The sequence below is a fragment of the Streptomyces sp. NPDC034043 genome, assembly GCF_055575675.1.
In genome coordinates this window covers 167797-222340 of sequence record NZ_JBVISF010000010.1, presented here as the reverse complement: position 1 = coordinate 222340, position 54544 = coordinate 167797, and the positions used below count along the sequence as shown (strand labels likewise).

General features: G+C 73.3%; 53 protein-coding genes and 7 tRNA genes (2 of these 60 running past the window's edge). 21 read left to right on the top strand and 39 right to left on the bottom strand.

Annotated elements, in window-relative coordinates; genetic code table 11:
- The 7 genes from ACZ51S_RS24235 to pgsA form a co-directional block, all read right to left on the bottom strand.
- Positions 1-339, bottom strand: partial view of a YebC/PmpR family DNA-binding transcriptional regulator gene (locus tag ACZ51S_RS24235; RefSeq protein ID WP_125817794.1) — the 5' portion only. The gene continues 414 nt to the left of window position 1, outside the view; only the first 339 of its 753 coding nucleotides appear in the window; it begins with the start codon at positions 337-339; its stop codon lies off the left edge, out of view.
- A 57-nt stretch (positions 340-396) separates the two neighbouring features.
- The gene (gene pdxT, locus ACZ51S_RS24230; protein WP_468886629.1) at positions 397-990 is read right to left on the bottom strand and encodes a pyridoxal 5'-phosphate synthase glutaminase subunit PdxT; all 594 of its coding nucleotides are present in this window, start codon (positions 988-990) and stop codon (positions 397-399) included.
- Positions 991-995: 5 nt separating this feature from the next.
- Entirely contained in the window at positions 996-1913 is a 918-nt protein-coding gene (pdxS, locus tag ACZ51S_RS24225) for a pyridoxal 5'-phosphate synthase lyase subunit PdxS (RefSeq protein WP_388944424.1), read from the bottom strand.
- A 136-nt stretch (positions 1914-2049) separates the two neighbouring features.
- On the bottom strand, positions 2050-2592 hold the full coding sequence (locus ACZ51S_RS24220) for a hypothetical protein (protein WP_388944421.1): 543 nt from the start codon (positions 2590-2592) through the stop codon (positions 2050-2052).
- A 28-nt stretch (positions 2593-2620) separates the two neighbouring features.
- Positions 2621-3784: a glycosyltransferase family 4 protein gene (locus ACZ51S_RS24215; RefSeq protein ID WP_388944418.1), complete on the bottom strand. Its 1164-nt coding sequence runs from the start codon at positions 3782-3784 to the stop codon at positions 2621-2623.
- Positions 3784-4686: a phosphatidylinositol mannoside acyltransferase gene (locus tag ACZ51S_RS24210; protein ID WP_468476344.1), complete on the bottom strand. Its 903-nt coding sequence runs from the start codon at positions 4684-4686 to the stop codon at positions 3784-3786. The genes ACZ51S_RS24215 and ACZ51S_RS24210 overlap by 1 nt, the downstream gene beginning before the upstream one ends.
- Positions 4686-5351 carry a phosphatidylinositol phosphate synthase gene (pgsA, locus tag ACZ51S_RS24205; RefSeq protein ID WP_388944412.1) on the bottom strand — a complete coding sequence of 222 codons (666 nt, stop codon included), beginning with the start codon at positions 5349-5351 and terminating at the stop codon, positions 4686-4688. The genes ACZ51S_RS24210 and pgsA overlap by 1 nt, the downstream gene beginning before the upstream one ends.
- Before the next feature lie 254 nt (positions 5352-5605).
- Between pgsA and ACZ51S_RS24200 the strand changes: the two genes are divergently transcribed.
- From ACZ51S_RS24200 to ACZ51S_RS24190, 3 genes are all read left to right on the top strand, one after another.
- A complete protein-coding gene (locus tag ACZ51S_RS24200) occupies positions 5606-7810 on the top strand; it encodes an elongation factor G-like protein EF-G2 (protein WP_468476345.1) in 2205 nt (734 codons plus the stop codon).
- Positions 7811-8053: 243 nt separating this feature from the next.
- Positions 8054-9736, top strand: a complete 1683-nt coding sequence (locus ACZ51S_RS24195; protein ID WP_468476346.1) for a hypothetical protein — start codon at positions 8054-8056, stop codon at positions 9734-9736.
- A gap of 91 nt (positions 9737-9827) precedes the next feature.
- Positions 9828-10232, top strand: coding sequence for a DnaJ family domain-containing protein (locus ACZ51S_RS24190; RefSeq protein ID WP_468476347.1), 405 nt, complete (start codon positions 9828-9830; stop codon positions 10230-10232).
- A 33-nt stretch (positions 10233-10265) separates the two neighbouring features.
- Here ACZ51S_RS24190 and ACZ51S_RS24185 read toward each other — a convergent pair whose 3' ends face one another.
- The gene (locus ACZ51S_RS24185; protein ID WP_388944400.1) at positions 10266-10814 is read right to left on the bottom strand and encodes an HIT family protein; all 549 of its coding nucleotides are present in this window, start codon (positions 10812-10814) and stop codon (positions 10266-10268) included.
- 90 nt (positions 10815-10904) lie between these two features.
- Complete coding sequence (thrS, locus tag ACZ51S_RS24180; protein ID WP_468803358.1) at positions 10905-12881, bottom strand: threonine--tRNA ligase; 1977 nt, start codon at positions 12879-12881, stop codon at positions 10905-10907.
- Positions 12882-13076: 195 nt separating this feature from the next.
- On the opposite strand from thrS, the gene ACZ51S_RS24175 reads away from it, so the two are divergent.
- Positions 13077-13544, top strand: coding sequence for a GNAT family N-acetyltransferase (locus ACZ51S_RS24175; protein ID WP_468476349.1), 468 nt, complete (start codon positions 13077-13079; stop codon positions 13542-13544).
- A gap of 80 nt (positions 13545-13624) precedes the next feature.
- Positions 13625-14302 (top strand): hypothetical protein, encoded by a 678-nt coding sequence (locus ACZ51S_RS24170; protein ID WP_468476350.1) that lies wholly within the window; start codon positions 13625-13627, stop codon positions 14300-14302.
- A 57-nt stretch (positions 14303-14359) separates the two neighbouring features.
- Here ACZ51S_RS24170 and ACZ51S_RS24165 read toward each other — a convergent pair whose 3' ends face one another.
- From ACZ51S_RS24165 to ACZ51S_RS24155, 3 genes are all read right to left on the bottom strand, one after another.
- A complete protein-coding gene (locus ACZ51S_RS24165) occupies positions 14360-15067 on the bottom strand; it encodes an SDR family NAD(P)-dependent oxidoreductase (RefSeq protein ID WP_468803357.1) in 708 nt (235 codons plus the stop codon).
- Between the two features lie 233 nt (positions 15068-15300).
- Positions 15301-16509, bottom strand: a complete 1209-nt coding sequence (locus tag ACZ51S_RS24160) for a hypothetical protein (RefSeq protein ID WP_468886633.1) — start codon at positions 16507-16509, stop codon at positions 15301-15303.
- On the bottom strand, positions 16509-17087 hold the full coding sequence (locus tag ACZ51S_RS24155; protein ID WP_468476353.1) for a DUF4365 domain-containing protein: 579 nt from the start codon (positions 17085-17087) through the stop codon (positions 16509-16511). The genes ACZ51S_RS24160 and ACZ51S_RS24155 overlap by 1 nt, the downstream gene beginning before the upstream one ends.
- Before the next feature lie 221 nt (positions 17088-17308).
- On the opposite strand from ACZ51S_RS24155, the gene ACZ51S_RS24150 reads away from it, so the two are divergent.
- The gene (locus ACZ51S_RS24150) at positions 17309-18034 is read left to right on the top strand and encodes a 3'-5' exonuclease (RefSeq protein WP_388944380.1); all 726 of its coding nucleotides are present in this window, start codon (positions 17309-17311) and stop codon (positions 18032-18034) included.
- 98 nt (positions 18035-18132) lie between these two features.
- Here the strand turns inward: ACZ51S_RS24150 and ACZ51S_RS24145 are convergent.
- A tRNA-Val gene (locus ACZ51S_RS24145) sits at positions 18133-18204 on the bottom strand.
- A gap of 38 nt (positions 18205-18242) precedes the next feature.
- The gene (locus ACZ51S_RS24140) at positions 18243-18716 is read right to left on the bottom strand and encodes an SRPBCC family protein (protein ID WP_388944377.1); all 474 of its coding nucleotides are present in this window, start codon (positions 18714-18716) and stop codon (positions 18243-18245) included.
- 116 nt (positions 18717-18832) lie between these two features.
- Between ACZ51S_RS24140 and ACZ51S_RS24135 the strand changes: the two genes are divergently transcribed.
- Entirely contained in the window at positions 18833-21169 is a 2337-nt protein-coding gene (locus ACZ51S_RS24135) for an SCO7613 C-terminal domain-containing membrane protein (RefSeq protein ID WP_468961946.1), read from the top strand.
- 68 nt (positions 21170-21237) lie between these two features.
- Here the strand turns inward: ACZ51S_RS24135 and ACZ51S_RS24130 are convergent.
- Positions 21238-21309 (bottom strand) — tRNA-Val (locus ACZ51S_RS24130).
- Positions 21310-21378: 69 nt separating this feature from the next.
- A complete protein-coding gene (locus tag ACZ51S_RS24125) occupies positions 21379-21816 on the bottom strand; it encodes a TIGR02611 family protein (RefSeq protein WP_468476355.1) in 438 nt (145 codons plus the stop codon).
- A gap of 177 nt (positions 21817-21993) precedes the next feature.
- On the opposite strand from ACZ51S_RS24125, the gene ACZ51S_RS24120 reads away from it, so the two are divergent.
- Both ACZ51S_RS24120 and ACZ51S_RS24115 read left to right on the top strand, forming a co-directional pair.
- Positions 21994-22407, top strand: a complete 414-nt coding sequence (locus ACZ51S_RS24120) for an SsgA family sporulation/cell division regulator (protein ID WP_030011909.1) — start codon at positions 21994-21996, stop codon at positions 22405-22407.
- Positions 22408-22617: 210 nt separating this feature from the next.
- The gene (locus ACZ51S_RS24115; protein ID WP_468476356.1) at positions 22618-23244 is read left to right on the top strand and encodes a CGNR zinc finger domain-containing protein; all 627 of its coding nucleotides are present in this window, start codon (positions 22618-22620) and stop codon (positions 23242-23244) included.
- Here ACZ51S_RS24115 and ACZ51S_RS24110 read toward each other — a convergent pair.
- Positions 23185-23385 (bottom strand): hypothetical protein, encoded by a 201-nt coding sequence (locus ACZ51S_RS24110; protein WP_468961978.1) that lies wholly within the window; start codon positions 23383-23385, stop codon positions 23185-23187. The two genes, ACZ51S_RS24115 and ACZ51S_RS24110, sit on opposite strands and share 60 nt — an antisense overlap.
- 324 nt (positions 23386-23709) lie before the next feature.
- Between ACZ51S_RS24110 and ACZ51S_RS24105 the strand changes: the two genes are divergently transcribed.
- Positions 23710-24384, top strand: coding sequence for a dioxygenase family protein (locus ACZ51S_RS24105; protein WP_468961943.1), 675 nt, complete (start codon positions 23710-23712; stop codon positions 24382-24384).
- A 9-nt stretch (positions 24385-24393) separates the two neighbouring features.
- On the opposite strand, the gene ACZ51S_RS24100 is transcribed toward ACZ51S_RS24105, so the two are convergent.
- The gene (locus ACZ51S_RS24100) at positions 24394-24825 is read right to left on the bottom strand and encodes a hypothetical protein (protein ID WP_468961976.1); all 432 of its coding nucleotides are present in this window, start codon (positions 24823-24825) and stop codon (positions 24394-24396) included.
- A 163-nt stretch (positions 24826-24988) separates the two neighbouring features.
- Here ACZ51S_RS24100 and ACZ51S_RS24095 point away from each other — a divergent pair, with 163 nt between their 5' ends.
- The gene (locus ACZ51S_RS24095; RefSeq protein ID WP_468803353.1) at positions 24989-25492 is read left to right on the top strand and encodes a DsbA family protein; all 504 of its coding nucleotides are present in this window, start codon (positions 24989-24991) and stop codon (positions 25490-25492) included.
- Here ACZ51S_RS24095 and ACZ51S_RS24090 read toward each other — a convergent pair.
- From ACZ51S_RS24090 to ACZ51S_RS24075, 4 genes are all read right to left on the bottom strand, one after another.
- A complete protein-coding gene (locus tag ACZ51S_RS24090) occupies positions 25489-26142 on the bottom strand; it encodes a hypothetical protein (protein ID WP_468961941.1) in 654 nt (217 codons plus the stop codon). The genes ACZ51S_RS24095 and ACZ51S_RS24090 overlap by 4 nt on opposite strands.
- A 10-nt stretch (positions 26143-26152) precedes the next feature.
- Entirely contained in the window at positions 26153-26977 is an 825-nt protein-coding gene (locus tag ACZ51S_RS24085; protein WP_468961939.1) for a GNAT family N-acetyltransferase, read from the bottom strand.
- A gap of 74 nt (positions 26978-27051) precedes the next feature.
- Positions 27052-27873: an aminotransferase class IV gene (locus ACZ51S_RS24080; protein ID WP_468476363.1), complete on the bottom strand. Its 822-nt coding sequence runs from the start codon at positions 27871-27873 to the stop codon at positions 27052-27054.
- Positions 27870-28967 carry a chorismate-binding protein gene (locus tag ACZ51S_RS24075; RefSeq protein WP_468961937.1) on the bottom strand — a complete coding sequence of 366 codons (1098 nt, stop codon included), beginning with the start codon at positions 28965-28967 and terminating at the stop codon, positions 27870-27872. The genes ACZ51S_RS24080 and ACZ51S_RS24075 overlap by 4 nt, the downstream gene beginning before the upstream one ends.
- A 181-nt stretch (positions 28968-29148) precedes the next feature.
- Between ACZ51S_RS24075 and ACZ51S_RS24070 the strand changes: the two genes are divergently transcribed.
- The 5 genes from ACZ51S_RS24070 to ACZ51S_RS24050 all read left to right on the top strand — a co-directional run bounded on the left by ACZ51S_RS24070 (position 29149) and on the right by ACZ51S_RS24050 (position 29651).
- Positions 29149-29221, top strand: a tRNA-Gly gene (locus ACZ51S_RS24070).
- Between the two features lie 40 nt (positions 29222-29261).
- Positions 29262-29335, top strand: a tRNA-Cys gene (locus ACZ51S_RS24065).
- Between the two features lies 1 nt (position 29336).
- Positions 29337-29408: transfer RNA gene (locus ACZ51S_RS24060), tRNA-Val, on the top strand.
- A 35-nt stretch (positions 29409-29443) separates the two neighbouring features.
- Positions 29444-29515, top strand: a tRNA-Val gene (locus tag ACZ51S_RS24055).
- 64 nt (positions 29516-29579) lie between these two features.
- Positions 29580-29651: transfer RNA gene (locus tag ACZ51S_RS24050), tRNA-Val, on the top strand.
- A gap of 202 nt (positions 29652-29853) precedes the next feature.
- Here ACZ51S_RS24050 and ACZ51S_RS24045 read toward each other — a convergent pair.
- The gene (locus ACZ51S_RS24045) at positions 29854-30039 is read right to left on the bottom strand and encodes a hypothetical protein (RefSeq protein ID WP_037797219.1); all 186 of its coding nucleotides are present in this window, start codon (positions 30037-30039) and stop codon (positions 29854-29856) included.
- Between the two features lie 550 nt (positions 30040-30589).
- Between ACZ51S_RS24045 and ACZ51S_RS24040 the strand changes: the two genes are divergently transcribed.
- On the top strand, positions 30590-31765 hold the full coding sequence (locus ACZ51S_RS24040) for a serine/threonine-protein kinase (protein ID WP_468961974.1): 1176 nt from the start codon (positions 30590-30592) through the stop codon (positions 31763-31765).
- Between the two features lie 51 nt (positions 31766-31816).
- Here the strand turns inward: ACZ51S_RS24040 and ACZ51S_RS24035 are convergent, their stop codons facing one another.
- From ACZ51S_RS24035 to ACZ51S_RS23995, 9 genes are all read right to left on the bottom strand, one after another.
- A complete protein-coding gene (locus tag ACZ51S_RS24035; protein WP_388944930.1) occupies positions 31817-32632 on the bottom strand; it encodes a TrmH family RNA methyltransferase in 816 nt (271 codons plus the stop codon).
- Positions 32633-32674: 42 nt separating this feature from the next.
- The gene (gene cobA, locus ACZ51S_RS24030) at positions 32675-33898 is read right to left on the bottom strand and encodes a uroporphyrinogen-III C-methyltransferase (protein WP_468886644.1); all 1224 of its coding nucleotides are present in this window, start codon (positions 33896-33898) and stop codon (positions 32675-32677) included.
- Positions 33899-34599: 701 nt separating this feature from the next.
- Positions 34600-35121, bottom strand: coding sequence for a hypothetical protein (locus ACZ51S_RS24025; RefSeq protein ID WP_468803348.1), 522 nt, complete (start codon positions 35119-35121; stop codon positions 34600-34602).
- A 669-nt stretch (positions 35122-35790) separates the two neighbouring features.
- A complete protein-coding gene (cobT, locus tag ACZ51S_RS24020; RefSeq protein ID WP_468803347.1) occupies positions 35791-39243 on the bottom strand; it encodes a nicotinate-nucleotide--dimethylbenzimidazole phosphoribosyltransferase in 3453 nt (1150 codons plus the stop codon).
- Between the two features lie 250 nt (positions 39244-39493).
- The gene (gene cbiE / locus ACZ51S_RS24015) at positions 39494-40711 is read right to left on the bottom strand and encodes a precorrin-6y C5,15-methyltransferase (decarboxylating) subunit CbiE (RefSeq protein WP_468476368.1); all 1218 of its coding nucleotides are present in this window, start codon (positions 40709-40711) and stop codon (positions 39494-39496) included.
- A gap of 170 nt (positions 40712-40881) precedes the next feature.
- Positions 40882-41598, bottom strand: coding sequence for a GNAT family N-acetyltransferase (locus tag ACZ51S_RS24010; protein ID WP_468803346.1), 717 nt, complete (start codon positions 41596-41598; stop codon positions 40882-40884).
- A 244-nt stretch (positions 41599-41842) separates the two neighbouring features.
- Positions 41843-42709 (bottom strand): MetQ/NlpA family ABC transporter substrate-binding protein, encoded by an 867-nt coding sequence (locus ACZ51S_RS24005; protein WP_467891669.1) that lies wholly within the window; start codon positions 42707-42709, stop codon positions 41843-41845.
- Positions 42710-42804: 95 nt separating this feature from the next.
- On the bottom strand, positions 42805-43473 hold the full coding sequence (locus ACZ51S_RS24000; protein WP_388944947.1) for a methionine ABC transporter permease: 669 nt from the start codon (positions 43471-43473) through the stop codon (positions 42805-42807).
- Complete coding sequence (locus tag ACZ51S_RS23995; protein WP_388944951.1) at positions 43470-44525, bottom strand: methionine ABC transporter ATP-binding protein; 1056 nt, start codon at positions 44523-44525, stop codon at positions 43470-43472. The genes ACZ51S_RS24000 and ACZ51S_RS23995 overlap by 4 nt, the downstream gene beginning before the upstream one ends.
- A gap of 635 nt (positions 44526-45160) precedes the next feature.
- Between ACZ51S_RS23995 and ACZ51S_RS23990 the strand changes: the two genes are divergently transcribed.
- Both ACZ51S_RS23990 and ACZ51S_RS23985 read left to right on the top strand, forming a co-directional pair.
- Positions 45161-45529, top strand: a complete 369-nt coding sequence (locus ACZ51S_RS23990) for a hypothetical protein (RefSeq protein ID WP_388944954.1) — start codon at positions 45161-45163, stop codon at positions 45527-45529.
- Entirely contained in the window at positions 45522-45938 is a 417-nt protein-coding gene (locus tag ACZ51S_RS23985) for a hypothetical protein (protein WP_468476370.1), read from the top strand. The genes ACZ51S_RS23990 and ACZ51S_RS23985 overlap by 8 nt, the downstream gene beginning before the upstream one ends.
- A gap of 45 nt (positions 45939-45983) precedes the next feature.
- Here ACZ51S_RS23985 and ACZ51S_RS23980 read toward each other — a convergent pair whose 3' ends face one another.
- The 3 genes from ACZ51S_RS23980 to ACZ51S_RS23970 all read right to left on the bottom strand — a co-directional run bounded on the left by ACZ51S_RS23980 (position 45984) and on the right by ACZ51S_RS23970 (position 48292).
- A complete protein-coding gene (locus tag ACZ51S_RS23980) occupies positions 45984-46487 on the bottom strand; it encodes a GNAT family N-acetyltransferase (RefSeq protein ID WP_388944959.1) in 504 nt (167 codons plus the stop codon).
- 37 nt (positions 46488-46524) lie between these two features.
- Entirely contained in the window at positions 46525-47049 is a 525-nt protein-coding gene (locus tag ACZ51S_RS23975; protein ID WP_468476371.1) for an RNA polymerase sigma factor, read from the bottom strand.
- Between the two features lie 73 nt (positions 47050-47122).
- Entirely contained in the window at positions 47123-48292 is a 1170-nt protein-coding gene (locus ACZ51S_RS23970) for a glycerophosphodiester phosphodiesterase (RefSeq protein ID WP_468961935.1), read from the bottom strand.
- A 303-nt stretch (positions 48293-48595) separates the two neighbouring features.
- Here ACZ51S_RS23970 and ACZ51S_RS23965 point away from each other — a divergent pair, with 303 nt between their 5' ends.
- A complete protein-coding gene (locus ACZ51S_RS23965) occupies positions 48596-49225 on the top strand; it encodes a lysophospholipid acyltransferase family protein (protein WP_388944970.1) in 630 nt (209 codons plus the stop codon).
- Between the two features lie 12 nt (positions 49226-49237).
- On the opposite strand, the gene ACZ51S_RS23960 is transcribed toward ACZ51S_RS23965, so the two are convergent.
- The 3 genes from ACZ51S_RS23960 to ACZ51S_RS23950 all read right to left on the bottom strand — a co-directional run bounded on the left by ACZ51S_RS23960 (position 49238) and on the right by ACZ51S_RS23950 (position 52884).
- On the bottom strand, positions 49238-50713 hold the full coding sequence (locus tag ACZ51S_RS23960; RefSeq protein WP_468476373.1) for a bactofilin family protein: 1476 nt from the start codon (positions 50711-50713) through the stop codon (positions 49238-49240).
- Positions 50714-50791: 78 nt separating this feature from the next.
- Complete coding sequence (locus ACZ51S_RS23955; RefSeq protein WP_388944976.1) at positions 50792-52336, bottom strand: MFS transporter; 1545 nt, start codon at positions 52334-52336, stop codon at positions 50792-50794.
- On the bottom strand, positions 52336-52884 hold the full coding sequence (locus ACZ51S_RS23950) for a TetR/AcrR family transcriptional regulator (RefSeq protein WP_388944979.1): 549 nt from the start codon (positions 52882-52884) through the stop codon (positions 52336-52338). The genes ACZ51S_RS23955 and ACZ51S_RS23950 overlap by 1 nt, the downstream gene beginning before the upstream one ends.
- Before the next feature lie 100 nt (positions 52885-52984).
- Here ACZ51S_RS23950 and ACZ51S_RS23945 point away from each other — a divergent pair, with 100 nt between their 5' ends.
- Positions 52985-53485, top strand: coding sequence for an HAD domain-containing protein (locus ACZ51S_RS23945; protein ID WP_468476374.1), 501 nt, complete (start codon positions 52985-52987; stop codon positions 53483-53485).
- An 83-nt stretch (positions 53486-53568) separates the two neighbouring features.
- On the opposite strand, the gene argH is transcribed toward ACZ51S_RS23945, so the two are convergent.
- Positions 53569-54544 carry the 3' portion of an argininosuccinate lyase gene (gene argH / locus ACZ51S_RS23940; protein ID WP_468476375.1) on the bottom strand. 452 nt of this gene lie beyond the right edge of the window, so only the last 976 of its 1428 coding nucleotides appear in the window; its start codon lies off the right edge, out of view; its stop codon occupies positions 53569-53571.

Sequence of the window (54544 nt, the reverse complement as noted above, 5' to 3'; positions counted from 1 at the left end):
GTCGGAGGCGGCACGGTTGCGGTTGTCGGTGAGGCACTCGATGAGCACCGCGACACCGTTGGGGCCGTAGCCTTCGTACATGATCGTCTCGTAGTCCGCGCCGCCGGCCTCGAGGCCGCCGCCGCGCTTGACCGCGGAGTCGATGTTCTTGTTCGGGACCGACTGCTTCTTGGCCTTCTGAACGGCGTCGAAGAGCGTCGGGTTGCCGTCGATGTCCGCGCCGCCCATACGGGCCGCGACCTCGATGTTCTTGATCAGCTTCGCGAAGAGCTTGCCGCGCTTGGCATCGATCACGGCCTTCTTGTGCTTCGTCGTAGCCCATTTAGAGTGGCCGGACATCCGCCTGTCTCCTTCGCGTAACCAACAGTGTTCACCAACGATCCTACCGGGACCTCGTCACAGCCCCGCGCGCACCAGGTCGACGAAGTACGCGTGGACGCGGTCGTCGCCGGTCAGTTCGGGGTGGAAGGAGGTGGCGAGGACGTTGCCCTGGCGCACGGCGACGGTGTGGCCGTCGTACGTGGCCAGCACCTCGGCGGCGGCGCCGACCGACTCGACCCACGGGGCGCGGATGAAGACGCCCTCGACGGGGCCCCCTTCTATGCCCGCGAAGTCGATCCGGGCCTCGAAGGACTCGTTCTGGCGTCCGAAGGCGTTGCGGCGCACGATCATGTCGATGCCGCCGAGCGTCTCCTGGTCGTCACGGCCGTCGAGCAGCTTGTCGGCGAGCATGATCATGCCGGCGCAGGTGCCGTAGACGGGCATGCCGGCGCGCACGCGCTCGCGCAGCGGCTCCAGCATGCCGAACAGCACGGCGAGCTTGGACATGGTCGTGGACTCGCCGCCGGGGATCACCAGGGCGTCGACCTCGGAGAGCTCCTCGGGACGCCGGACCGGCCTGGCCACGGCGTCCGCCGCGGCCAGGGCGATCAGGTGCTCCCGTACGTCGCCCTGGAGTGCCAGGACACCGATGACGGGGGGATTGCTCATGCTGGTTACCAGCCCCGGTTGGCGTAGCGCTCGGCCTCGGGGAGGGTGTCGCAGTTGATGCCGACCATGGCCTCGCCCAGGTTGCGGGAGGCGTCCGCGATGACCTTCGGGTCGTCGAAGAAGGTGGTGGCCTTCACGATGGCGGCGGCGCGCTTGGCCGGGTCACCGGACTTGAAGATGCCGGAGCCGACGAAGACGCCCTCGGCGCCCAGCTGGCGCATCAGGGCGGCGTCGGCCGGGGTGGCGACACCGCCGGCGGAGAACAGCACGACGGGGAGCTTGCCGAGCTCGGCGACCTCCTTGACGAGCTCGTACGGGGCGCGCAGCTCCTTGGCGGCGGCGTACAGCTCGTTGTTGTCGAAGCCGCGCAGCTTGGCGATCTCGTTCTTGATCTGGCGCAGGTGGCGGACGGCCTCGACGACGTTGCCGGTGCCGGCCTCGCCCTTCGAACGGATCATGGCCGCGCCCTCGGCGATGCGGCGCAGGGCCTCGCCCAGGTTGGTGGCACCACAGACGAAGGGGGTGGTGAAGGCCCACTTGTCGGAGTGGTTGACCTCGTCGGCCGGGGTCAGGACCTCGGACTCGTCGATGTAGTCGACGCCGAGGGACTGGAGGACCTGGGCCTCGACGAAGTGGCCGATGCGGGACTTGGCCATGACCGGGATGGAGACGGCCTCGATGATCTCTTCGATCATGTTGGGGTCGGACATGCGGGCCACGCCGCCGTCCTTGCGGATGTCGGCGGGGACCCGCTCCAGGGCCATGACGGCCACGGCGCCGGCGTCCTCGGCGATCTTCGCCTGCTCGGCGTTGACCACGTCCATGATCACGCCGCCCTTGAGCTGCTCGGCCATGCCGCGCTTGACGCGGGACGTGCCGATGGCCGACTCAGCGGACTGGGAAGAGGTGGGAAGCGTGCTCACGGGTTGACCTCACTCGAAAGGAACTCGAAAGGGAAGACGGGCGGTACTCGCTGAGAAAACCCCACCGACCAGTCCACTACAAGGGCCAATGTGGAGCCGGTGGCTCTTTCACTTGTCCCCCGCGGCCCTATGAGGATCAGGCGGGGCGGTCCGCGAGGTCCACCGGAGGCTCATCGTCCATTTCGAAGGCCAGCGGGAACGGCGCGTGTCCCGCCAGTCTGAACCACCGCACCTTGCGATGGCGGCGCAGCGCGCGGGCGGCCCGTACGGAGTCGTTGAGGAACCTGCGGGCCATGGGCACCCGGCGCACCGCCGCGGCGAGCTCCTCGGCGGCCTCCTCGCCGCCCGGGGCCGCCTTGAGCACCTCCACCTGGTCGGCGTCGGCGAACACCGCCCGCAGCGCCTGGCTGAGCTCGCTCTCGGCGACCTCCCGGTGCTCCTCCTCCGCCTGCCGCGCGGCGTGCGCGGCCTCGTACAGCACCAGCGAGGAGGCGGGGTCGAGCGCCCCGGAGGTGGCCACCTCCAGCACCACGGAGGCCCGCCGCACGAGTTGCGCGTCGAGGGCGGCCCGGGCGGCGTCCATCCGCGTGTGCAGCCGGTCCAGCCGCCCGGCGGTCCAGCTGAGGTAGACCCCGACGACGGCGAGCGCCACCGCGATCCAGACAAGGTTTTCGATCACGGGCGGCGACACTACCCGCTGCGGACGCCTACGTGTCCCGCGAGAAGCCGAGGCGGGTGCGGAGGGAGACCCGTTCGTCGGCGGCGACGGCGGCCGCGCCGGCGGTGACGGTCTCGTACACGGCGAGGATGTCCGCGCCCACCGTCGACCAGTCGAAGCGGCGGACGTGCGCCGAGCCGCGGGCGCTCAGTTCCGCGCGCCGGGCCGGGTCGCGCAGGAGGGCGGTCGCCGCCGCGGCCAGGGAGGCGGCGTCCTCGTTGGCGAACAGTTCTCCCGCCGCGCCCTGGTCCAGGACCTGGGCGAAGGCGTCGAGGTCCGAGGCCAGGACGGCGGCGCCCGCCGAGAGGGCCTCGACCAGGATGATCCCGAAGCTCTCGCCGCCGGTGTTGGGGGCGACGTAGACGTCCACGCTGCGCAGCAGGCGGGCCTTGTCCTCGTCGGAGACCATGCCGAGGAACTCGACCCGGGAGCGGAGCTCCGCCGGGAGGGAGGCCACGGCCTCCTCCTCGTCGCCCCGGCCCGCCACGAGCAGGCGTACGTCCGGGCAGGCCCGGGCGATGGCCGGGAAGGCGGCCATGAGCACCGGGAGGCCCTTGCGGGGTTCGTCGATGCGGCCGATGAAGCCGAGGGTCCCCCCGCTCCACTCGGCCTTGGGCTCGGCCCGCGCGAAGAAGTCGACGTCGACGCCGTTGGGGATGACCACGGCGTCCCCGCCGAGGTGCTCCACCAGCGTGCGCCGGGCGTACTCGCTCACCGCGATCCGGGCGCTGATCTTCTCCAGCGCCGGCTGGAGGATCGGGTACGCGGCGATCATCGCCCGCGAGCGGGGGTTGGAGGTGTGGAACGTCGCCACGATCGGGCCCTGGGCCGCCCAGCAGGACAGCAGGCCCAGGGAGGGCGAGGCCGGCTCGTGGATGTGGATCACGTCGAAGACGCCCTCGTGCAGCCAGCGGCGTACCCGGGCGGCGGAGAGGAAGCCGAAGTTCAGCCGGGCGACCGACCCGTTGTAGGGCACCGGCACCGCCCGTCCCGCCGAGACCACGTAGGGGGGCAGCGGGGTCTCGTCGTCCGCCGGGGCCAGCACCGACACCTCGTGGCCCAGGCGGATCAGGTGCTCGGCCAGGTCACGGATGTGGAACTGGACGCCGCCCGGGACGTCCCACGAGTACGGGCACACGATGCCGATCTTCACTACGGGCGCTCCTCCAGGTCATCGAGCCACAAGCGCTGCAGCATGTGCCAGTCCTCCGGGTGCTCGGCGATCCCCGTCGCGAAGACGTCCGCCACCGCCTGCGTCATGGCGGCGGTCTTCTCGATCCGCGTGCCCTGCCGCGGCACCTCCACCTCGGGATGGAACCGGCCGTACAGCTTCGGGCTGTCGCCGTAGTACAGCGTGACCGGCAGCAGTACCGCCCCGGTCTGCTGCGCCAGCAGCGCCGGCCCGGCGGGCATCCGGGCCCGGGATCCGAAGAAGTCCACCTCGACCCCGGAGGCCGACAGGTCCCGGTCGGCGACCAGGCAGACCAGCCCGCCGGAGCGCAGCCGGCGCGCCAGGGTGCCGAAGGAGGCGCCACCGTTGTGCGGGAGGACCTCCATGCCGAGGCTCTCCCGGTAGGCAACGAAGCGGTCGAAGAGGGACTCGGGCTTGAGCCGCTCGGCGACGGTGGTGAAGGGAACGCCCAGGTGGCCGGTGACCCACGCGCCGGCGAGGTCCCAGTTGGCCAGGTGCGGCAGGGCGGCGACGACCCCGCGCCCGGAGGCGATCGCCTCGCGCAGGAGGTGGTCGTCCTTCAGCTGGACGTCCTCCGCGAACCGTTTCGCGTCCATGGCCGGGAGCCGGAAGGACTCCATCCAGTAGCGCATGTACGAACGCATGCCCGCGTGCGACAGCTCACGCAGCCGCTCGGGGGTCGCGTCGGGCACCACCCGGGCCAGGTTGGACTCCAGCCGCAGCACGCTCTTCCCGCGGCGCTTCCACACCACGTCGGCGATCTTGCGGCCGAGGGCCACCGCCGCCGGCTCGGGCAGCTTCTTCACGCCCGCCCAGCCGAGCCCGTACAGCCCGTCGACCAGCTTGTCCTGCGCCGTGCCCATCAGGCCGCCCCGCCCTCGGCGCCGGCGGCCGCCGCGTCGGCCTCGGCCGCCTCACGGCGTACGGTGACCACGCGCTGCACCAGCGTGACGAGCGAGCCCGCCGCCACGATCCACAGCGCGACCGGCAGCAGCACCCCGATCCACGAGGGGACGCCGAAGGTCTGCAGCCCGGACAGGCCGGCCGCGACCAGCGAGATCACCAGCCGCTCGGCCCGTTCGACGAGCCCGTTGACGGCGACCGGCAGCCCGATCGCCTCGCCGCGGGCCTTCGTGTACGAGACCACCTGCCCGCTGGCCAGGCAGAAGATCGCCACCGCGCACAGGGCGTTGTCGTTCCCCTGACCGGCGTACCAGAGCGCGAGGCCGCCGAAGATCGCGGCGTCGGCCACCCGGTCGAGCGTGGAGTCGAGGAACGCCCCCCAGCGGCTGGAGAGCCCCGCCTGGCGGGCCATGTTCCCGTCCACCAGGTCGGAGAAGACGAAGAGGGTGATGGTGATGGTGCCCCAGAAGAACTCGCCTCTGGGGAAGAAGACCAGCGCCCCGGCCACCACTCCGGCCGTACCGATGAGGGTGACGGCGTCCGGGCTCACCCCCCGGCGCAGGAGAAACGCGGCGAACGGCGTGAGAACACGCGTGAAGAACGCACGCGCGTACTTGTTCAGCATGGCCTTCCCAGAGGGTCGGTGGGCCGAGCGGCCACCACGGCCACCGGCTGGCCCATCGTAGCCAGCGCCCCGCGCCCGCAGTGCCGCGCACCCACCGGTTGGCTCCCGCTCGCCGCCCGCGGCGGGCCCGTGTCACCCGCCCGCCGCGCGGGCGGCCGTGGCCGGTACCACGTATGGACGCGGTGTGACGGCAGTGCAAAGCTCGAAGGACCCCGATCACCCTCCTCACCGCGACACCAGGAGGCACGAGCGCCATGGGAGCCACATCACACCAAGCCGGAGCCGCCGGCAGGGCACTGACGGCCGACCGCCCCGATTCCGTACGGAACGTCGTGCTGGTCGGCCACAGCGGCGCGGGGAAGACGACCCTGGTCGAGGCCCTGGCCCTGACGGCGGGGGCCGTGAACCGGGCAGGACGGGTCGAGGACGGCACCACGGTCTCGGACCACGACGAGATCGAGCACCGCCGCCAGCGCTCCGTACAGCTGTCCCTGGTCCCCGTCGAATGGGCCGGAATCAAGATCAACATCCTGGACACCCCCGGATACGCCGACTTCGTCGGGGAACTCAGGGCCGGTCTGCGCGCCGCGGACGCGGCCCTCTTCGTCGTCTCCGCCTCCGACGGGATCGACGGGGCCACCCGGATGGTCTGGGACGAATGCGAGGCCGTCGGCATGCCGCGCGCCATCGTCGTCACCCATTTGGAGGCAGCCCGCGCCGATTACTCCCAGATGACCACCGTCTGCGGGGAGATCTTCGGCGCCGACGACCCGGACGCCGTCATCCCGCTCTACCTCCCGCTGCACGGACCGGCCGGACCGGACGGCCACTCCCCCGTCAACGGCCTCCTGGGACTGCTCTCCCGGCGCGTGTACGACTACACCTCCGGCGAGCGCGCCGAGCGCGACCCGGACCCCGCCGAGCTCGCCCTCATCGACGAAGCCCGCTCCCGCCTCATCGAGGGGATCATCGCCGAGAGCGAGGACGAGACCCTCATGGACCGCTACCTCGGCGGTGAGGACATCGACGTCAAGACCCTGATCGACGATCTGGAGCGGGCCGTCGCCCGGGGCACCTTCCACCCCGTCCTGATGGCCGCCCCGGCGGCCGACGGCGCCCGCCAGGGCCTGGGCACCGTGGAACTCCTCGAACTGATCACGGGCGGCTTCCCCACGCCCGCGGAACGCGCCCCGCTCGGCGTCACCGCCCCCGACGGCTCCCCGCGCCCCGACGTCACCTGCGACCCGGCCGGGCCGCTCCTCGCCGAGGTCGTCAAGACCTCCTCCGACCCCTACGTCGGCCGCGTCTCCCTGGTCCGCGTCTTCTCCGGCACCCTGCGCCCCGAGGAGACCGTCCACGTCTGCGGCCACGGCCCGGAGGACCGGGGCCACGAGGGCCGTGCCCTCCACGAAGCAGACGAGCGGATCGGCGCCCTCACCTCCCCCTTCGGCAAACAGCAGCGCACCCTCGCCGCCTGCATCGCGGGCGACCTGGCCTGCGTGGCCAAACTCACCCGCGCCGAGACCGGCGACACGCTCTCCGCCAAGGACGCCCCGCTCCTGATGGAGCCCTGGCCGATGCCCGACCCACTGCTCCCCCTCGCCGTCGAGGCCCACAGCAAGGCCGACGAGGACAAGCTCTCCCAGGGCCTCGCCCGCCTGGTCGCCGAGGACCCCACCCTGCGGCTGGAACAGAACCCGCACACCCACCAACTCGTCCTGTGGTGCCTGGGCGAGGCCCACCAGGACCTCGTGCTGGAGCGGCTGAAGACCCGCTACGGGGTCCGGGTCGACCCCGTCCCCCACAAGGTCAGCCTGCGCGAAACCTTCGGCGCCAAGGCAGCCGGGCGGGGCCGGCACGTCAAACAGTCCGGCGGCCACGGCCAGTACGCCATCTGCGAGATCGAGGTCGAACCGCTCCCGCCCGGCAGCGGCATCGAGTTCGTCGACAAGGTCGTCGGCGGCGCGGTGCCCCGCCAGTTCATCCCCTCCGTGGAGAAGGGCGTACGCGCCCAGGCCGCCCGCGGCGTCGCGGCCGGCTATCCGCTGGTCGACGTACGCGTCATCCTGCGCGACGGCAAGGCGCACTCGGTGGACTCCTCCGACGCCGCCTTCCAGACGGCGGGCGCCCTCGCCCTGCGCGAAGCCGCCGCCGACATCCCGATCCACCTGCTGGAGCCCGTCGCCGAACTCGACGTCGAGGTGCCCGACGAGTACGTAGGCCCGGTCATGAACGACCTCGCCGGCCGCCGCGGCCGCGTCGTCGGCACCGAACAGGCCGGCCCCGGCCGGTCCCGGGTGCGGGCCGAGATCCCCGAGATCGAGATCGGCCGCTACGCCGTGGACCTGCGCTCCGTGTCCCACGGCACGGGCCGCTTCAGCCGCGCGTACGCCCGGCACGAGCCCATGCCGCCCCATCTCGCGGACAAGGTTCGCGAACAGGCAGAGAAGGGAAGTTAGTTGACATAGCGCCCGGACGCCGCCCACCCAACCCGCTTGCGGTGGGCGGTATTTCCCTGTCCCATGACCATGGGGACGAGTACGCCTATAGGCTCTTCGCCGCGACGGAGAGCACAACGGACCACAACAGAGCGCGACACGCCGCGAAAGCGGCACGGCAGCACGGCAGTACGGCACGACCGGAACGACTAGTACGACGGCACCACGGGCAAAGAGCACAGTGGCACGGCGATGGGGGCAGCGGTGGCGGACGACGGTTTCGACTTCAGGCCCGGAGCACAGATTCCTCTGCAGGGGGGCGGCGGCCAGACCGCGGCGACCAACGCGCTCGCCTCCGCCGCGTACCGCGACGGCGGCAGGGACACCGCCCTGTCCTCCATACTCGGGGCGAACAGCGAGAACCACCCGGCCTCGGTCAAGCCGCCCAGGATCTCCCTCTTCGAACCCAACCTCGGCGAGGCCTTCTGCCGCGCCGTCGAGGCCCGCACCCTCGGGGCCGGCCGCAAGCCGCTCATCCAGTCCTTCGGCGCCGACCCCCAGACCGTGGTCGAGCACTGCCTGGCCGCCTCCCGGATCCGCAAGGAACGCGACCGCAAGCTGCGCCTGATCACGCTGGTCAGCGGAGTGGCGTTCCTGCCCGGGCTGCTGCTGTGGCTCGGCCTCTTCCAGCTCCGCAGGACCCTGTCCGGCGGCGAGGGCAAGAAGAGCGGCTGGATCGGCACCGCCCTGCTGGTCGGGGTGGTCCTCTTCGGCGCGGTGCTGCTCTACCGGGTGGTGTACCGCCAGCCCGGCAGCGGCCTGCTGGAGCTCTACCTGCTCGGCGCGCTCGTCGCCCCCGTCCTCGGCTGGTACCTGGCCCGACGGATCTGCGAGACCACCGCCGCCGACCTGCGCTCCCGCTGGGACGGCCTGCTCGGGGGCGGCGCACCCGTCGCCGCCAAGATCCCGGAGGCGGTCCCGGGCAACCCCGACGAGAAGGCCCGCGAGGACCTGCGCCGGCAGCTGGCGAAACTGACCGCGGAGGACCGCAGCAACTCGGTCTTCTACGCCGGCCCCAAGGGCATCCTCGGCATGGGCACCCGCTGGGGCAGCTGGCAGATGGCCGAGGAGCTGACCCCGAAGGTGGACGGGCGCGACATCCACCCCTTCCGCAGCTGGGACGTCATACGCGCGATCGACACCGAGCTGCGCAAGCTGGAGCGCGGCCCGCTGCACACCGGCGGCTTCCCGCCCGCCTCGATCCAGCACTGGATCGTCACCCCCGTCGGCGAGGGCGCCGCCGAAGTGGCCCGGCCGAGCGGCGAGGACGTCGACACCTTCCTGGTCAAGCCGCACGAGATCACCCGGATCTGCAACGAGCAGCAGTTCAGCGCCGGCAACCGGCACTACCTCGGCATCCAGTACCCGCTCTGGGACGGCCAGCTCGTCATCACGATGCTGGTCACGGTCACCGTCCTCTACAAGACCCTGCGCGTGGACGTCACCGCGCACGCCCTCGGCCCCGTCCACGGCCTGTTCACCACCAAGTCCAAGGCCCCCGTGGTCGAGGTCCCCAAGTCGATCCGCTTCTGGGAGACCGTGGAGCGCCCGCTGCCGCTGGTGGACACCATGGAAGTCGTACGCCTGGCCGTGCGCGCCCCCCTGACCTGGTACCCGCCGCTGCTGGAGTACTTCGGCGGCAAGCTGGTCCTGCCCGAGCCCTTCGGCCTGCGGCACGTGTGGGCGAGCTCCATGTGGCGCCACCGCTTCATGGCGGACGACGCCCTGCGCACCGTGGCCCCGGTCCTGCGGTCGGTGCACCGGGCGACCTTCAGGGTGCTGGAGGAGAACGGCGTGGACACCTCGGCCTTCACCAACCGCTCCTCGATCATGAACGGCCTCGTCCAGGAGCCCGCCCCGCGGAAGGCGGACGTCTACGACGCCTAGGCCCTGTCGTCAAAGTAGCGCCGGTCAGGCGGGACTTTGACGACAGGGCCTAGGTAGGCTGGAGGAGCCGCAGCCGCCGGGAGGAAGCACCGTGACCGAGCGCAAACCGCCAGGAGTCAGCTTCGAGTCCTTCGTGGACCGGCAGATCAGAGAGGCCGCCGACCGGGGCGAGTTCGAGAAACTGCCGGGCTGGGGCAAGCCGCTGTCCTCGCTGGACGCCCCGTACGACGAGATGTGGTGGATCAAGCAGAAGCTGCACCGCGAGGGCTTCTCCACGCTGCCGCCCGCGCTGGCCCTGCGCAAGGAGGCCGAGGACGCCCGGGAGGCCGCCCTGGCGGCCGGCACGGAGCGGCGGGCCAGGGCGATCCTGACGGAAGTCAACGAGAAGATCCGCACGGCCCTGCGCCGGCCGCCGCCGGGCCCGCCGCTCGGCCTCGCCGAGTTCGACGTCGAGGCCGTCCTGGCGGAGCGGCGGTCCGGCCGTACGGAGGGTTAGGCCGCCGTCCCGCGCTGCCGGCCCCGCCTCGGACTAGTCGTTCGGCCAGGCGTCGGCGAGCATCTGGCGGGTGTCCGCGAGGAGTTGCGGCAGCACCTTGGTGTGCCCGACGACCGGCATGAAGTTCGTGTCCCCGCCCCAGCGGGGCACGATGTGCTGGTGCAGGTGAGCGGCGATGCCGGCGCCCGCCGCCGAGCCCTGGTTCATGCCGATGTTGAAGCCGTGCGCCCCGGAGGCCTTGCGCAGCGCGACCATGGCCCGCTTGGTCAGGTCCGCCAGCTCCGCCGTCTCCGGCGCGTCGAGCTCCGTGTAGTCGGCGACGTGGCGGTAAGGGACGACCATCAGGTGGCCGCCGTTGTAGGGGTAGAGGTTCAGCACGGCGTAGACGTGCTTGCCCCGCGCCACGACCAGGCCCTCCGTGTCGGACATCTCCGGAATCCCGCAGAAGGGACAGCCGTCCCCGGCTTCCGGGCCGGTCGGCTTGTTCTCGCCCTGGATGTAGGCCATCCGGTGGGGCGTCCACAGACGCTGGAACGCGTCCTGCGTGCCCACACCGATCTGCTGCTCCGGCTCAATCGTCATAGGCGCAGCATATGACCTCGTCCGGACGGACGAGCGGGGCCCCCGGAAAGTGATCCCTTTCCGGGGGCCCCGCTCTCGCATCGGTCCGGGTCAGACCTGGACGCGGTCGGCGACGACCTTGGCCAGCTTGGCCAGCGCCTCGTCCTTCGGGATGCCGTTCTCCTGCGAGCCGTCGCGGTAGCGGAAGGAGACGGTGCCCGCGGCCATGTCCTCGTCACCGACGATGATCATGAACGGGACCTTGAGCTTCTGGTGGTTGCGGATCTTCTTCTGCATGCGGTCCGAGGAGGCGTCGACCTCGACCCGCAGGCCCTGCTTCTTCGCCGCCGCGGCGAACTCCTGCAGGTACTCCACGTGCCCGTCGCCGATCGGGATGCCGACCGCCTGGACGGGGGCCAGCCACGGCGGCATGGCGCCCGCGTAGTGCTCCAGCAGCACCGCGAAGAACCGCTCGATGGAGCCGAACAGCGCGCGGTGGATCATGACCGGGCGCTGGCGGGAGCCGTCCGGGCCGGTGTACTCCAGGTCGAAGCGCTCCGGCAGGTTGAAGTCCAGCTGGACGGTCGACATCTGCCAGGTGCGGCCGATGGCGTCGCGCGCCTGCACGGAGATCTTCGGGCCGTAGAAGGCCGCGCCGCCCGGGTCGGGGGTCAGCGGGAGGCCCTGCTTCTCGGCGACCTGCTGGAGGACCGCGGTGGCCTCCTCCCAGACCTCGTCCGAGCCGACGAACTTCTCCGGGTCCTTGGTCGACAGCTCCAGGTAGAAGTCGGTCAGACCGTAGTCGCGCAGCAGGTTCAGCACGAAGGTGAGCGTGCGGTCGAGTTCCTCGGCCATCTGCTCGCGGGTGCAGTAGATGTGCGCGTCGTCCTGGGTGAAGCCACGGGCGCGGGTCAGGCCGTGGACCACGCCCGACTTCTCGTACCGGTACACGGTGCCGAACTCGAACAGGCGCAGCGGCAGCTCACGGTAGGAGCGCCCGCGCGCGTCGAAGATCAGGTTGTGCATCGGGCAGTTCATCGGCTTGAGGTAGTAGTCGGTACCACCGTCGAGCTGCATGGGGGGGTACATGCCCTCCGCGTACCAGTCCAGGTGGCCGCTCTTCTCGAAGAGGGCGCCCTTGGTGGCGTGCGGGGAGTAGACGAACTCGTAGCCCTCCTCCTCGTGCCGGCGGCGCGAGTAGTCCTCCATGACCCGGCGGATGATGCCGCCTCGCGGGTGGAAGACGGCCAGGCCGGAGCCGATCTCGTCCGGGATGGAGAAGAGGTCGAGCTCGTTGCCGAGCTTGCGGTGGTCGCGCTTCTCGGCCTCGGCGAGGAAGTCGAGGTGGGCCTTCAGCTCCTCCTTCGAGGGCCAGGCGGTGCCGTAGATGCGCTGGAGCATCGGGTTCTTCTCGCTGCCGCGCCAGTAGGCGGCCGCGTTGCGCATCAGCTTGAACGCCGGGATGTTGCGGGTGGTGGGCAGGTGGGGACCGCGGCAGAGGTCCTTCCAGCACAGCTCGCCGGTCTTGGCGTCCAGGTTGTCGTAGATGGTCAGCTCGCCGCCGCCCACCTCGACGTTCGCGCCGTCGTCGGTCGACGCGGAGCCCTTGATGCCGATGAGCTCCAGCTTGTACGGCTCGTCCGCGAGTTCCTCGCGGGCCGCCTCGTCGGAGACCACGCGGCGGGCGAACCGCTGGCCGCGCTTCTGGATCTCCTGCATCTTCTTCTCGATGGTCTTCAGGTCCTCGGGGGTGAAGGGCCTGGCGACGTCGAAGTCGTAGTAGAAGCCGTCGCGGACCGGCGGGCCGATGCCCAGCTTGGCCTCGGGGAAGAGCTCCTGCACGGCCTGCGCCATGACGTGCGCGGTCGAGTGGCGCAGGATGTTGAGGCCGTCCTCGGAGGAGATCTCCACCGGCTCGACGGTCTCGCCGTCCCGCACCTCGTACGAGAGGTCCTTCAGCTCACCGGCGATGCGCGCGGCGACGATGGTGCGCTCGCCGGCGAAGAGCTCCGCCGCCGTAGTGCCCGTGGCCACCACGCGCTCGTCCCGCTCGGAATCGCGTTGGATGATCACACGGACGTCTGACACCGGTCTCTCCTGACTCAGGGGGCACGCGGGCGAACGCCGCGCGCCTGAATCGTACCGAGCCGAGCGGCCGCGCCGCGAAACGGTTAAACCCCGGGGCCCCGGGCGGGTCCGGGCCGGTCCGGAAACCCCGGGCGTGCCCGGCGCGGCGCGGGTAGCGTGGGCCGTTCCCGTCCGAGCCCCCGAAGGGACACCCGCATGCCGCAGCTCCGCCCGCTGGACCTCACCGACGACGCGACGGCGGCCGCCGTGCACGCGGTGGGCCTGGCCGCCTACGCGGTGGAGGCGGAGCTGATCGGCTTCGACGGCATCCCCGCGCTCCGCGAGGGCCTGGAGGCGATGCGGGCGCGGCCGTTGCGCTGGCTGGGCGCGGTCACCGCGGACGGCGCGGTCGCGGGCTTCCTCGCCTGGGAGGAGACACCGGACGGCGTGTCCGTCGACCGGCTGTGCGTGGACCCGGCCCGGTTCCGCCGGGGCATCGCCTCACTGCTGGTGCGCCACGCCCTCGCGGAGCTCTTCCCGGGCCGCCCCGTCGAGGTCTCCACCGGCGCGGACAACGCCCCGGCGGTCGCCCTCTACGAACGCCTCGGCTTCACCCGGGGCGCGGACTTCACCCCCGTCCCCGGCCTGCGGATGGCCTCCTTCACCCTGCGCGGCACCGCGTAGCGGCCGGCCCGGGGAACCGGCCGGCGGCCGGGTACGTCACAGGGGCGCCCGAAGCGGGAACCGAGCCGGATCGAGGAACCATGCGCCGTACCGCCGTCACGCTCGCCTGTCTCGCCGCCGCGCTGCTCAGCGGCTGCTCGGCCGCCGGCGGTTCCGGCCCGGCGGCCGAGCCGCCCGCGCCGCCGTCCCTGGAGGGGGCACCGGCCTGCCCCGGGCACGACCGGGCCGGGCCCGGCGCCCCGCCCACCACCGTCGACGGCACGCCCGCGAACACCCCCGAGGCCGCACGCCTGTCGCAGGCCGTCGCCGCGCAGGGGTACGGCGCCTTCGCCGACGTGTACGGCACCCACGTCACCGACCGCCCGGCCGGGCGGGTCGCGGTGTGCGTCACCGACCTCTCCCGGGGCCGCCGGCTGCTGGAAGCCGCCGGGAAGGCCGACCCCTCCGCCGACCCCGGCCGCGCGGACCTCTACCTGAGCCGCTACACCCACCGCGCGCTCGTCACCGCCGTGGAGCGGCTCACCGCCGACCAGGGGCGGCCCGCCTTCCCCCTCTACAGCTTCTCGCCCGCCGCCGACGCCTCCGGGGTGGTGGCGACGAGCACCGCCGAGGGAGCCGCCTCGAAGGACCTGAAGGCCCGCCTGGAGCAGATCACCGAAGGTGTCCCGGTCACGGTGGAAAGGGGCGACCCGGCCACGCCCCTCGGGGGCGACAAGCTCCGGAGGGCCGGGGACACGGCATCACCGGTCGCTCCGTAGGGTCCGTCGCCCCCCGACGGGGGCGCGGGGCCTCCACGGCGGGACCACCGGATGCCGCTACCAGGGCAGGGGTTCGCCGTTCCGGAAGAAGCCGCCGGTGGGTCCGGAGTCGGGCAGGGTGGCGGCCCGGACGATGCCGGCGGCGCCCTCGCCGACGGGGCCGCCGCCCGGGCCGCCCATGTCGGTGGCGACCCACCCCGGACAGACGGCGTTGACCAGGATCCCCTCGGCGCGCAGCTCGTCGGCGAGCTTGCGGGTCAGGGCGTTCAGAGCGGCCTTCGAAACCCCGTAGGCGGGGGTGCCGCCGGACATGAGCTCCAGGGATCCGGATTCGCTGGAGACGTTCACCACGCGGGCGCGCGGCGAACGGCGCAGCAGCGGCAGGAACGCCCGCACGGTCCGCCAGGCGCCGAAGAGGTTGGTCTCCAGGGTGTGGCGGACCTCGTCGAGGTCGGCGGAGACGGCTCGCCGGGAGGTGTCGTAGTTGATGGCCGCGTTGTTGACGAGGACGTCGAGGCGCCCGAACTCCTCCTCCACGCGCCGGGCGAGGGCACGGACCTCGTCGGCGTCGGTCACGTCCAGCCGGCACGGCAGCAGCCTGCCGGGCAGTCCCGGGGCCAGACCGGCGACGGCCCGTGCGGCGTCCTGCGGACGGCGGGCGGACAGCAGGACGGTGTGACCGAGTCCGGCGAGCCGGCGCGCGGTCTCGCGGCCGATGCCCCTGTTGCCGCCCGTGACCAGCGATATCGGTGCGGCGGTGCTCATGCTCTTCCCCCTTGCGCGGACGATCCGTACGGCGAGCACGCTATGGCTCGCGCCGCGCGAGGGGATCGGGCCGAAGACGCAGACGGGGCCCGGCCTTGGACGTAGTCCCCACGGACCGTCACGGCGCAGGCGCGGTCCGGCCATCCGGTACGGCAGGACCGCCGCGGTCCTCACCGGACCCCGCCTCGCCGCCGTCCTCACCAGGTCGGCGAGGCGATCCGAGGGGGAACGCCCTAGTCGCCGTCCGACGGCAGCACCTCGTCGGCGTCGAGGGACGCGTCCAGGGACTTCATCAGCCGGTCCCGCTCCATCTCGTCCAGCGGCACGGGCGTCACCTCCGACGCCCCCGCCAGCCTGCGGAAGCCGCCCCGGCGGGAGAGCCGGCCGCTGACCCGGACCGGCAGCCCGGCCAGGTGGGCGTGGACCGCGGTGCGGTACCCCTCCTCGTCGAGGGCGGCCCGGACGTACGGGACCTCCGCGCCCGACAGCACCCGCAGCCGGACGGTCCCCCCGCCGCGCGACGCCGAGCGCCGCATCCGGACCACGGCCCCCGCGATCCGGACGGCGACGGCCGGCTCGGCCCGGGTGTAGCGGGCGGCGGCCTCGCGCAGCACCGGCAGGTCGCCCGGCGAGAACTCCACCGGCTCGGGCCGCGCCGCGCACCCGGCCGGAACCCCCGCCGCGGGAGCCCAGGCCAGTGTGATCCGGGCCCCTTCCGAACCCCGTACGAGGGCGATCAGCGCCTCGGCGAGCTCCCGGCTGACCCCCGCGGCCACCGCGGCGTCGAAGGCCTCCATGCCGCCGGTCGCCCTCCGGTAGTCCACCGCCTCACGGGCCGCGTGCAGCGCGTGGTGCAGCCGCGTCACCGCCCCGCGCCCCCCGGCCACCGGGACGTACGCGGCGAGCCTGCGCCCGCCGGGGGCGGGCCCCACCAGCACCCCGTCGAGGAAGCGTTCGGCCTGCGCGCGGTGGCGGGCGCCGTAGTAACCGGCGCGGGCCCGGTCGGCGAGGGCCCCGGCCAGCAGCAGCCGGCGGGCGGCCGAGCGCAGCCGCTCCTGCGCGGGCCAGGCGGCCTCGCCCTGGAGCCCGTACGGCCCCGGCGGGACCTCCCGCTCCCAGCGGACCTCGTCGCTGGGCACGCTCAGCCCGAAGAGCACCTCCCGCGCGGAGGGCACCCCGCTGCGGGAGAGCGCGGTCAGGGCCTCTTCCAGGAGGTCCGCGCAGTCGGGGAAGGTCCGGTTCTCGGGGACGAGCAGGCTGGTCCCGGCCCGGTCCGGCGGGGTCCAGCGCCCGTAGCGGCCCGCCGCTCCGCCGCGCCTCAGCCAGCCGTGGCGGTGCAGCAGCGCCCCGAGGACCTGGGGGTCGACCTGCCCCGGATCGGGAGTGCCCGGGGCGGGCCGCGGGCGGGGCAGGGGTTCGAGGTGCGGCGGGTACCGGTCCATCAGGGTGTCCCTCCCGACCCGACGCGGGTCATGATCTCGCACAGCGCCCGGTCGTCGAAGATCCGCCCGGTCGGGATCCGTACGGTGGTGCGGCGCCTGCCGGTGACGGGGTGCCCGGCGAGGTTGGTCCAGTAGCAGCAGTGCCGCAGGTCGAGCCGGTCGTGCCCGGCGCTCAGCCAGAGTTCCCGCTCCCGCGGGACGAGCATCACCACGAGGATCTTGTGGACGGCGACCGGCGTCCGCGCCAGCTTCACCAGGTGCTCGTTGTCGAGGGTGAAGCCGAAGCTGGTCCCGGTGGGGCGGGGCGGTACCTGGTAGGTCGCCTTCAGCTGCACCTTGATGGTCACCTCGTCGTCGACGACGTGCTCGGGCGCGCCGTGGCTCACGTGCCAGTCGATGCCGTTGTCCGGAAAGGGCTGGGAGAGCGAGCAGCCGGCCGCGGCGGCGACGGCGTGGAGGTAGCCCACCTGGAGGGTCTCCATGCAGGCGGTGGTGGCGAGTGTGCCGCGCAGCGGTCCGGTCGGCGGATCGCCCTGTCCGTGCGGTACCCCGCCCGGTTCGGGCTGCGTGAGCGCCATGGCCGGCTCCCCATGCCTTCCGGCTCTGCCGTGAACGGGTGAGGGGGTGACGGGTGGTCACGCGCACGACCCCCCGCAGAAGTTGTCTCCGCAGCCGGGTGCCGCCAAACGGCGTACGGGGCGAAAAGGCCGGGTATCACGGATTCGGCGGGGGTCGGCGCGCTCCGTGGGCGGAGGTGCCCGGTGCGGCCCATCTGCCCACCGGGATCGAGGAGTTCGTCATGACGCGCTGGTACGAGGGGCCGTTGGCCGCTTTCGACACGGAGACCACCGGGGTGGACGTCGAGCAGGACCGGATCGTGTCCGCCGCGCTCGTCGTGCAGGAGTGTGCGGGCGGCCGGGTCCGCTCCACCCGGTGGCTGGTCAATCCCGGCGTTCCGGTGCCGCCGGGAGCGACGGAGGTGCACGGCCTGACGGACGAGCACCTCCAGCGCAACGGCCGCTGGCCGGCGCCGGTGGTGGAGGAGATAGCCCGCGCGCTGGGCGAGCAGCAGGCGGCGGGGCGGCCGGTGGTGGTGATGAACGCGCCGTTCGATCTGACGCTGCTGGACCGGGAGTTGCGCCGGCACCGGGCGTCCTCGCTGGCGCGGTACCTGGACAACAGGCCGCTGACGGTGCTGGATCCGCGGGTCCTGGACAAGCACCTGGACCGCTACCGCAAGGGCCGCCGCACGCTGACGGACCTGTGCGCGCACTACGGGATAGACCTGGAGGGGGCGCACGACGCCTCGGTGGACGCGCAGGCGGCGCTGGAGGTCGTACGGGCGGTCGGGCGCAGGTTCGCGGCGCGGCTGGAGCGGCTGAGCCCGGCGGAGCTGCACACCCTGCAGGCGGTGTGGCACGCGGCGCAGGCGCGGGGGCTCCAGGCGTGGTACGCCCGGCAGGGAACTCCGGAGGCGGTGGATCCGCACTGGCCGCTGCGTCCGGACCTGCCGCAGGCCGCCTGAGCCGCAGGCCACAGGCCGCCCGACGGGTTCCGGAGCTCCGGAACGGCCCCGGACATGCGGAAGGCCGGTCCGTCATCAGACGGACCGGCCTGTCCCGGTGGGCGATACTGGGATCGAACCAGTGACCCCTTCGGTGTGAACGAAGTGCTCTCCCGCTGAGCTAATCGCCCGGGAACGCACTGAACAATACAAGAGCCCCGGGGCCGGATCAAACCGCTTCCGGCGGAGCGGCCAGCCGGGCCCGCAGGCCGCGCCGCCCGGCCCGCATCATCAGTGCGTGGTTGAGCCGGAACAGCGGCCGGCCGGCGAGCGCGAACCGCCGCAGCGGGGCGGCCCGCACCTCGACCTCCTGCTCGTAGACCGCCCGCGTGCGGAGGGCTCCGGCCGCGCCCCGGGGGCGTACGGTCCACCGCGCCCAGCCCTCGATGTCCCCGCGCAGCGCCGCTTCGAGGACCCCGCGCCCGGGGTCGTGGAGGAGTTCGGTGAGGGTGACGCGGATCCCGTACGGGAGGACCGAGCGGATCAGGACGTTCCCGGTACGGGCGTCGATCCGCTCGACCCGGCGGATCTGGGGCCACCAGTCGGGGTAGCCCGCGGGGTCGGCCAGCAGGGAGTAGACGAGCGCGGGCGGGGCGTCGAGGTCCCACACGCTGCGGAAGCGGTAGTGCGTCCAGCGGGGCATGGCTCCAGTGTGGCCCGGCGGGCGCCGGTGCGGGGCGGTTCCCGAGTAGGTACTCAGCGGTGATCTGAGTAGGCACGCCCATGTCCTGATGGCGTGACGGGCGCCACACTCCGGCTATGGACTCCCCCCTGCCGCCGGCCCAGGAGCTGGCGCTCATCGACGGTGAGCTGGCCCAACTGGACACCCGGCGGCTGTACTTGCTGGCCCGCCGGGACTGGCTGCTGCGCGTGCTGGCCCAGTCGGTGCCGCAGGCGCACCCGCAGTTCCCGCCGTCCGCGCCGGCCGGGGCACCGAAGCCGAGCGCCCAGAACGTGCTGCTGGCGCTCGGCGCGGTGCTGCTCGCCGTCGCGGCGCTGGCGTTCACCCTCGTCAGCTGGGGCTCCCTGGGCATCGGCGGGCGCTCCGCGGTGCTGGCGGCCGTGACGGCGGCGGCGCTCGCGGCGCCCGCCGCGCTGCTGCGGCGCGGGCTGCGGTCGACGGCCGAGGCGGTCGCCGGGGTGGGGCTGCTGCTGACGGTGCTGGACGCGTACGCGGTGCACGCGGTCGGGCTGCCGGACGCCGACGGCGTCGCGTACGCGGCCTGGGCGGCGGCCGTGCTGGCGGGCCTCTGGGCCGGGTACGGGGCGGCCCTGAGGGGACTGCGGCTGCCGGCGCTCGCCGCGGTGGGCGCGGCGCAGCTGCCGTTGCCGCTGGCGGCGGCCGCGGCGGGGGCGGACCCGCTGGGGGCCGGCGCGGCGCTGCTGGCGACGGCGGCGCTGGACGCGGGCCTGGCGGTGCTGGTGGCCCGCCGGGCGGTAAGGGTGCCCGCGTGGGTGTGCTCGGGGGTCCTGGGCGGGGCGGCGCTGGCGCTGGGGCTGGCGCTGTCCCTGGCGCGGGTCGGGGCGGCCGGTCCGGCGCTGCTGCTGGCGGCGGGGGGCGTGCTGGGCGTGGCGGTGGCCTGGCGCGAGCCGCGGGCTTCGGCGGCCGCCCTGGTGGGGGGTCTGGCGGCGGTGTCGGCGGCGGGGGCGCTGGTGCCGGCCGGGGCGGGCTCCGTGTGGTGGGCGGTGGCGGCGCGGGTGGCGGCGGCGCTCGCCCTGTCGGCGGCGGCGGTGCGGGCGGGGGCCGTCCCGGAGCCGGTGCGGCGGGGGCTGCTGCGTGCGGGCGCGGGGGTGGCCGCCGCGGGGGCGCTGGCCGGGCTGTCGGCGGTGGCGGTGGTGCTGGTGGCGCGGGCCGGGGTGCTGCGCGAGGTGTGGGCCGGGACGACCCCGCACCCGGCGGGGCCCGGGGCGGCGCTCGCGGTGGCGCTGCTGCTCGCGGCGGGCGCGCTGTGGCTGCCGGGCGGGGTGCTGCCGCGGCCGGTGGCCGGGGCGTCGGCGGTGGTGTGCGGCTGGGCGGGGCTGTTCGCGGCGCCGCTGCTGCCGGGCCCGCCGGCCGGGGCGGTGTTCGCCGCGCAGCTCGCGGTGACGGCGGCGGCCGGGGTGGCGGCTTCGCGGGTCGCGGCACGGCCGGGGGCGCGGGCCGTCGGGTGGGCCGCGGCGGGCTGCGCGGCCCTCGGGGCCCTGAACCTGTCCCTGGCCTCCCTGGACGGCCGTACGGCCACCTTCGCGGTGTTCGGCCTGCTGGGCGCCGGCTGCGCCCTGGGGGCGGCTCACAGGGCCGCGCCGGTGCCCGTACGGGCGTGCTTCGCGGTGGGCGCGGTCGGGTACGCGGCGGCGCTGGTGCTGGCGCTGGGCGCGGTGGCGGGCCTGGGCTGGCCCTGGCGGGCGGTGGCGGTCCTGGCGGTCCCGGCCCTGGTGGCGGCCCTGGCGCCCCGGCTGGGCCCGGTCCGGGTCCCGGCCGAGGCGGCGGCGGCCGGGGTGCCGGCGGTGGCGGTGGCGCTCGCGGCGGGGGACGCGCCGGTGCTGGCGCTGGTGCTGGGGCTGGCCGGGGTGATCTGCGCGGGGGTGGCCCTGCGCCAAGAGCGGCGGGCGGCCGCCCTGGCGGCGGGGGCCCTGTTCGTGGCGGCCGCGTGGGTGCGGCTGGCGGCGTCGGGGGTGACGGTGCCGGAGGCGTACACGCTGCCGGTGTCGGTGCCCGCGCTGGCGGTGGGGCTGCTGCGCCGCCGCCGGGATCCGGGGGCCTCGTCCTGGTCCTCGTACGGGCCGGGGCTGGCGGTGACGCTGCTGCCGAGCCTGGTGGCCGCCTGGGGCGACGTGCACTGGCAGCGTCCGCTGCTGCTGGGCGCGGCGGCGCTGGGGGTGACCCTGGCGGGGGCGCACCGCCGGCTGCGGGCGCCGCTGCTGCTGGGCGGCGCGACGCTGGCGGCGGTGGCGCTGCACGAGCTGGCGCCGTACGTGGTGCAGGTGGCTGGCGTACTGCCGCGCTGGCTGCCGCCGGCACTGGCGGGCCTGCTGCTGCTGGTGACGGGGGCGACGTACGAGAAGCGGCTGCGGGACGCGCGCAGGCTGCGGGAGGCGTTCGGGCGGCTGCGCTGAGGGCGGCGCGCGGCCGGGTACGACAGAGGCCCGGAGACTCTTCCGAGTCTCCGGGCCTCTGCTCCGGGTGGGCGATACTGGGTTCGAACCAGTGACCCCTTCGGTGTGAACGAAGTGCTCTCCCACTGAGCTAATCGCCCGGACGCACCGCAAACATTACCGCATGTCAGCGGTGCTCCGTGACCGCCCCCGGGCCGGTGCGGACCGGTTCACTGGTCCTTGAGGTTCCACGGCAGGGTGAGGCCGTACTTCCACAGGTAGAAGCCGATCAGCGCGGCCGCGATGGTGAGGCCGGCGCTGGTGAGGATGACGTTGCGGCGCCGGACCTTCGGGTCGAGGGCCTTCTGCGCGGCTTCGGTGACCTTGCGCTTGGTCCAGCGCAGGGCGAGGGAGGCCCAGGCGAACTCGGTGGCCCAGATCGCGAGGCCGGCGAAGATCGCGACCCAGCCGGGGCCGGGCAGGACGAGCATGGCGACGCCCGCGCCGATGACGGCGAGGCCGACGATGAAGACGCCGACCTGCCAGCTCAGGTGCAGGCTGCGGTTGGCCTTGATGAAGGCGGGCGCCTTCGACTCGTGCGCCGGCTCTTCGGCGGTCGGCTCGCCGCTGGCGGATTCGTTGGTTCCGCGGTCACTCCCCGTATTCATGGCACCGAATCTACCGGAGCCGGAAGCACACGCGCATACCGGTTTGGATCCGCCGTCCGAGGGACCCAGAGGTCCGCAAAACGGTCAGAGGGGTTTACAACGGCACCGTAGGTGGCATGTCGATTTCGCCGACGTGCGAATCCCCGAGCGCACACTGAGCGAAAGGCCCTGGCGCTTATGAACACCACGGTCAGCTGCGAGCTGCACCTGCGCCTCGTTGTGTCGAGCGAGTCCTCACTGCCTGTTCCCGCGGGCCTGCGGTATGACACGGCCGATCCCTACGCCGTGCACGCCACCTTCCACACCGGCGCCGAGGAAACGGTCGAATGGGTGTTCGCCCGCGACCTCCTCGCGGAGGGCCTCCACCGGCCCACCGGTACCGGCGACGTCCGCGTCTGGCCGTCCCGCAGCCACGGTCAGGGCGTCGTCTGCATCGCCCTGAGCTCACCGGAGGGAGAAGCGCTGCTCGAGGCACCCGCCCGAGCCCTCGAGTCGTTCCTCAAGCGGACAGACGCCGCGGTCCCACCCGGGACCGAGCACCGGCACTTCGACCTCGACAAGGAGCTGTCGCACATCCTGGCCGAAAGCTGAGCCAGGCCCCCAGCCCCCCACCGTCCGACTCGGGGCGACGGTGCGGGACGGACAACCACATACGGCAGTGCCGGCGCTGTCCTCGCGGAAGCCACCCGCGGGGGCGGCGCCGGTGTGCTCGGGTACCTTTCCGGCGGTAGGCGCTATTGTCGGCCCCCAGCGGGCGGCAGCGGCCCGCCGCCGCAAGGCCCGGCCCCAGGGAGCGACCCCGTGCAGATCCCCCACGACACCCGTCGCGCGCTCGACGTCGTCGTCGCGCTGGTGAACACCGCGGCCGAGCCCGACCGGCCCGACCGGCTGTCCGACGTCCCGGCGCTGCGCGGCTTCGTCGAGGAGCACGCGATCAGCGACGTCGGCGAGCTGGGCGCGCGCGACCTCGCCGGGGTGCGGACGGTGCGGGGCAAGTTCGCCCAGGTCTTCGCGGCACCGAACTCCCGTGCGGCCGCCGCACTGATCAACGAGCTGGTGGCCACGGCCGGCACCACCCCCCGGCTGACCGACCACGACGGCTACGACTGGCACGTCCACTACTTCGCGCCCGGCGCCTCGGTCGGCGACCACCTGGCGGCCGACGGCGGCATGGCGCTGGCCTTCATCGTGGTCTCCGGCGAGCGGGAACGGCTGCGCCGCTGCGAGGCCCCGGACTGCCGACGCGCCTTCGTGGACCTCTCCCGCAACCGCTCCCGCCGCTACTGCGACAGCCGGACCTGCGGGAACCGGCTGCACGTGGCCGCGTACCGGGCCCGCCGCAAGGAGGCGGACGTCCACCCGGAGGTCTCAGATCAGATAGAGGTCGTGCAGGGCGGCGAGCAGCAGCAGGGTCCCGATCACCGCTAGGAAGATCATCAGCGGCGGCTGGGAGAGCGCGTAGAGACATCCGCGCCCTTCCGTCACGTCGGAGGCCGTGGACGCTGTGGGGGCCTCTGAGGCCGTCGCGGCCTTGGCGACGGTCGTGGCCCGCGAGGCCTTGGATGCCAGAGTGGCTGCGGCCCGGGCGATGGGGGCCTCGGAGGAGGGAGCCTGCGGCTCACCCTGCGATGTGTCGAGCATGTCGGGCCGATGATCGCGCAGCCCGCACCGGCCGGGCCCGCAACACGGGCGTGATCACCCCGGCGGTTCACCGTCTCTCGTCAGTTCAGGTGGTTGCCCGCGGCTTCTCCCCCGCGCGCCGCCCCCCATCCGCTACGAGGACCCGGTCGGCCGTGTGTCGGTCGCGGGCCCGGCCGCCGGTGTGCGGCACGGTGGCCGTGGTGGGCGGCCGTCCGCGCGCGACGGCCCCGGGCGCACGCGCGAGAGGCCTGCATGACCGACGAGGACACCTTCCCGACCAGCCGCCGGGCCCTCCTGCTGACCGCCGGGTCCGCCGGCATCGCCGCGCTGACCGCGGCCTGCGCCCGTCGGGACGCGCCCGGCAGGGCCGCGCCGACGGGCGCCGCCGCTCCGGACTGCGTCCTGGCCCTGACGTCGGGTGCGGGCCCGAACTACACCGGCCGGGGCCGGACCCGCTCGGACGTCACGGAGGGCCGCGCGGGCGTGCCGCTGCGGCTGGAGCTGACCGTGGTGGGCGTCAAGGACGGCTGCCGGCCGCTGGCGGGCGCCGCCGTCGACATCTGGCAGGCCGACGCGGCGGGCGAGTACTCGGAGGGCGAGGAGACGCACCTGCGCGGGATCCAGGTCACCGACGCCTCCGGCCGCTGCGCCTTCCGGACGATCGTGCCCGGCTGGTACGCGGGGCTGGCGCCGCACATCCACTTCAAGGTCCGCCCCGACGGGCGCTCCGAGACGACCTCGCAGTTCTTCCTGCCCGACGCCCTCCTGAGGGAGGTCTACGGACGGCAGCCGTACGCGCGCCGCAAGGCCCCCCGCGACCCCAACGCACACGACGACCGCTACCGGGCCGCCGCCGGGAAGATGACCCTCTCCCCCACCCCCGACGGCTCCGGCTACCGCGCCGCGTTCACCGTGGGCGTCCGCTAGGCGATCCCGTCAGATCCCGTGCTTCTTGAGGATCGCCTCGATGTCGGAGAAGTCGTCCGCCGGGGCCGCCGTCCGGGCCGGCCCGGCGTCCTGGCGGGCTCCCCTGCCCAGGGAGGGGGCGGAGGCGCCCGGGGCGACGGCCTTCCCGCCCGTGGGACCCTCGGCGGCCTTCGGGGCCCTGCCGAGGCTCCGGCGCTCCACCGCCCGGGTGGTCATGAAGAGCACCCAGGCCAGGCCCAGCAGGGCGAAGCCGATCCAGACGCTCGGCTTGAAGACCATCCCGGACACCCACTGCACGACGCCGGTCAGCACCAGCCCCACGGGCACCAGCGAGTAGGCCGTGATCCGAACGGCCGCGAGGAACCGCCTGCGGTACGCGGTCAGCGCGGCGATGCCCAGGCCCGCCGCGGACACCGCGGAACATATGGTCTCGGCCAGCATGCGGTCCTCCGGCGGTCTGCGGTGGGCGGTCTGTCCCTTCCATCCTGCACCGGCCCCCGCCGCCGCGGCCACGCCCCCGGCCCCTTCCGCGCCGATCTCCGGGACATCTCCGGGTCGGATCTCCTCCTCGGGGGTCCGGAAGGAGGTCTGGGAGACTGTCCGCATGACCGATTCCGTGATCCTCGAAGTCTGGTGCGAACTCCAGTGCCCGGACTGCCACAGCGCCCTGGACGACGTGCGCGCCCTGCGCGCCCGCTACGGCGACCGGCTGGACGTCCGGCTGCGGCACTTCCCGCTGGAGAAGCACAAGCACGCCTTCGCCGCCGCACAGGCCGCCGAGGAGGCCGCCGAGCAGGGGCAGGGCTGGCCGTACGCGGAGGCCGTGCTGGCCCGCACCGCCGAGCTGGGCGAGCGCGGCGAGGCCGTACTGCTGGACGTCGCGCGTGAACTCGGCCTGGACGTCGAGGAGTTCGACACCGCCCTGATCGACGGCCGGCACATCCTGATCGTGGACGCCGACCAGGCCGAGGGCAAGGCCATCGGCGTGACCGGCACCCCGACGTACGTGATCGGCGGCGAGCGCCTGGACGGCGGCAAGAGCCAGGAGGGCCTGCGCGCCCGCATCGAGGAGATCGCGGACCGGCTGCTCGCGGGCGAGAGCGCCTAAGGGCCGTCCACGGCCACGGCCGGCGCGACGGTGCTGCCCGCGCGGTCCGCCAGCCAGGCGGCGATCCGCCGGCGGTACTCGGGGTTGCCCCACGGGTTCTCGTAGCCGGCCGTCCACTCCAGGTGCCGCAGGACGTTCTCCGAGCGGTCCGGGTGGCGCACCGCGACCACGTCGACGCCGGCCTCGCCCGTGGAGCAGCCGACGAACACGCCGCCGTCGAGCGCCATCATCGCGAAGCCCGGATGGCCCGCGTACACGCCGAGGAACGCCGAATCCGCGCCCCGGCCCATGACGTCCCACCGCTCAAGGAGCCGGACGCGGGTCCAGAGCGAGGGGGGCGCCGTGCGGGAGCCCTCGTGCGCGTACCGCAGGGCGGCGCGATGCGTCCGGGTGCCCTGGGGGAGCTGGACGAGGAACTCGCGCCGGTGGTCGAAGAGGCCCGTGGAGACGGCGAGGTCGTACCAGTCCTCGTTGAGCCGCTGGACGAGGCGCGGGGTGCGGTACGGGTGGGAGAAGCCCCCCGTGAAGTCCTCGCCACGGTATCCGATGACGAACGGCATGACGCCGTCCGGCACCGCGTCCGGGATCACCTCGAGACCGGCCCGCCGCAGCGGCCGGTACACCTTGCGCTCGCGCTCCCTGGCCCCCATCGGGCACAGCCTAGATCAGCTCCTTGGCGTAGTGGAGGTCCGTGGGCCGGTAGCCGAGGGACTCGTACAGGCGCAGGGCGGGGGTGTTGCCCTTGAACACGTGCAGTGCGAGCAGCCGGTGGCCGGCGGCGATGGCCGTGCGCTCCGCGAGGAGCATCAGGCCCCGGCCGTATCCGTGGCCGCGGTGCTCCTCGGCGACGGCGACGTCGAAGACGTACGAGCCCTCCCCGGCCGGGGCCACCCAGACGTGGCCGACGGGGGTGCCGGCCGCCTCCAGGACGGCGAGCGAAACCCCCGGCGTGGCCGGTCCCTGCGGGAGCCGCGCGTCGTGGTCGGCCCGCGCCTTGGCCCGGGCGGCCTCCCGCGGCATCCCGCGGGCGACCCAGCTCGCCGCGTAGTCCGCGCGGGCCCGCGCGTCCCAGGCCTCGTACTCGGCGCCGGTCATCGGGCGGCCGGCGGTGCCTTCGGGGAGGGCGGGCGGCTCGGCGGGGAGTTCCTTGGCCATGTTCCGGCCCTGCTCGGTGTAGCCGAGGGCCGCGGCGAGCCGCAGCCCGCCCGGGGAGCCGGCCGGGACGCAGACCCGCACCCGCCGGCAGCCCCAGCCGCGGAGCACCTCCTCGGCGGCGAGCGCCGCGACCGTGGCGCGGCCGCGGCGGCGGTCCGGCGCGTCGATGGCCAGGTCCCGGATCTCCCCCACCGTCGGCCCGAAGGGCGTGTCGGCGGCGATCAGCAGCGCTCCGACGCGCCTGCTGTTGACGCGGACCTCGTACGGGCGTGAGCGCGCGCCGGAGCCGCTCTGCTGAAGCGGCCCGCTCGGCCGCAGGGTGGTGGTCATCGTCGATTCCTACCCGCCCCGCGCCGCCGTGACCAGGGGGCCCGCGCCGGAGGGGGCGCCGTGGCTCCTGGGGCCTACGGGTCGATGTCGGAGGCGGCGCGCTCGTCGAAGACGCGCATGGCCTTGGCGGTGACGGGTCCCGGTGCGGCGGTCAGGAGGCGCCCGTCGACCCGGTGCACGGCCTGTACGTCGCGCAGGGTGGAGGTCAGGAAGACCTCCTCGGCGCGTTCCAGGACGTCGAAGGGCAGGTCGGTCTCCTTCGCGCCGGTCCATTCGACGGCCAGGGCGCGGGTGATGCCGGCCAGGCAGCCCGAGGTCACGGGCGGGGTGTGCAGTTCCCCGTCGAGGACGACGAAGACGTTGGAGCCGGTGCCCTCGCAGAGCTGTCCGACGGTGTTCGCGAAGAGGGCCTCGGAGGCTCCCGCCCGGTTCGCCCGCGCCAGCGCGACCACGTTCTCCGCGTAGGAGGTGGTCTTGAGCCCGGTGAGCGGGGAGCGCTCGTTGCGGACCCACGGGACGGTGATCACCGCGGTGGTGTCGGGGCGGCGGGTGGTCTCGCCGACGGCGACGACGAGGGTGGGCCCGGTCTCGCCGCGGTCGGAGCCCAGCGGGGACAGTCCGCCCGTGTACGTGATCCGCAGCCGGCCGAGCGGCACGGGGTTGGCCTCCAGTACGGCGGCGCAGGCGCGGCGCACCTCGTCGAGGTCGGGGTCCGGCAGGCCCAGGCCGCGCGCCGAGCGGGTGAGCCGCTCCAGGTGGCGGGTGAGGGCGAAGAGGGTCCCTTGCTGGGCCTTGAGCGTCTCGAAGACCCCGTCGCCCACGGTCAGCCCGTGGTCCAGTACGGAAACCTTCGCGTCATCGGCGTCGCGCAGCGTGCCGTCGAGCCAGATCCTCACCGTACGGTTCCTCCACTCAGGTCGTGCGTCTCGTGTGCGGCCGGCGGCTCCGTGCCGGGTATCGGCCCGCCGGAGGCCAGGGCGACCAGCCGGGCGGCCTTCAGCTCGGTCTCGGCCCACTCCCGTTCGGGGTCCGAGCCCCAGGTGATCCCGGCGCCGGTGCCGAAGCTCAGGCGGGGGCCGCCGGGTGCCTCGCGGTCGATCCAGAAGGTGCGGATGCCCACGGCGAGCGCGGCGGTGCCACGGTCGGCGTCCACCCAGCCGATGCCCCCACAGTAGGGGCCGCGGGGGGCGGTCTCCAGCTCTTCGATGATCCGCAGGGCGGAGGATTTGGGGGCGCCGGTGACGGAGCCGGGCGGGAAGGTGGCCGAGAGCAGCTCGGGCCAGCCGGTGCCCTCGGCGAGTTCGCCGCTGACGGTGGAGACGAGGTGGACCAGGCCGGGGTGCTGCTCCAGGGCGCACAGCTCGGGGACGGTGACGGAGCCGGTGGAGCAGACGCGGCCGAGGTCGTTGCGTACGAGGTCCACGATCATCACGTTCTCGGCGTGGTCCTTGGGAAGCAGGTCGGCGGCGGTGCGGCCGGTTCCCTTGATGGGTCCGGACTCGACGTGGCGGCCGGCGCGGCTCAGGAAGAGCTCCGGGGAGGCGGTGGCGATCTCGACGCCGTGGGCCCTCAGCCGAATCGTTCCTGCGTAGGGGGCGGGGTTGCCGCGCGCGAGGAGGGCGGTCAGGGCGTCCACATCGGCCGCGGCCGGGTCCGGCAGGGGCGCGGACATCACCCGGCAGAGGTTGGCCTGGTAGACCTCCCCCGCCGCGATGTACTCGCGGATCCGGCGGACGCCCGCGACGTACGCGGAGCGGTCGAGGGAGGAGGACCACCGGTCGGCGGCCGGTCCGCGCCAGGCTCCGGGGACGGGCGCCGGTACGGGGTCGGGGCGTATGTCTCCGAAGCGTGCGCAGACCAGCCGGCCTTCGAAGTCTGCGGTCACCGCCCAGAACCCGGTGGAGTCGAGGGCGGAGGGGTCGCTGGTGACGTCTCGGAGGTCGGTCGCGAGAAGGCCGCCGAAGCGGGCCAGGGGAGGCAGGTCGTGCACGGCTGCGAGTCTATGACCGGTGGCGCGATGGCGCCGGTGGGGTGACCGACGGGTGACCTCCGGTGATCGGGTGGCAGCACGCTGCGGAAACGCGTTTTTGAGCTGGCCCGGGAATCCGCTAGAGTTCAACACGTCGCCAGGGAGCGAAGGGGAAGAACCCCGGAGCGGACACGGTGACACTGCGGACGTAGCTCAGTTGGTAGAGCACCACCTTGCCAAGGTGGATGTCGCGAGTTCGAGTCTCGTCGTCCGCTCTGAGTGGGGGATCTTCCCGAGAACCCCTGCGCACTCCGAGGTGGAGTGGCCGAGAGGCGAGGCAACGGCCTGCAAAGCCGTCTACACGGGTTCAAATCCCGTCTCCACCTCCAAGGACGATTAGCTCAGCGGGAGAGCGCTTCCCTGACACGGAAGAGGTCACTGGTTCAATCCCAGTATCGTCCACTGGTCCGCAAGGACCTTGATCCGCGAGGATCCCCGCGCGATTAGCTCAGCGGGAGAGCGCTTCCCTGACACGGAAGAGGTCACTGGTTCAATCCCAGTATCGCGCACGCAGAACGTGAGCACTCGACTGACTGCACACCTTGTTAGACCTGTGGTTCCGTACCGCAGCCCGCGCGATTAGCTCAGCGGGAGAGCGCTTCCCTGACACGGAAGAGGTCACTGGTTCAATCCCAGTATCGCGCACCGCACCGGAAGCCCCGGCCGTCACGACGGCCGGGGCTTCCGCGTTCTCCGGGGCGCGGGCACGCGAAAAAGGGTGCTGCCCGTCCGACTCCCCAGTCGTACGGGCAGCACCCTTCACCTGCCGTCCGTCGCGCCCCCGTCCCCACGGGGTACGACGGGCCGATGCCCGGCCCGGACCGCTCTTCCGGACCCGGGGCGCCGCTCAGCGCCCCAGCATCACACCCACGGACGACGCCTGCGCCGCCACCTGATCGAATCCTCCGAAGAGGAAGAGCAGGAGGGCGGCCAGGGGGAGCACCATGGCCGCGGCCACCAGCGGGTGGCGCGTACCGGACTCATGGCCGTTGAACGCGAATGCCTTGCGTCCCTGCCGTGCGATGTCCGCCATGGTCCTCTCCCTGTCGTTTGCAGCGGCGGGCTCGTGACCTCGGGGGACGAGTGCGCCGCCCGCCGCTTGTCTTCAACACTAGGCGGGAGCAAGGCCCCTGGCCTCATGCCCTCGTACCCATTGCCTGGCCTCCAGGAGGATGACGAGGCCGGCCCCCGCCTACTCCCCTGGGTGGAGATCCCTCCCCCACGCTGGGGGTCTTCCCGGAGGGGATGACCGGAGGGTAGTGACTTCGCTCACTTCCGTCACTCCCCGCACACACGTGTCTTCGTACGGGGTGTTGACGGCCCCGCCCGCCCGGACGGGCCGATCCGCCGCGGGAAGAGCTCCTCGTGGGAGCGGCGGGGCCGTCAATCCCCTTGACCCGAGGGCGGTTTGGGGCGGGGGGCCGGGGGCGGGCGGGAGAGCGGCGCGGGAGCTGTCACACCCTCAAGTGGCGTGCCCCGCACTGACAATCGAATCCTCCGGTGAGGGCGCGGCCTCTGAGCGCTCGTGCCGGATGGTCCGTAAGCTGTGCCAGATCAGCAGGACGACCGTCAGCGGGGTGGACATGGCGATGATGCGGCTCCGGCGCGAGGACCCGCGTGTCGTCGGCTCGTTCAGACTGCACCGGCGGCTCGGTGCCGGCGGCATGGGCGTGGTCTACCTGGGGTCGGACCGGCGCGGCCAGCGCGTGGCCCTCAAGGTGATCCGGCCGGATCTCGCCGAGGACCAGGAGTTCCGTTCCCGGTTCGCGCGCGAGGTGTCCGCCGCCCGGCGCATCCGCGGCGGCTGCACCGCGCGGCTGGTGGCCGCCGACCTGGAGGCCGAGCGCCCCTGGTTCGCCACCCAGTACGTGCCCGGCCCCTCGCTGCACGACAAGGTCGCCGAGGAAGGGCCCCTGACGGCCGCGCAGATCGCCGCGATCGGCGCCGCGCTCTCCGAGGGCCTGGTCGCCGTGCACGAGGCGGGAGTCGTCCACCGGGACCTGAAGCCCTCGAACATCCTGCTCTCCCCCAAGGGCCCCCGGATCATCGACTTCGGCATCGCCTGGGCCACGGGGGCGAGCACCCTCACCCACGTGGGCACCGCCGTCGGCTCGCCCGGTTTCCTCGCACCGGAGCAGGTGCGCGGCGCCGCCGTCACCCCGGCCACCGACGTGTTCGCGCTCGGTGCCACGCTCGCCTACGCGGCCACCGCCGACTCGCCCTTCGGGCACGGCAGTTCCGAGGTCATGCTGTACCGCGTGGTGCACGAGGAGCCGCATCTGGTCGGGGTCCCGGACGCCCTCGCGCCGCTGGTGCAGGCCTGCCTGGCCAAGGATCCCGAGGAACGGCCGACCACGCTCCAGCTGTCGATGCGGCTGAAGGAGATCGCCGCCCGCGAGGCGCAGGGGCTGGGCGACGGCCGCCCGCCGGCGCAGCGGGCCCGCGTCGAGCGGCCCGTGGCCCGGCCCGCCGAACGCGCCCCGGGCCAGGCGGACCGGAGCACGGAGCGCCGTACGGGAGGCTCCACTCCCGTCGCCAGACCCCAGCGGCCCCAGGGCGGGCCCCGGTCGCGGCCGTCGTCCCCCCGCAACCCGGGGTCCACCGCCGCGCGCACGGGGGGCCGCACGGGGCCGCGTACGACCGGTACGGGACGCCGCCCGTCGCGGCCGGACCCGAAGCTGCTGCGGCAGCGGCTCATCGTGTTCGTCGTGGTGACCCTGATCGTGGCGCTGGGCATCGCCCTCGCGCAGAAGCTCTGAAGGGGTGTCCCGCCTCGTCGGCGGGACACCCCTCCAGGTCAGGGCCGGTGACTACGCGCGGCCGCTGCCTGCGACCGCGTAGAAGGCGACGGCCGCCGCCGCGCCCACGTTCAGCGAGTCCACGCCGTGCGCCATGGGGATGCGTACCCACTCGTCGGCGGCGACCAGCGCCTGCGTGGACAGCCCGTCGCCCTCCGCCCCCAGCATCAGCGCGACCCGCTCCAGGGTCTGCGGGGCGGCCACGTCGATCGGCGAGGCCTTCTCGTGCGGGGTGAGGGCGAGCAGCTTGAAACCCGCCTCCCGCACGGTGTCCAGGCTCTTGGGCCAGGCCTCCAGGCGGGCGTACGGGACGGAGAACACCGCGCCCATCGACACCTTCACCGAGCGCCGGTACAGCGGGTCCGCGCAGTCGGGCGACAGCAGTACCGCGTCCATGCCGAGGGCGGCGGCGCTGCGGAAGATGGCCCCGATGTTGGTGTGGTCGTTGACCGCCTCCATGACGGCCACCCGGCGGGCCGAGGCCAGCAGTTCCTGCGCCGTGGGCAGCGGCTTGCGCTGCATCGAGGCGAGGGCCCCGCGGTGCACGTGGTAGCCGGTGACCCGCTCGGCCAGGTCCGGGCTGACCGCGTAGACCGGGGCGGGCAGCTCGTCGATGACGTCGCGCATGACGTCGACCCACTTGGCCGACAGCAGCATCGAACGCATCTCGTACCCGGCGTCCTTGGCCCGCCGGATGACCTTCTCGCCCTCGGCGATGAACAGGCCCTCGGCGGGCTCGCGGCGGCGCCGCAGCTCGACGTCGGTCAGGCCCGTGTAGTCGCGCAGGCGCGGGTCGTCGGGGTCTTCGATGGTGATGAGATCAGCCACAGGGTGATACTGCCTTGTCCTGGGTGCGGTGCCAACGGCCTGTCAGGCGCCGGCGAGGGGTGCGTTGACGCGGACGACGTCACCGATCACGATGACGGCGGGCGGGCGGACCTCCTGCGCCTTGACGGTCTCGCCGACCGTGGCGAGGGTGGCGTCCACCCGGCGCTGGGTGGCGGTGGTGCCCTCCTGGACGACCGCGACGGGGGTGTCGGCGGAACGGCCGTGGCGGACCAGGGCCTCGGCGATCAGGCCGATCTTGTCGACGCCCATGAGGATGACGATGGTGCCGGTGAGCTTGGCGAGGGCCGCCCAGTCGACGAGGGAACGCGGGTCGTCGGGACCGACGTGACCGCTGACCACCGTGAACTCGTGCGCCACCCCGCGGTGGGTGACGGGGATGCCGGCGGCGCTCGGGACGGAGATGGAGCTGGAGATGCCCGGCACGACGGTGCAGGGGATGCCGTGCTCGGCGAGGGCCTGGAGCTCCTCCATGCCGCGTCCGAAGACGTACGGGTCCCCGCCCTTGAGCCGGACCACGGCCTTGCCGGCCTTGGCGTGCTCGATCAGGGCGTTGTTGATGGCCTCCTGGGCCATGAAACGGCCGTACGGGATCTTCGCGGCGTCGATGACCTCGACGTGCGGCGGCAGCTCGTCGAGCAGGTCGCGGGGGCCGAGCCGGTCGGCGATGACCACGTCCGCCTCGGCGAGCAGGCGGCGGCCGCGCACGGTGATCAGGTCCGGGTCGCCGGGCCCGCCGCCGACGAGGGAGACACCGGGGACGCGGGGGCGGGCGGCGGTGAGGGAGCCGTCGCGCAGCCCCTCGACGACCGCGTCGCGCACGGCGGCGGAGCGGCGGGGGTCGTTGCCGCTGAGCACGGCGACGGTGACGCCCTCCACACGGCCGGTGGCCGGGGTCCAGGCGGTGGCCGCGTCGGCGTCGTCGGCGCGCACGCACCAGACGCGGCGGCTCTCGGCCTCGGCGGAAGCCGCGTCGTTGGCCTCCCGGTCCCGGGTCGCGATGAGCGCGTACCAGGCACCGTCGAGGTCGCCGTCCTGGTAGCGGCGGCGCTCCCAGCGGATCTCGCCGGCCTCCGCCATCGCGTCCACGGAGGGCGTCGCGGAGGGGGACACGAGCAGCACGTCGGCCCCGGCGGCGATGAGCGCGGGCAGTCGGCGCTGGGCGACCTGCCCGCCGCCGATGACGACGACGCGGCGCCCTGCCAGACGGAGTCCTACGGGGTAGGCGGGGTGTGCCGGGTTTGCCATGGCGGTTGCGGCTCCTGATGCGGCGGGGTGGGGTCTGCGGGGCCGCTGCTGCGCTGGAGCGGCTGGGCGGGCACGCGGTGCGGGGCGCCCGTCCGGGACCACGATACGACCCATCGGCGCTGGTGGTACCTGCGGGGGCGAAGTTCGGGCGGCCTCGGGGGCGGTCTCGGGCAGGGGTACGGAGCCGGGGCGATGGGGTCCGGCGGGGCGGGGTCGGGAGGGTGCGGGGGGCTTCCCGTCAGTCCCATCGTCCTTCCGGTTCGTGCCGGCCCGTCAAGGGCGCTCACTTCGTTCGCGTCGCTACGCGATGGCCTTCGGCCACCCTTGACCGACCGACCCGCCCCGGAAAGCCGAAAGACTGCCGGGAACCCCCCGAAGAAACGGTCACCGGGCAGGAAGGGGAGGGGCGGGTCCCTCAGTGACGAGACGAGGGGCCGGGCCACGGCCATGTCCCGCATTCGGGCCCGCCAGACATGGAAATCCGGGCCGGGGCCCACTACCCGCACGACATGCCGACCAGAGCAGCGAGGGAAACTCCCAAGCGCGCCAGATCGCTACGCGCTCCTCCCGGCATGGCGTCCGGCGACCGTCCGAGGCCGATACCCACACGAAATGACGATCAGGACCCCATCCGGGAGCCGTGGGCGCGTCAGATCGCTGCGGGCTTCCGCCCGGGAGGCGTCTGCGGCCCGCGAACTCCGCTACGGGGTCTCTGAGGACAGCTCCTCCCCCGGCGTAGCCATGACCAAGCCGGAGCTCACGGCGTCGGTCCCAATGCGTTGGACAGAGGCCCAGGTATCGAGCAGGTCGCAGGCCCAGGCCGGGTCGTACGCTGCCGTGGGCAGCTGCGGTATGCGCTTACGACCGGTCTCGTCGAGGCGGTAGGGAACGTCGAAAGCCGTCTTCCAGCCTTCCAGGTTCGCGGCAAACCGCTCTTCCGCCTCTGCTGGACTGGTGCCCAGGTAGTGGGCGATCTCTGCCCAGGAACTGCCCCGCTCGCGTTCGTAGATCACGGCAGAGGCCAGGGCGCGCTCGGCGAGTTCGATGAGTTGGAATGCCTGGCTCACCCGGCCTCCGGGACCGGTGTCAGGGTCGTTCTCGGTGGCGACCAGGCCGGCGGCGCCCTCCGCAACGTCCACTGCGTGATCGCACAGAACGAGGCGGGCCAGCGCCTGGCGGGTGAACCGGGCACGGTCGGCGTCATAAGGGGTCGTCTCCGTCACCCCGACAGCCTCCCAGGCCGTATCCGCAGCGAGCACCCGATTTCCGCCGAGGGAACGTCTCAGCCCCAGACGGCCATCAGCCGCCGGTCAATGAGGAGCGCGTAGCGATCTGAGGCGCCCACCAGTCCCGGACGCTGCCCTGTTCGTCATTTGGTGCGGGCATCAGCCCCGGACGGTCGCCGGACGCCATGCCGAGAGGAGCGCGTAGCGATCTGTCGCGCCCATCCGCTTCCCTCGCTGCTCTGGTCGGCATCTGGTGCGGGTAGTGGGCCCCTGGCTCGGGTTTCGATGGCTGGCGGGCCCGAATGCGGGACATGGCCGTGGCCCGGCCCCTCGTCTCGTCACTGAGGGAGCTGCTCCCCTTCTCCTGCCCCGTGACCGTTCTTTTGGGGGCTTCCCGGCAGTCCTTGTCTTTCCGGGGCGGGACGGTCGGTCAAGGGTGGCCGAAGGCCATCGCGAAGCGACGCGAACGAAGTGAGCGCCCTTGACGGGCCGGCACGAACCGGAAGGACGATGGGACTGACGGGAAACCCCCAAACCAGCCCTGAGACGGGCTCGCTGAGCCTCCGCCCCCGCCAACGCCCCGGGGCCGGACACCCCCTGGTGTCCGGCCCCGTTCAGCTGTGGCGCGTGGCGCGGGCGTGCGTGCCTGCGTGCCCGCCGCCGCCCCTACTTCTCCGTCACGCCCGCCGCGTCGAACGTGGCGACCTCGTGCATCGCGCGGGCCGCGCTCTGGACCAGCGGGAGCGCCAGCAGGGCGCCGGTGCCTTCGCCGAGGCGGAGGTCCAGGTCGACCAGGGGGCGCAGGCCGAGCTTGTTGAGGGCGGCCACGTGGCCCGGTTCCGCGCTGCGGTGGCCCGCGATGCAGGCCGACAGGGCTTCGGGGGCGATGGCGCGGGCCACCAGGGCGGCCGCGCCCGCGCTCACGCCGTCCAGGATGACCGGCGTGCGCAGCGAGGCCCCGCCGAGGAGGAGACCGACGATCGCCGCGTGCTCCAGGCCGCCGATGGCCGCCAGGACGCCGATCGGGTCGTTCGGGTCGGGCTGGTGGAGCTCCAGGGCGCGGCGTACGACGTCGACCTTCCGAGCGTGCGTCTCGTCGTTGATGCCCGTGCCCCGGCCGGTGACCTCGGCGGGGTCCACACCCGTGAAGACGGAGATCAGGGCCGCCGAGACCGTCGTGTTGGCAATGCCCATCTCGCCCGTGAGGAGCGCCTTGTTGCCCGCCGCGACCAGGTCCCTGGCCGTCTCGATGCCGACCTCGATGGCCGCGACGGCCTCCTCGCGGCTCATCGCGGGGCCGACGGACAGGTCGGCCGTGCCGGGGCGGACCTTGCGCGGCAGGAGGCCGGGGGTGGCGGGGAGGTCCCCGGCCACGCCGACGTCGATGACGCAGACCTCGGCGCCGACCTGGTTGGCGAAGGCGTTGCAGACGGCCCCGCCGCCCAGGAAGTTGGCCACCATCTGCGTGGTGACCTCCTGGGGCCAGGGAGTCACGCCCTGGGCGTGGACACCGTGGTCACCGGCGAAGATCGCGACGGCGGCCGGCTCCGGGATCGGCGGCGGGCAGACCCGGGAGAGCCCGGACAGCTGCGCGGAGATGATCTCCAGCATGCCCAGGGCCCCGGCGGGCTTGGTCATGCGCTTCTGCCGCTCCCACGCCTCGCCGAGCGCCTTCGCGTCGAGCGGGCGGATGCCGGCGACGGTCTCGGAGAGCAGGTCGTGCGGGGCCTCGCCGGGCAGCGCGCGGCGGCCGTACGTCTCCTCGTGCACGACCCACGCCAGCGGACGGCGCTGGGACCAGCCCGCCTGCATCAGCTCCGGCTCCTCCGGGAACTCGTCCACGTACCCGACGCACAGGTACGCGACGACCTCCAGGTGCTCGGGCAGCCCGAGCGCGCGGACCATCTCGCGCTCGTCGAAGAAGCTGACCCAGCCGACGCCGAGGCCCTCGGCGCGCGCGGCGAGCCAGAGGTTCTCGACCGCGAGGGCGGAGGAGTACGGGGCCATCTGCGGCTGGGTGTGCCGGCCGAGGGTGTGGCGGCCGCCGCGGGTGGGGTCGGCGGTGACGACGATGTTCACCGGGGTGTCGAGGATGGCCTCGATCTTGAGTTCCTTGAACTGCTTGGCCCGGCCCTTGGGGAGCGACTTGGCGTAGGCCTCGCGCTGCGTCTGGGCGAGCTCGTGCATCGTCCGGCGGGTCTCGGCGGAGCGGATGACGACGAAGTCCCACGGCTGCGAGTGGCCGACGCTGGGCGCGGTGTGGGCGGCCTCCAGGACGCGCAGCAGCACCTCGTGCGGGATGGGGTCGGTGCGGAAGCCCTTGCGGATGTCGCGGCGCTCGCGCATCACGCGCAGGACGGCCTCGCGCTCCGCGTCGGCGTACGCGGGGGCCGCTTCGCCGGGTGCCGGCTCCGCGGCGGCCGGCTCGGCGGCTTCCACGGCTTCCACGGCTTCGGCGGGCTCGGCGGGCGGCACGGCGGCCTCCACCGGCTCGGGCTGCGCCTCGACCGGCTCGGCGGTCTCGGCGGCGGGCTCCTGCGCGGCGGGGACAGGGGTCTCGGCGGGGGCTTCGGCCTGGACCGGCGCTTCCGCGGGGGCCGGCTCGACGGCCTCGGCCGGGCCCTGCGGCTCGGCGGCGACGGCGGCGGGTACTTCGGCGGGCGCGGCTGCCTGCGCCGCCGCGGCGGGCTCCGGTGCCGCGGGTGCGGCTTCGGCGGCGGCCGGGACGGCCTCGGGCGCCGCGGGCACGGCCTCGGCGGGAGTCCCGGGCGCGGGAACGACCGCCTCGACGGCCTCGGCGGCTGCGGAAACCTCGACGGCCGCCTCGGGGGCGGTCCCGGGGGCCGCCTCGGCGACCGGAGCGGCCTCGGGCGTCGGCTCGGCGACGGCGGCCGGGGCCACGGCGGGCTCGGCGACGGCGGCCGACTCGGCTACGACGGCCGGCTCCGCTACAACGGCCTCCACAGCGGCGGGCTCCGCAACAACTGGCTCGGCGACGACCGGCTCCGCCACGACGGGTTCGGCGGCGGCCGGCTCGGCAACGACGGGCTCGGCGGCGGCCGGCTCGGCGGCGGCAACCGGCTCGGCCGTCCACGGGGTCCCCGCCTGCGGCGGGACGTCCCCGGGCTGCGGGGCGGCGCCCGGCAGGTCCTGGTGCTCGGGCCCGGGGGCGGCGGGCACGGCGGCGGCCGGGTCGCCCTGGACGGCCTCGGCGCCCGCAGCAGCGGCCTCGGCCTCGACGGCCTGCGCGGCGGCGGCCTCCGCGGCGGCGGTCTCCGCGGCCTGCGCGGCGGCAGCGGCTGCGGCGGCGGCCACCTCGGGGGCCAGCACCACGACCGGCTCCGGCGCGACGGCCGGGGCCTCCACCGCCTCCGCCGCGGCCGGTTCCGCCTCGGCCGGCTGCGCCGGCACGGCGGGGGCCGCCTGCGGCTGCTGCGCCTGGGGCGCGGCCTGCGCCACGGGAGCGGCGGGCGGTACCGGTGCGGCGGCCGGGCCCCGGTCCGCGAGGGAGCGTACGACTCCGCCGGTGGCGTCGGGCATGGGCGGGCCCATGTGCAGCGGGCGGCGCGGCGGCATCACGGGAGCGGCGGGCGGCGCCTGTGCGGCCGGTCCGGCCTGCGGGACCAGGCCGCCGAGGTCGAGGGAGCCGGAGTCGCGGCCACCGGTCTCGTGCGCGCCCGCGCTGTAGGCGGCGGGGTCGGCGAAGGGGGTGGGGTAGCCGGCCTCGGGGAAGCCGGGCGCGTGCTGTGCGGCGGCGGGGAAGGCCTCGGGGTAACCCTGTTCGGGGAAGCCAAGGTGGCCGGGCTCGGGGTAGCCGGCGGCGGGGGCCTGGGGGTACTCCGTGTAGACGGGCTCCTGGTAGTCGCCGGGGAAGGCCGGCACCGGCGGGACCACCTGGGGGTCGCTCCAGGCGCCCTGCCCGTGACCGCTCGGCATCAGGAGCAGTTCCTCGTCCTCGGCCTCGGCCGGGTCGTCCACGAGGTCCTGGAAGGCGTACCCGGCGGGGGCCTGGGGCGGCATCGGGGGCAGGGGCGGGACCGGTGCGGGCATGCCCTGCTGATCCACCATGCCCGTGTTGTCCGGGTGACCCTCGCCCGGAACCTGGCCGGTGTCAGTCATGCGTACCCCTCGCCCATCGGTGTTGCCTCTTCGATCGCCCGGTCGCCCACAGGGCCCGCCGTGCGGACTTTGCCGTGCGGGTCGTCGCGCGGTGCGGCGCCTGGCGTGCGCACCCACAACAACTCCTGAGCATTGTCGCGCTCGTCGGCCGCCGTGTCGGCCAGAAACCGCCACGGTCCGCTGTGGACTGCGCCACGTCGCGCGTCCACCTGGCGGTACGACGATCGGCCAGCCTACCCCGGGCTCCGCGTCAGCGGTTCACGGGGCGTTCGGCTGCCAGCAGGAACACCACGGAACGCTCCTGTTCCGCCCAGGTCCGGGGGTCGAGGGCAACGGACTGGAGCAGCGCGCACTCGACGGCGTACCCGTGTTCGGTGAGGGTGCGTCCGATGGCCTCGGCCTCGTCGCGCGTGGAGGCGTGGCTGACGATCCGTTCGGGACGCCGTTCGGCGACGGCGGCGACGACCGCGGGTCCTCCGCCGCCGACGCGGACCACGTCGGGTTCGGGCAGGCTCTCCAGTACGTGCGGGGCGCGGCCCGGGACGACCTGGATCTGGACACCGCGCGTGCGGGCGGCGGCGGTTACGCGTTCGCAGGCGCGTGGGTCGGCGTCGACGGCGATGACGGCGGCGCCGTGGGCCGCGGCGTCCACGGCGAGGGCTCCGGAGCCGGCTCCGATGTCCCAGACGAGGTCCCCGGTGCGGGGGCCGAGCCGGGCGAGCTGGGCGGCGCGCAGTTGGGCGGACTCCCCCTCCCCCGGCCGGTGTCCGTCGGCGGCGGGCTGCGGGCGGGCCCAGCCGCGTACGGGGGCCGGGCCGGGGCTCTGGCCGAGCAGCCAGCCGGGGTCGGCGGCGGGGGCGGGCCCGGCGCCGCCGATGACGATGACGACGTTGGGGTCGCGCCAGCTGTGGTCGGCGGCGGCGTCGGAGGTGAGGACGGTGACGCGTTCGCGCTCGGTGCCCAGTTCCTCGCAGATGACGAAGGTGCGGTGGACGCCTTCGAGCAGCAGGGCGAGTTCGGCGGGGCCGGCGCCGGGCGAGGTGAGCACGGCGACCTTGGTGTGGGCGCGGCAGACGTTGACGGCGCGGCGCAGGGTGCGGGGGTGGGCGACGACGACTTGGGCGTCGTCCCAGGGCATCCCGGCGCGGGCGAAGGCGGCGGCGACGGCGGAGACGGCGGGGACCACCTCGACCTCGAGGCCGTGTTCCGGGGCGCGCAGGGTGCGTACGACGCCGAAGAAACCGGGGTCGCCGTCGGCGAGGACGACGGCGGTGCCGCGGTGGCCGGCGATGCGGCGGGCGGCGAGGCCGAGGCTGCCGAGGCGGATGCGTTCCGCGCCCGGCGGGATTTCGGGGAGCGCGAGGTGGTGGGCGGCTCCGGCCACGAGGGTGGCGGCGGAGAGCGCGGAGCGGGCGGCCGCGGTCAGGGGGGAGCCGTCCCAGCCGATCACCGTGACCCGGTCGGCCATCGTCGTCGGTCTCCTGGGGTGGGGGTGGGGGACGCCTTTCGGCGTTCTCGTCGGCGTCTTCGGTGTTCTCGCCGGCGTCGTCGGCGTCTCCGGCGTCGTCGGCGTCTTCGCGTTCTCGTCGGCGTCGTCGCCCCGTCAGGGGGTCACGGTGAGACTACCTGGTCATCGGGTCAGCGCCGGTCGGCGCCGACGGCGTAGCCGTGTGCGTCGGCACGCCGGCGCAGGGGGTATCCGTCGTCGTGGCCGGGGCGTCCGGCGGGGCCGGGGCGGGCGTGGCGGCTCTCGTACACGTCGTACTCGTCGGTGTCGTCGAGGTCTTCGGGGACCAGGCTCCAGACGATGAGGTCGGTGCGGGTTCCGGTCCAGCTGCCGTCGGCCGCCTGGGTCCGCACTATCCATGCGTTGCGCAGGACGCCTTCGCTGATGCAACCGATCTTCTGGGCGACCTGCTGGGAGGCGGTGTTGTCGGCGGCGGTGCGCAGTTCGAGTCTCTCGAAGCGCTGGTCGCGCAGGAGCCACTGGGCGACTGCGAGCACGGACTCGCTGGCGTAGCCCTCGCCGCGGGCCCAGGGGGCGGTGACGTAGCCCACCTCGGTGGTGCGGGTGCGCCAGTCGGTGTTCCGGAGGTGGACGATGCCCACGAGGCGCTGGGTGAGGAACTCGGTGACGGCGAAGACGATGCCGCGGCCCTCGGTGCGCTCGGCGTGGGAGAGCACGGTGGCCCAGGCGTGGGCGTCGGCGTGGGTGTAGGGGTGTGGGACCGAGGTCCAGGCGGTGATCTGCTCGTCGTTCATCATCTCGGCGAGCGCGGTGACGTCCTCCTCCTCGAAGGGGCGCAGCACCAGCCGGTCCGTGCTGATGGTGACGTCCGGGAAGGTGGTAGTCATGCGCAGCTCCATGCCTGGGACCGTGGGGCGGGACCGTTCGTACGGGACCGTTTGTGCGGGTCGTAGGCCACAGCATGCAGCATCGGCCCGGGGATGTGCAGGGCCGGGCCGCCCGGAGGCGGGCATCCTCCGGGCGGCCCGGGCAGCCCGCGGCCCCGCGCGCCCGAGGGGGTGCGCGGGGCCGGGAATCCGGCGTCCGCCAGGGGGACTTGGGCCGGACGGTCCCGGGTCGGACGGTCCGGCGTCAGGCGGCCGGGGAGCCGAAGGCCGGGGTGACCGAGCCCTGGTACTTCTCCTCGATGAACTTCTTGACCTCGTCGGAGTTCAGGAGCTTGGCGAGCTTCTGGATGCGCGGGTCGTTCTGGTTGCCTTCCTTGACCGCCAGGAAGTTGGCGTACGGGTTGCCGTCGGCCTTCTCGAGGACCAGGGCGTCCTTGGCGGGCGCGAGCTTGGCCTCGAGGGCGTAGTTGCCGTTGATGACGGCGGCGTCGACGTCGTTCAGGGCGCGGGGGACCGTGGCGGCCTCCAGCTCCTTGAACTCCAGGCCCTTCTTGTCGGTGATGTCGGACAGCTTGGCGCTGGTGCCGACCCCGTCCTTGAGGGTGATCAGCTTGTTCGCGGCGAGCAGCTGGAGGGCGCGGCCCTCGTTGGTGGTGTCGTTGGGGACGGCGATGGTCTGGCCGGGCTTGATGTCCGAGAGGGCCTTGACCTTCTTGGAGTAGAGGCCGAGGGGTTCCAGGTGCACGTTCACGACGGGCACGATGTGCGTGCCGTTCTTCTTGTTGAAGTCGTCGAGGTACGGCTTGTGCTGGAAGTAGTTGCCGTCGACCTGGCCCTGCTCGGTGGCGGTGTTGGGCAGGACGTAGTCCGTGAACTCCTTCACCTCCAGCTTGAGGCCGTCCTTGGCCGCGAGCTTGTCCTTGACGAAGTTCAGGATGTCGGCGTGCGGGCTCGGGGAGGCCGCGATGACCAGCGGCTTGCTCTCGTCGACCTTGCCGCCGTCGGTCTTGGCGGCGGTGGACGGGTCCGAGGAGCTGCCGCAGGCGGTGAGGCCCAGGGCGAGCGCGGCGGAGGCGGCGGCGATGGCGGTGAGCTTGGTGTTCTTACGCACGAAGAGTGCCTTTCTTACTTTTCGCGGGTGTTCGCGGGGTGATGGCCCAAGCACGACAAGTGCGGGCTCTGCGGTGGGGGGTTCTTGTGGGGGCTTCAGGCTGTCCGGCCGCGGCGCGCGAGGACGCGTACCACGCCGTCGCCGATCAGCTGGATCACCGTGACGAGGGCGATCAGTACGGCCACGGTGGCGAACATGAAGCCGGTCTCGAAGCGCTGGAAGCCGTAGGTGATGGCCTTGGAGCCGAGTCCTTCGCCGCCGACGGCGCCGGCCATGGCGGAGTAGCCGACGAGGGTGATCACGGTGGTGGTGACGCCGGCGACCAGGGAGGGCAGGGCCTGCGGGAGCAGGACCTTGCCGACGAGGGTCGGGATGCCGCCGCCCATGGACTCGACGGCCTCGATCAGGCCGTGGTCCACCTCGCGGACGGCCGTCTCGACGAGCCGGGCGAAGAAGGGGACGGCGCCGATGGCCAGCGGGACGATCATGGCGGTGGGGCCGATGAAGGTGCCGACGACGGCGGTGGTGACCGGGATCAGGAAGATCAGCAGGATGATGAACGGCAGCGAGCGGCCTATGTTCACGATCACGCCGAGGACCTTGTTGAGCGGCCGGTTCTGCAGGAGGCCGCCCTTGTCGGTGAGGACGAGGAGGATGCCGATGGGCAGTCCGCCGAGGACGGTCACCAGGGTGGACCACAGCACCATGTAGAGGGTGTCGTAGGTGCCCTGGGTGAGCAGGGGCTGCATCTCGGACCAGGTCACTTGGCACCATCCTTGACCAGTGCGGCGATCTCGGAGTCGAGGTCGGAGTCGTCGTCGACGAGGTCGACCTGGAGGCCCTGCTCGCGCAGGAAGCCGACGGGCACGACGTTGTCCTCGTAGCGGCCGGGCAGTTCGATGCGCATGCGGCCGATCTGGCGGCCGGCGACGGTGTCCATGGCGGCGCCGAGGATCGAGATGTCGATGTTGTACGTGCGGGAGAGCTGGGAGATGACCGGCTGGGTGGCCGCCTCGCCGTGGAAGGTGACGTCGACGACGGTGCGGTCGGGGCCGGTGGCGGTTCCGCTGACCGGGAAGAGTTCGCCGGCGAGCTCCGAGCCGGGGGTGGCGAGCAGTTCGGCGACGGTGCCGGACTCGATGATCCGGCCCCGCTTCATGAGCGCGGCGGAGTCGCAGACGGCCTTGACCACGTCCATCTCGTGGGTGATGAGCAGGACGGTCAGGCCGAGCTGGCGGTTGAGGTCGCGCAGCAGCTGGAGGATGGAGCGGGTGGTCTCGGGGTCGAGGGCGCTGGTGGCCTCGTCGGAGAGGAGCACCTTGGGATCGCCGGCCAGGGCGCGGGCGATGCCGACGCGCTGCTTCTGGCCGCCGGAGAGCTGGCTGGGGTAGGCCTTGGCCTTGTCGGCGAGGCCGACGAGGTCGAGGAGTTCCAGGGCCTTGCGGGAGCGTTCGCGGCCGGAGACGCCGAGGATCTCCAGGGGCAGCTCGATGTTGGCCTGGACGGTGCGCGAGGACAGCAGGTTGAAGTGCTGGAAGACCATGCCGATGCGGCTGCGGGCCTCGCGGAGCTCCTTGCCGGCGCGGCGGCCGCGGCCGGCGAGGGCGGTGAGCTCGACGCCGTCCACGGTCACGGTGCCGCTGGTGGGGCGCTCCAGGAGGTTCACGCAGCGGATGAGGGAGGACTTGCCGGCGCCGCTCTGGCCGATGACTCCGTAGACCTCGCCCTCGCGGACGTGCAGGTCGACGCCGTCCAGGGCGGTGACCTCGCGGCCACGGGACTGGTAGACCTTCGTGAGGCCCGATGTGGTGATCACAGGATTTCCGTCGCTGTCGAGTGCACGGGGTGCGGGTGCCGTGCACGGGGCAAACATCTGGGGACGCGATACGGGTCTAACCGTCACAAAACGATGGTGTCGACGCGTGCGCGGGGCAGGAGCGGTCCGTACCGGAGGTCAGTCGGAGGTGTCGTCCGACCGGGGTGGCGGAGTTGCTCGGCCGGTCTCGCTTCGGGGCGCGAGACTGCGTGAAGGGGCCCTCAGAAGGCGCACATTCGACACATACAACGAGCACCGGGCGTCATCGTCGCCTCGGTCGCAAGGGTGCGGCTGCTCGTCGTGGTCATGCGCCCCAGTAAAGCAGACACGTCGACTCACCGATCAACGCTGTCCGAATAGCGGACGGAATCGGGCCGCATCCCGGACGCGGCGGGACTCCTCCACCCCTGCGTCCAGAGCCCGGCACCTGGCCCGCCCGCCCAGTGCCGGCACGGCCGGGAGGCATCTGACCGCCACGTCCGCGCCGAACCCGAGGACGGGGTGCGCTGTGGCCAAGGCCACGGTCCGCGTTCGGGCCGCGCGGCCGGCTCCGGCATGCGGCGGTGCGCCTTCCGGCCGGGCGCGCCCCGAGGGGCGGGCACATCGGGCCTTCGGGCCCGTAATACCCTCGCTGCATGCTCGTCGCCCTGACGGTCGCCATCGGTGCGGCCGCCCTCGCCCTCGCCGCCTGGTGCGGTCACGCCGCATGGCGGGACCAGCCGACCAAGGACTGGCACTTCATCGGCATGGCCGTGGTGACCGTGCTGGTCCTCGCCCAGCTGGTGATCGGCCTGGTCCAGCTGGGCCGGGGCGAGAAGCCCGCACAGGGGACGGTGATCTTCGTGGCCTACCTGCTGGGCGCCTTCGCGGCGGTCCCGGCGGCCGGGATGCTCTCGCTGACCGAGCGCACCAAGTGGGGCTCGGTGACGGTGGCCGCGGGCGCGGTCGTCCTCGCCGTGCTGGAAGTACGCCTCTACGACATCTGGGGATCCGCAGGTGCCTGACACGACGACCGCCCCGCCCGCCGGGCGCAAGCGACTGGTCTCCGGTCCGGGGCTGCTGCTGGTGTGGCTCTACGGCGTGATGGTGGTCGGCGCGGTCTCGCGCTCGGTCTACCAGATCTCCACCGAGTTCGACCGGGCGCCGCTGCCGTACTCGCTGTCGGCGGCGGCGGCCCTGGCGTACGCCTTCATCACGTACTCCCTGGTGCGCGGCGGGGAGAGGGCCCGCAGGGCGGCGCTGGTGTGCTGCGGCGCCGAGCTCGCCGGTGTGCTGGCCGTGGGCGCCTGGACCCTGGTGCGGCCCGAGGCCTTCCCCGACGCGACCGTCTGGTCGGACTTCGGCATGGGCTATCTCTTCATCCCGGTGATCCTGCCGGTCACCGGGATGCTCTGGCTCCGGTCCAGGCGCTGAGGCCGCGGACCCGGTCCGCGACCGGGCCCGCGACACGCGGTGCGGCTACGCGCTGACGGCGTAGTCGGTGTCCTTGGCGTCCTTCTCCAGGATCACCAGGTGCACGCCGTCGGAGGCGGTGCGGTTGCCGACCTGGGCGTAGCCGGCCTTGCGGTAGAGCCGCAGGTTCGACTCGCTCTTGTGGCCCGTGTGCAGGCGGAAGCGGGTCGTGCCGCCGCGGCCGGCGAGGGCCTCCTCGACCCCGCGCAGCAGTCGCGCGCCGAGACCGTGACCCTGGAGGCGGGGGTGCACGCACAGCTTGGCGATGCTGGCCGTGCCGTCCTCGCCGACGCTGCCGCGCACCGCGCCCACCACTTCGTCGCCGAGCCGGGCCACCAGGACGGTGTCCTCGGCGAGCTCCGCCTTCAGGGAGTCCAGGGACTGGGTGAGGGGCTGGATGAGGTAGTTGCCGTACAGCTCGGCCTCCCGCTGGAACGCCAGGTACTGCAGCTTGAAGATCTGCTCGGCGTCTTCGGCGGCCGCCGCCGAAATGGTCACACTCATGCCCATGTGCGCATGCCTCCCGCTCACCTGGTGGCTCTCCGGTCTACCGCTCCTTTCCCCACGGGTCAGGAGCCGCAACCTCGACAGCGAGCATTCTGCGCAGACATCCCAGGCAACGGGAACGTACCGGTCCCAAACTTCCTTGTGAGATACCCAACTCTCCTGCGATTTCACGGTAAGTCAGGTCTCTGGGCGACAGAAGTGCTGCCATCAGTTCCGGACAGCGTCCGGGCAATCGGGCGACCGCCGATCGGAGGGCCCGGTTCGCCTCGCCGTGCAGCAGGGCGCCCTCCGGCTCGCCGGCGGCGTCCGCGGGCGTGCCGCCGTACGGGACCTCGCGCCGGGCCCGGCGCCGTGCGTGCCGGGCCTCGGCGCGCACCGCCCGGCGCAGCCAGCGGGCGCGGCCGGTCGGGTCGGGTGCGCGCGGGCCGCGCTCCAGCAGCCGCACCCAGACGGCTTGTTCGAGGTCGGCGGCCTCCACTCCGGCGGCCGGGGCCTCGGCGGCCGCCTCCGCGGAGAGCAGCGGGCCCAGCTCCTCGAGGAGATCGGGTTCCCGTAACAGGTCCATGCCGGGCGGGACGCGGGTGCCGGGCCGGGCGGTTTCCCCTCCGGGCCCGGCCCACCCGATCGGGGGCCGGGGGCTAGCGGTTGACGCCGCGGCCGGGGCGGAAGGCCTCCGCCGCGAGGAGTCCGGTGTCCGGGTTGTCGGTGAAGATGCCGTCGATGCCCAGTTCGAAGTACCTCTGGAAGGCTCCGAAGGCGTCTCCGTAGGCGGCCGGGTCGGTGCCCTTGCGGTACTCCGCGGGCAGGAAGCTGTTCTCGTTGCGCGCGGTGTAGGGGTGGAGCACCAGGCCCCGGGCGTGGGCGTCGCGTACGAGGGTGGTCGGGGTGGTGAGCCTGCCGGCCGCGTCGCGGGGCACGATCAGGTCGAGGGTGGGGCCGATGCCCTGGGCGAAGCCGGCGATCCACTGGAGCCCCTCGGGCTTGACCAGGTCGGCGACCGTACGGGGGTCCTTGGCGACCTCGAAGTCCCAGGGCCGGGTGTTCGCGGCCGAGAGCAGCACCACGCGCGGGGCGGACACCAGGCGCGCGAGCCGCTGGATGCTGGAGGGCTCGAAGGACTGGAGGAACACGGCGGCGTCGCGGCCGTCGCGGCCGTAGCGGCGCAGCAGCTTGGCGAGGGGCTCTTCCAGGCCGAGGCCAAGGCTCCGGAAGTAGGTGGGGTGCTTGGTCTCGACGTGCAGCCAGATCCGCTTGTCGCGCAGGCGTCCCTCGCGGTTGGCCCAGCGCAGCACCTCTTCGAAGGTGGGGACGGCCCACCTGCCGTCGTAGAGGGTGTTGCGCTGGCGGACGGCGGGGATGCGTTCCTTCGCGCGCAGGGTCTTCAGCTCGGCGAGGGTGAAGTCCTCGGTGAACCAGCCCGTGACGGAGACCCCGTCGACGGTCTTGGTGGTGCGCCGGGAGGCGAACTCGGGGTGGTCGGCGACGTCGGTCGTGCCGCCGATCTCGTTCTCGTGGCGGCAGACGAGATGGCCGTCCTTGGTGGGGACGAGGTCCTGCTCGATGACGTCGGCGCCGAGGTCGAGGGCCAGCTCGTAGGAGCCGAGGGTGTGCTCGGGCCGGTAGCCGCTGGCGCCGCGGTGTCCGATCACCAGGGGGACGGGCAGATCGCGGTAGCCGCCCCCGCCGTGCCCGCCGTGCTCGCCCGGGGCGGCCGTGGCGGTTCCCGCCGTCATTGCGGTGATGCCGGTTCCGGCCGCCAGTACGGCCGCTCCGAGCACCGTCCGCCGCGCTGCCCCACCGTGTGTCATCAGTGCCACTCCTCGTTCTGCGACGGGCCCGCGGCCCCGGGATCTCCGGGGGGCGTGGAGGCCCGGATCGGCGTGGCGATCGTAGGCGGGGGCGGGTGGCGCGGGGATGGGCTCCGCCGGAACATGGCGGAAACACGTGTCAACAACGCGTATCCAGCTCGTGAACCCGATGTGCGATCAGGGGTGACCCGCGAGTATCGTCCTCACCTGCACTACCGCCGTGTGGTGCGAAAGCCGCTTTTCGATGCCGGAGGGCTCACGTTGTTCCGTACCGCGCTCATCAAAGCCACCGTCGGACCGGTCATGCGCCTGATGTTCCGCACCAAGGTGGAGGGGCTCGACAACATCCCGGGCACGGGTCCGGTGATCCTGGCGGGCAATCACCTCACCTTCATCGACTCGATGATCCTTCCGCTCGTCTGCGACCGTACGGTCCACTTCATCGGCAAGGACGAGTACGTGACGGGCAAGGGCCTCAAGGGCCGCCTGATGGCGTGGTTCTTCACCGGCGCGGGCATGATCCCGGTGGACCGGGACGGTGCGAACGGCGGCGTCGCCGCGCTGATGACGGGCCGCCGGATCCTCGAGGAGGGCAAGATCTTCGGGATCTACCCCGAGGGCACCCGCTCCCCCGACGGCCGGCTGTACCGGGGCCGCACGGGCATCGCCCGCCTGACCCTGATGACCGGCGCCCCGGTGGTCCCGTTCGCGATGATCGGCACGGACAAGCTCCAGCCCGGCGGCGCGGGCATGCCGCGCCCGGGCCGGGTCACGGTCCGCTTCGGCGAGCCGATGGAGTTCTCCCGCTACGAGGGCATGGACCGCGACCGCTACGTGCTGCGCGCCGTCACCGACTCGGTGATGGCCGAGGTGATGCGGCTGTCGGGCCAGGAGTACGTGGACATGTACGCCACGAAGGCGAAGGCCGCCTGAGCCCCGGCGCGCTCACTGCCGCTGCAGTGACCGGCTGACGCCCGCCGCCGTGGTGGTGGCGAGGACCCAGCCGGTCACGATCAGCAGGTACGACAGCCACTGGTACCAGCCGGCCGGCGCGAAGGCGCCCTCCTGGCCGAAGCCGATGATCGGCAGCATCAGGTCCAGGGTGTAGAAGAGCGGGTTGAACTCCGGCGCCTCCCCCGCCTTCAGGGCCCGGGGCGGCGCCAGCCCGTAGGCGACGGTCCCGGTGACGGTCAGCACCAGCAGCCACGCCGCCGCGCGCAGGGGCCGGAAGCCGTAGCCGACGGTGACGTCCTGGAGCAGACCCCAGAGGCGGGTGTGCCGCGGCCGGGTGCGCCGGTGGCGGCGCAGCTTGGCCAGCTGGGCGGTGCGGGCGCCCGCCTCGTCGCCGACGGTGCGGTAGGAGGCGGCCAGCTGCTCGTAGGCGTACGGCAGGTACCCGTCCTCCTCGCGTTCCAGCAGCGGCAGCCGCTCCTCGGCGGGCAGGTGCGGGTGCAGCAGCCGGTAGCTGAGCCCGTCGGCCCGGACCACGGGCGGCCAGACGGACGGCTCGGCCCACAGCATGTCGAACTGGCTGCGGCGCAGGTTGACGATGCCGTCGATGGTGGGGCACTTGCGCAGCCAGAACTCCCCCATGACGGCGGAGCTGGCGCGCAGCGCCACCCGGCCGGGGTTGGACAGGCTCGCGCGGGTCAGTATCACCTGGCCGGGGACGCGGGCCCCGGTGAGGTTGACCATGCCCTCGGCGTGCAGCCGGTGGCCGCGTACGTCGCTGCCGACGGTGAGGGTCTCGGCGTGCAGGGCGATGCCGCCGGGGTTGACGAGCCGGGCCCCGTCGAGGCTGACCTGGCCGGCGATGGTGGCTCCGTTGAGGCGGAACTCGCCGTGGACGGTGAGGCCGCCGGCGATGATGTCCGTCCCTATCTCGGCGTGGTTGAGCTGGAGCGGCGGCTCGTCGACCTCGTCGGGCAGGCTCCCGGGCCGGATGACGGCGCCCTGGAGGAAGAGGCCGCCCCCGATCTTCGCGCCGGCGAGCCGGACGGGACCGTCGATGCGGCAGCAGGAGAGCCTGAGCACGACCTCGACGCGTACGGTGGCGGCGGTCAGGCCCGGCAGGGTGGAGTCGCCGAGCACGACGGCCCGCAGCTGGGCCCCGTACATCATGGGCTTGCGTTCGAACCAGCAGACCCGCATCCGGATCGGGTGGTCCACGACCGCGTACTTGAGGTCGAGCTTGCCGCTGATCTTCGCGCCGTAGAGCTTGATCCCCGCGACGTGTCCCTCCTCGGCGGAGCCGCCGACCAGCAGGGCGCGCAGCACCTCGGCGCGGACGGTGCGCCCGGGGCCCCAGGAGGCACCGTCGTGGGAGGTCTCCTCGGGGCTCTCGCGGAAGTCGACCGCCTCACCGCGCGGGAAGGCCTCCCATACGCGGCGTTCGGCCGGGGTCAGATCGTTGATCTCCATCGCGGGGATGGTGTCCCGGCGTCCGACGGACTGTCAATTCCGCCGATCGCCTTGCGGGCGGGGCCGTCTGGCGGTGCGTCAGTGCTCGACGCCCTCCTGGAGCTCCTGGCCCTTGAGCAGGAACCAGGCGGCCGCGGCGGTGGCCAGCAGGACGGCGGCGCCGACGCCGGAGGCGAGCCGCAGGCCGTCCACGAAGGCCTCCTGGGCCGCGCCGACCATGGTGTGGGCGGTCTGCGGGTCCAGGGCGCGGGCGGCCTCGACGGCGCCGCCGAGGGACTCGTGCGCGGCGTCGGCCACCGGGGCGGGGACCGTGGCGGGGGCGGTGAAGCCCTGGTAGACGCCGGTGACGACGGAGCCGAGCAGGGCGATGCCGAGGGCCGCGCCGAGTTCGTACGCGGTCTCGGAGACGGCCGAGGCGGAACCGGCCTGTTCCTTGGGGACGCTGGAGAGGATCACGTCGGCGGTGACGGTGAAGGAGAACCCGGCGCCGAGGCCGACGACGAGGAGCGCGGCGCCGAGCAGCGGGTAGCCGGTCTCGCGGTGGATCACGGTGAGCGCCGCGAGGGCCAGGCCGATGGCGGCGAGGCCGCCGGTGACGATGACGCGTACGGAGTACGCGCGGGCGTACTTGCCGGCGACGAGGCCGGTGACGACGGCGCCGACGGCGGCGGGGAGTTCGGCGAGTCCGGCCTCCAGCGGATCGCGGCCCTGCACCAGCTGGAAGAACTGGGAGAGGAAGAACACGAGACCGGAGAGGCCGAAAACGGTCAGCAGGTCGGCGAGGACCGCGCCGGAGAAGCCGCGGTGCCGGAAGAGCCGCATGTCGAGCAGGGGGGAGGCCAGGGTGAACTGGCGGCGTACGAAGGCGTAGAGGCAGGCGGTGCCGAGGGCGGCGGCGATCCACACGCCCGGGGTGGCGCCGTGGGTAGCCGCTTCCTTGACCGCGTACACGACGCTGATGACGCCGACGAGGGACAGGGCGACGCTGATCAGGTCCCAGGGGCCCGCGACCGGGTTCTTGGACTCGGGCAGCAGCCGTATGCCGACGAGGACCAGGGCGGCCATCACCGGGAGGTTGATCAGGAAGACCGAGCCCCACCAGAAGTGCTGGAGCAGGGCGCCGCCGACGACGGGTCCGACGGCCGCGCCGGCGGACGCGGTGGCGCCCCAGATGCCGATGGCGAGGCTGCGCTCGCGCGGGTCGTGGAAGATGTTGCGGATCAGGGCGAGCGTGGACGGCATCAGGGTGGCGCCGGCCACGCCGAGCAGGGCCCGGGCGACGATCATCATCTCGGGGCTGGTCGCGTAGGCGTTCAGGACCGAGACGGCGCCGAAGGCGGTGGCCCCGGCGAGGAGGAGCTTCTTGCGGCCGATCCGGTCGCCGAGGGAGCCCATGGAGACGAGCAGGCCGGCGATGACGAAGGAGTAGATGTCGCCGATCCACAGCAGCTGGGTGCCGGACGGCTTGAGGTCCTCGCTGAGGGAGGGGGTGGCGAGGCCGAGTACGGTGGCGTCGACCGCGATCAGCAGGACGGCCAGGACGAGCACGGAGAGTGCGAGCCAGCGCCCGCGGCTCTTCCCCTCCGCTCCCGTCCGCCGCTTCAGCTGTTCGGTTCGGCTCATCACTCCACACTCCGTCGTGCGCCACCGAGCAGCAACTCGGTGATCATGTACTGGAAGTCCTTGGCGGCGACCCGGCCGTCCATGACGGCCCAGGCACAGGTGCCGATGAGGCCGTAGAGGGCCTCGGTGAGCCAGGCGGGGCTCAGGTCGATGCGGATGTCGCCCTCCTGCTGGCCGCGCCTGAACAGCGCGCTGACGCGGGCGTCGAGGCGGGCCCAGCCCTCGTTGACCTGGTCGCCTTCGAAGAGCTGGTTCTCGGTGACGAGGAAGGCCAGCAGCTGGGCGTTGGGCTCCGCCTCGGCGATCAGCCGCCTCAGGGCGTCCACGGCCGTTCCCTCGTCGAGCCGGGCCCGGTCGAAGGCCCCCTCGAACTCGCGGATGCCGAGGTCCTCCAGGGCGCGCACGAGGGCGTCGCGGCCGGCGAAGTGCCGGTGGAGGGTGGCGCGGCCGATGCCCGCGGCGCGGGCGACCTCGTCCATCGTGGCGGTCGATTTGCGGGAGAGAAGGGCCGCCGCGTGGCGGAGCACCTGGTCACGATCCATGGCCATGAGACAAGCATAGACCGAATGAGACGCTCTCGTCTCATTCCTGGATTCGGATCTAGAAAAATCGGCTGCCGGACGGCAGCCGGAGAGGAAGTCTGCACCCATGAAGCCACTGCTGCTGATCGACGTCGACGGCCCGCTGAACCCGTACGCCGCCCAGGCCGAGCGGCGCCCCGAGGGCTACACCACCCACCGGATGCGTCCCACCGGCTTCACCGAGGGCAAGCCGCTGCGGGTGTGGCTGAACCCGGACCACGGGGCGGAGCTGCTCGCGCTGGCGGACGCGTACGACCTCGTCTGGGCCACCACCTGGAAGGACGAGGCGAACGACTGGATAGGGCCGCGCCTGGGGCTGCCGAGGCTCCCCTTCATCGACTGGCCGCGGATGCACGGCCGGGCCCCGCGCGGCACCTTCTGGAAGACGCAGTACGTCCTCGAGTACGCGGGCGCGCGGCCCTTCGCCTGGATCGACGACGACATCACGGCGATGGACCACGAGTACGTCGACCAGCGCCACCCCGCCCACGCCCTGCTGATGTACGTGGACGAGCGGATCGGCCTGACCCGGCCGGACTTCGACGCGCTGGCGGACTGGGTGCGCTGACCCGCCGCGCGGGCGCCGGACCCGACACGCGCGCGGGGGCGGTACGGGCCCGTCCGCCCGTACCGCCCCCGCGGGCACGTCGGCTACTGCTTGTGGGCGGCCCAGGCGTGCTGGATGACCAGGTCGGCCTTCAGCTCGGTGAGCTGGACCGCGACCGCCGACGGGGCGGTGCCGCCGCGGCCGTTGCGGGAGGCCAGCGCGCCGGGGACGTTGAGGACGGTACGGACCTCGGGGGTCAGGTGCTCCGAGATCTTCGCGAACTGCTCGTCCGTGAGCTCGTCGAGCTCGACCCCCTGCGCCTCGCACTCCTTGACGCACTCGCCGGCGACCTCGTGCGCGACACGGAAGGGCACGCCCTGCTTGACCAGCCATTCGGCGATGTCGGTGGCGAGCGAGAAGCCCGCCGGGGCCAGCTCCTCCATCCGCTCCCGGTGGACGGTGAGGGTGGCCATCATCCCGGTGAAGGCCGGCAGCAGCACCTCGAGGGTGTCGCAGGAGTCGAAGACCGGCTCCTTGTCCTCCTGGAGGTCCCGGTTGTACGCCAGGGGCAGCGCCTTCAGGGTGGCGAGCAGGCCGGTGAGGTTGCCGATCAGGCGGCCCGACTTGCCGCGCGCCAGCTCCGCGATGTCGGGGTTCTTCTTCTGCGGCATGATCGACGAGCCGGTGGAGAAGGCGTCGTGGAGGGTGACGAAGGAGAACTCCTTCGTGTTCCACAGGATGATCTCCTCCGCGATGCGGGACAGGTTGATCCCGATCATCGCGGTGACGAAGGCGAACTCGGCGACGAAGTCGCGGGACGCCGTGCCGTCGATCGAGTTGCCGACCGAGCCCCGCTCGAAGCCCAGGTCGGCGGCGACCGCCTCCGGGTCCAGGCCGAGCGAGGAGCCGGCCAGGGCGCCCGAGCCGTACGGGGAGACCGCGGTCCGGGTGTCCCACTGCCGCAGCCGCTCCGCGTCCCGGGACAGGGACTGCACGTGGGCCAGTACGTGGTGGGCGAACAGGACGGGCTGCGCGTGCTGGAGGTGGGTCCGGCCCGGCATCGCCACGTCCGCGTGCGCC

Coding starts and splice junctions, on each gene's coding strand:
- pdxT (WP_468886629.1), bottom strand. CDS start 990: ATGAGCAATCCCCCCGTCATCGGTGTCCTGGCACTCCAGGGCGACGTA.
- ACZ51S_RS24210 (WP_468476344.1), bottom strand. CDS start 4,686: ATGGGCACGGCGCAGGACAAGCTGGTCGACGGGCTGTACGGGCTCGGC.
- pgsA (WP_388944412.1), bottom strand. CDS start 5,351: ATGCTGAACAAGTACGCGCGTGCGTTCTTCACGCGTGTTCTCACGCCG.
- ACZ51S_RS24200 (WP_468476345.1), top strand. CDS start 5,606: ATGGGAGCCACATCACACCAAGCCGGAGCCGCCGGCAGGGCACTGACG.
- ACZ51S_RS24185 (WP_388944400.1), bottom strand. CDS start 10,814: ATGACGATTGAGCCGGAGCAGCAGATCGGTGTGGGCACGCAGGACGCG.
- ACZ51S_RS24175 (WP_468476349.1), top strand. CDS start 13,077: ATGCCGCAGCTCCGCCCGCTGGACCTCACCGACGACGCGACGGCGGCC.
- ACZ51S_RS24170 (WP_468476350.1), top strand. CDS start 13,625: ATGCGCCGTACCGCCGTCACGCTCGCCTGTCTCGCCGCCGCGCTGCTC.
- ACZ51S_RS24165 (WP_468803357.1), bottom strand. CDS start 15,067: ATGAGCACCGCCGCACCGATATCGCTGGTCACGGGCGGCAACAGGGGC.
- ACZ51S_RS24160 (WP_468886633.1), bottom strand. CDS start 16,509: ATGGACCGGTACCCGCCGCACCTCGAACCCCTGCCCCGCCCGCGGCCC.
- ACZ51S_RS24155 (WP_468476353.1), bottom strand. CDS start 17,087: ATGGCGCTCACGCAGCCCGAACCGGGCGGGGTACCGCACGGACAGGGC.
- ACZ51S_RS24150 (WP_388944380.1), top strand. CDS start 17,309: ATGACGCGCTGGTACGAGGGGCCGTTGGCCGCTTTCGACACGGAGACC.
- ACZ51S_RS24140 (WP_388944377.1), bottom strand. CDS start 18,716: ATGCCCCGCTGGACGCACTACCGCTTCCGCAGCGTGTGGGACCTCGAC.
- ACZ51S_RS24135 (WP_468961946.1), top strand. CDS start 18,833: ATGGACTCCCCCCTGCCGCCGGCCCAGGAGCTGGCGCTCATCGACGGT.
- ACZ51S_RS24125 (WP_468476355.1), bottom strand. CDS start 21,816: ATGAATACGGGGAGTGACCGCGGAACCAACGAATCCGCCAGCGGCGAG.
- ACZ51S_RS24120 (WP_030011909.1), top strand. CDS start 21,994: ATGAACACCACGGTCAGCTGCGAGCTGCACCTGCGCCTCGTTGTGTCG.
- ACZ51S_RS24105 (WP_468961943.1), top strand. CDS start 23,710: ATGACCGACGAGGACACCTTCCCGACCAGCCGCCGGGCCCTCCTGCTG.
- ACZ51S_RS24100 (WP_468961976.1), bottom strand. CDS start 24,825: ATGCTGGCCGAGACCATATGTTCCGCGGTGTCCGCGGCGGGCCTGGGC.
- ACZ51S_RS24095 (WP_468803353.1), top strand. CDS start 24,989: ATGACCGATTCCGTGATCCTCGAAGTCTGGTGCGAACTCCAGTGCCCG.
- ACZ51S_RS24090 (WP_468961941.1), bottom strand. CDS start 26,142: ATGGGGGCCAGGGAGCGCGAGCGCAAGGTGTACCGGCCGCTGCGGCGG.
- ACZ51S_RS24085 (WP_468961939.1), bottom strand. CDS start 26,977: ATGACCACCACCCTGCGGCCGAGCGGGCCGCTTCAGCAGAGCGGCTCC.
- ACZ51S_RS24045 (WP_037797219.1), bottom strand. CDS start 30,039: ATGGCGGACATCGCACGGCAGGGACGCAAGGCATTCGCGTTCAACGGC.
- ACZ51S_RS24040 (WP_468961974.1), top strand. CDS start 30,590: ATGGCGATGATGCGGCTCCGGCGCGAGGACCCGCGTGTCGTCGGCTCG.
- cobA (WP_468886644.1), bottom strand. CDS start 33,898: ATGGCAAACCCGGCACACCCCGCCTACCCCGTAGGACTCCGTCTGGCA.
- cobT (WP_468803347.1), bottom strand. CDS start 39,243: ATGACTGACACCGGCCAGGTTCCGGGCGAGGGTCACCCGGACAACACG.
- cbiE (WP_468476368.1), bottom strand. CDS start 40,711: ATGGCCGACCGGGTCACGGTGATCGGCTGGGACGGCTCCCCCCTGACC.
- ACZ51S_RS24010 (WP_468803346.1), bottom strand. CDS start 41,598: ATGACTACCACCTTCCCGGACGTCACCATCAGCACGGACCGGCTGGTG.
- ACZ51S_RS23990 (WP_388944954.1), top strand. CDS start 45,161: ATGCTCGTCGCCCTGACGGTCGCCATCGGTGCGGCCGCCCTCGCCCTC.
- ACZ51S_RS23980 (WP_388944959.1), bottom strand. CDS start 46,487: ATGGGCATGAGTGTGACCATTTCGGCGGCGGCCGCCGAAGACGCCGAG.
- ACZ51S_RS23975 (WP_468476371.1), bottom strand. CDS start 47,049: ATGGACCTGTTACGGGAACCCGATCTCCTCGAGGAGCTGGGCCCGCTG.
- ACZ51S_RS23970 (WP_468961935.1), bottom strand. CDS start 48,292: ATGACACACGGTGGGGCAGCGCGGCGGACGGTGCTCGGAGCGGCCGTA.
- ACZ51S_RS23965 (WP_388944970.1), top strand. CDS start 48,596: ATGCGCCTGATGTTCCGCACCAAGGTGGAGGGGCTCGACAACATCCCG.
- ACZ51S_RS23960 (WP_468476373.1), bottom strand. CDS start 50,713: ATGGAGATCAACGATCTGACCCCGGCCGAACGCCGCGTATGGGAGGCC.
- ACZ51S_RS23955 (WP_388944976.1), bottom strand. CDS start 52,336: ATGAGCCGAACCGAACAGCTGAAGCGGCGGACGGGAGCGGAGGGGAAG.
- ACZ51S_RS23950 (WP_388944979.1), bottom strand. CDS start 52,884: ATGGCCATGGATCGTGACCAGGTGCTCCGCCACGCGGCGGCCCTTCTC.
- ACZ51S_RS23945 (WP_468476374.1), top strand. CDS start 52,985: ATGAAGCCACTGCTGCTGATCGACGTCGACGGCCCGCTGAACCCGTAC.